Source organism: Streptomyces sp. NPDC013157 (genome assembly GCF_042899865.1).
Taxonomy (GTDB): Bacteria; Actinomycetota; Actinomycetes; order Streptomycetales; family Streptomycetaceae; genus Streptomyces.
The window spans coordinates 56,894-103,766 of record NZ_JBIBAK010000029.1 but is presented as its reverse complement, the minus strand read 5'-3'; the positions used below and the strand labels follow the sequence as shown (position 1 = coordinate 103,766).

The following is a 46,873-nucleotide window of genomic DNA, read 5'->3' as shown; positions in this document are numbered from 1 at the left end:
GACACACCCCACCCAACGCCACACCCCCGGCCCGGGACACCCCCGGACCGATCACACCATACGAATCAACGACCCGCGAAGTACGGGTCTAGCGTCTGAGCCATGCGTCCACGCGTCGTCGCCACTCTCCTGTCCGCGTCCCTGCTGCTGCTCGGTGCGGCACCGGGTGACGGGGACACCTCACCGCTGCCCGCCGAGATGGCCGACACGGGCGGCGGCAGCCAGCTGATCACCGCCGAGGCGTCCGCCCTGAGCTCGACGTCCGGGACGCTCACCTGGTGGGAGCGCCGGGACGGGGCGTGGGTGAAGGTGGGGTCGGCCGATGCCCGCTTCGGGGCGAAGGGGCTGGTCGAGGGGGCCAAGCGGCAGCAGGGCACGAACACGACCCCTACGGGGTTGTACGGCCTTCCGTTCGGGTTCGGGCTCCAGGCGGCGCCTGCGGGGACCGCCGTCGAGTACCGGCCCGTGACGGCGAATTCGTGGTGGTGCCAGGACAACGACTCCGCCTCCTACAACCGTTGGGTGGAACCTCTGCCGTCCGACTGCCGGGCCGCGGAGTCGGAGAAGCTGTCGTCGTACACGACGCAGTACGGGTACGCGCTGGTGATCGGGTTCAACTACGACAAGCCGGTACGGGGACGCGGGGCCGGGATCTTCCTGCACGTCAACGGGGCAGGGGCCACGGCGGGGTGCGTGTCCGTGCCGGAGGACGCGATGCGGCGGATTCTCCAGTGGGCGGATCCGAAGAAGGGGCCGCATATTGCCATCGGGACGGCCGACGGGGACACCGCTCTTACCCGGTATTGAGATGTACGCCGTACGGGGTGCGGTGTGGTGGCACGTGCAGGCCGTTCTGGGCTGAGCGCGCAGTTCCCCGCGCCCCTCAGGGAGTTGCAGTGGCCGGAAGCTGAACAGTGAAGGTCGTCGAACCCAGGTGGCTCTCCACGGTCACCGTTCCCCCGTGTGCCTCCACCACCGCCGCCACGATCGACAGGCCCAGGCCCGCTCCGCCGCCGGAGGTGTCCACGCGACGGCGGTGTTCGGCTCGGGTGAAGCGTTCGAAGACGCCCGGCTGGATGTCCTTCGGGATGCCCGGCCCGTCGTCGTGGACCTGGAGGACCGCCTCCGCGCCGTCCGTCTCCAGGGTCACCGTGACCTTCGTGTCGGCCGGTGTGTGCAGACGGGCGTTGGCCAGCAGGTTGGCCAGCACCTGTTGCAGGCGGTGGGTGTCGCCGGTGACCGTCACCGGGTCCTCGGGGAGGTCCAGGGTCCAGCGGTGGTCCGGGCCCGCGGCGCGGGCGTCGGTGACCGCGTCCAGGATCAGGTGGGTGAGGTCGACCGGCTGGCTCTCCAGGGGCCGGCCCGCGTCCAGGCGGGCCAGGAGGAGGAGGTCGTCGACCATCTCGCCCATCCGGGAGGACTCGGCGGCGATGCGTTCCAGGGCCCGGGTGACCTCGGCGGGTACCGGGCCCGGGTGCAGCAGTGCCAGTTCGGCATGGCCGCGGACCGAGGCGACCGGGGTGCGCAGCTCGTGGCTGGCGTCGGCCGCGAAGGTGCGCAGGCGTTCCTCGCTGGCGTGGCGTTTGGTGAGCGCGTCCTCGACGTGGCCCAGCATCCGGTTGAAGGCGGCGGCCGTCCGGCCGACCTCGCTGCGCGGGTCGGACTCGGGGGCACGGGGCGGCAGGGCGACCTCGCCGCTGGCGAGCGGGAGCTCGCTGACCCGGGTGGCGGTCGCCGCGACCCGGCTCAGCGGGCGCAGGGACCAGCGGACCCAGAGGGCGCCGGCCACCCCGGCCGCGGCGAGGGCGAGGCCGAAGACGCCGGCGGAGACAAGTTCCAGGCGGTGGACGGTGGCCCGTACCGGTTCCAGGGGCAGACCGGTCATCAGGACGTCGCCGTCGAGGCCGGCCCAGGCCACGATCCGGTAGTCGCCGATCGACCTCAGGTGGACCGTGTGTCCCCGGCCGTCCACCGGTACCCCGGCCAGGGCCGTGCGGTCGCCGGTGGTGAGGCCGACGGTCAGGTCCGGGTCGTCGTCGGCCGGGATCAGGGCCGCGTTGGTGATCCGGCCGTTCAGGAGGCGCGCTCCGAAGGTGCCGGCGGCCTGGCGGCGGGTGTCACCGTGCTCGTCGCCGTCCCGGTCGCTGGGCTTGTACCTGCCGTGTTCGAGGGACTGCGGGAAGCTCGGCCCGCTCTGCTGGAGCTGCTGGTCGAGGCGCCCGGTGAGGAAGCCGTTCAGCTCGACGACCGCGGCGACGCCGACAGCCGCGCAGCTCACGGCCAGCAGGACGACCAGGCCCGCGGTGAGGCGGGCGCGCAGGGTGCGGGGGCGGGGCAGGTGCCGTAGCCGTCGTAGGAGGTTCACCGGGTCACCGGCTTGAGGACGTAGCCCGCGCCACGGACCGTGTGGATCATGGGCTCGCGGCCCGCGTCCACCTTCTTGCGCAGGTAGGAGATGTACAGCTCCACGACGTGGGCGCGGCCGCCGAAGTCGTACGACCAGACGCGGTCCAGGATCTGCGCCTTGCTGAGGACGCGGCGCGGGTTACGCATGAGGAAGCGGAGGAGTTCGAACTCGGTCGGGGAGAGTTCGATCAGTTCACCGGCCCTGGTGACCTCACGGGCCTCCTCGTCCATGGCCAGGTCGCCGACGATCAGCCGGGGGCCGTCCTCCTGCTGGCGGGCCATGCCGGCGCGGCGCAGCAGACCGCGCAGCCGGGCGACGACCTCCTCCAGGCTGAACGGCTTGGTCACGTAGTCGTCCCCGCCCGCGGTGATGCCGGCGATCCGGTCCTCGACGGCGTCGCGGGCGGTGAGGAAGAGCACACAGACGTCCGGCTTGACCTGGTGCAGCGAGCGGAGCACGGCGAAGCCGTCGGTGTCCGGGAGCATCACGTCCAGGATCACCGCGTCCGGCAGCAGCTCCCGGGCCACCGCCAGCGCGCTCGCGCCGTCGCCGGCCGCGCGGACCTCCCAGCCCTCGTAGCGCAGGGCACCGGTGAGGACCTCCGCGAGGTCGGGGTCGTCGTCGACGACGAGGACGCGGAGCTGGGTGCCGTCGGGACGGGTGAGGGCGGGGCGGCCGGAGCGGGTCGTGTTCATCGCATCTCCCAGCATCGCTCCTCCGGAGAGCGATGGGCTGCCGCCCGTCCTCTGAATTTCCTCTGAGCCGGCTCAGACGGTCCCGGTTCAGAAGGTGCTCAGAAGTTCGGGTTGCACAGTGGCGTCCTGACCGGAGAAAGGACCCGACTCATGACGACCGTGGACGAAAGGCGCACGGCCCCGGCCGTACCCGCCGTGCCCACGCGCCGCTCCCCCGCCGCCGCGGTGCTCGCCCTGCTGTGGGCCGGGGCCGCGGCCGTGATCCTGCTGTGGTGGTCGGACACGGGCTCCGTCGTGGGCGCGGCGGGCTGGCTGACCGGGGCCGGGCGGATCGCAGGGCTGCTGTGCGGGTACTCCTGCGCGGTGCTCGTCGGCCTGATGGCCCGGGTTCCGCTGCTGGAGGTGCGGGTCGGCTCGGACCGGGTCGCCCGCTGGCACGCGATGGCCGGCCGGTACACGGTCTGTCTGCTGCTCGCGCACGTCGTGCTGATCCTGACCGGGTACGCGGCCCAGGACCACGCCTCCCTCGTCCACGAGACGCTGAACGTCGTCCTGGACTACCCCGACATGCTCAAGGCGACCGCCGGCTCGGTGATCCTCTTCGCCGTCGGCATCACCTCGGTGCGCGCGGCACGCCGCCGTACCAGCTACGAGTTCTGGTACTACGTCCACCTGCTCACCTACGCGGCCGTCTTCCTCGCCTTCTTCCACCAGCTGACGCTCGGCAACGACCTCAACGGCAAGCCGGTCGCCACCGCCTTCTGGTACGCGCTGTACCTGGGGGTCGCGGCGCTGGTGCTGTGGTTCCGGATCCTGGCGCCGGTGCGGCTCAACCTCCGCCACCGGCTGCGGGTGCACTCCGTGCAGCAGGAGGCGCCGGGCGTGTACTCGGTGGTCGTCCAGGGCCGGCGGATCGCGGAACTGGGCGCCCGGTCCGGGCAGTTCTTCCGCTGGCGGTTCTTCGGCGGCGACGGCATGGGCCGGACGTCGACCCCGTACTCGCTCTCGGCACCACCACGCGGCGACCTGCTGCGGATCACGGTCAAGGCGCTCGGCGACCACAGTGCGGCCGTGCCGCTGCTGCGTCCCGGCACCCGGGTCTGGGCGGAGGGCCCGTACGGCTCCCTCACCGCGGACCGGGCGAGCAGCCACCGGACCCTGCTGGTCGCGGCGGGCGTCGGTGTCACCCCTCTGCGGGCGCTCTTCGAGACCCTGCCCGGCGAGGTCACGCTGCTCTACCGGGCGCGTACCGCCGAGGACCTGGCACTCGGCGGCGAACTGGAGGCGATCGCGCGCTGGCGCGGCGCCCAGGTGCTCTACGCCCTGAACGGCCCGCAGGGCGAGCGCCCCGCCCTGACGGCGGAGTCGCTGCGGGCGACCTTCCCGGGCCTCGCCGGATACGACGTGTACATCTGCGGTCCGCACGGCTTCGCCCAGGAGCTGTACGGCGCACTGCGCGCGGCCGGGGTGCCGGACCGCCGTATCCACCACGAGTCGTTCGAGCTGTGAGGTCACTGTCGTGCACGCGCTGAACAAGAACCGTCCCCTGCGCCGCGTCATACTGGCGAGCGCCGCGACCGTCTCGGGGATGGTGATGCTGCTGGCGCTGAAGCCGCACACCGCCCCGACGGTGATCACCGACTCGGCGGCTCCCGCCCCGTCGGCGAGTGCGAGCGCCTCACCGGGCGCGACCAGCGGCTCAGGCAGTTCCAGCAGTTCCAGCAGTTCCAGCGGCTCCGCCAAGTCCGGGAGCAGCAGCACCGGCACCAAGACCGTCACCGGTGACACCGTCCAGACCCGCTGGGGTCCCGTCCAGGTCAAGGTGACCATCAAGAACGGCAAGATCACCGACGTCACGGCGGTCCAGTACCCGTCGGACAACCCCCGGGACCAGGAGATCAACCAGTACGCCCTCCCGCAGCTGCGCAGCGAGGCGCTGGCGGCGCAGAGCGCGAGCATCGACACCGTCTCCGGGGCCACCTACACCAGCCAGGGTTACCAGCAGTCGCTCCAGTCCGCACTGGACTCCGCGGGACTCTGAACGCTCGGGCAATACGGCACGTACCTGTGGGCCAAGGGTCAAGTCCCTACGGAGGAACCGTGACCACCACGCTCGCAGGCGGACGTGCCGCCCGCCGCCAGACGATGCGCCGCATCCGCCCGCGCCGCTCCCCGGCCGTACCGCTGCTGCTCGCCGTATGGGCGGGCGCGGCGGCCGTGCTCTGGCTGTGGTGGCACAACACACCGTCCATCGCCGACCAGAACGGCAAGATCCTCAACGCGGGCCGGATCACCGGCCTGCTGGCCGGCTATCTGATGGCACTCGTGGTGCTGCAGATGGCCCGGGTGCCCGCGCTGGAGCGGCGGGTCGGCTCCGACCGCGTCGCCCGCTGGCACGCGATGAGCGGCCGCTACACGCTCTGCCTGGTCTTCGCGCACGTCTTCCTCATCATGTGGGGCTACGCGCTGCAGGCCGGCAAGACGCTGAACGACATCGTCCAGCAGACCATCGACTCCGTGAACCAGCTTCCCGACATGGGCAAGGCGGCCATCGGGACCGGCCTGTTCGTCGTCATCGGCCTGACCTCGATCGGGCCGGTGCGGCGCAGGATGCCGTACGACACCTGGTACCACGTGCACCTGCTGACCTACGCGGCGGTGTTCCTGACCTTCTGGCACCAGATCACCACCGGCAACGACTTCGCCCTCACGCCGATGGCCAAGACCTTCTGGTACGGGCTGTACGGCGCGGTGACCGCGCTGGTGGTCTGGTACCGGATCCTCACCCCGATCCGGCTCAACCTGCGGCACCGGATGCGGGTCGAGGCGGTCATCGAGGAGACGCCGGGCATCGTGTCGGTGCTGATCGGCGGGCGCAAGCTGCACCGCATGGGCGCGGAGGCCGGCCAGTTCTTCCGCTGGCGGTTCATGGCCCCCGGGATGCGGTTCAGCTCGCACCCGTACTCCCTGTCGGCGGCCCCGCGCCCCGACATGTTGCGGATCACCGTCAAGGCGATCGGCGACCACAGCGCGCGGCTGCGCGAACTACGGCCCGGAACCAAGGTGTGGGCCGAAGGGCCGTACGGGGCGATGACCGCGTCCCGGCGCAGCCGCGGCAAGGTCCTGCTGGTGGCGGGCGGCGTCGGGATCACGCCCATGCGGGCGCTGTTCGAGACGCTGCCCGGCGCCGCGGGCGACCTGACCCTGCTCTACCGGGCCAACACCACGCAGGACCTCGCCCTGTGGGACGAGCTGGCCAAGATCGCCAACGAGCGCGGGGCCCGGCTGATGTACGCGGTCAACAGCCCGGAGGGCGAGCGGCCGGACATCTCCGCGGAGAACCTCCAGCGGAAGATCCCGGACATCGTCGACCACGACGTCTTCATGTGCGGCCCGCCCGGGTTCGCGCAGGGGGTGTACGAAGCACTGCGCGGCGCGGGGGTTCCCGCCCGCCGCATCCATCACGAGTCGTTCGAGATGTGAGCGACGGGACCACACGGGAATCCAGGGAATCGGGAGTTCGTAAACGATGAGGAAGAGTCACCCCATCAGGCGTGTGGTGCTGGCCACCGCGGCGACCGTGTCCGGTGTCGTGCTGCTGCTGTCGCTGAAGCCGTCGTCGGACCCGGCGTCCGCGTCGGCCGCGGGCGCGGCCCCGTCGGCCGCGGCGGCCGGGCAGGAGTCGCCGCAGGGCGGCACCGGGGCCGCCGGCACCACGACGGTGGACGGGGACGCGACCCAGACGCAGTACGGGGTCGTCCAGGTCCGGCTGACCGTCGCGGGCGGCAAGATCACCCAGGCCCAGGCGATCCAGGCGCCCAAGGGCGGCACCAGCGACCAGAAGACCGCGCTGTCGGTGCCGCAGCTCAACAAGGAGACGGTGGCGGCGCAGAGCGCGAACATCGACTCCGTCTCCGGGGCGACGTACACGAGCACCGGTTACAAGCAGTCGCTGCAGTCGGCGCTGGACAAGCTGAAGGAAGCGAGCGCGTCGTCCGGTTCCTCGTCCGGCTCGGCCTCGTCCGGCTCGTCCTCCTCCGGGTCCGCGCAGGCGCAGGCCAAGACGGTGACCGGACAGGTCGCGCAGACGCAGTACGGGCCGGTCCAGGTCCGGATCACCGTATCCGGCGGGAAGATCACCAAGGCGGAGGCGGTGCAGGCGCCCAAGGGCGGCACCAGCGACCAGAAGACGGCGCTCTCCGTGCCGAAGCTCAACCAGGAGGCGGTGGCGGCGCAGAGCGCGAACATCGACTCCGTCTCCGGGGCCACCTACACCAGCACCGGCTACAAGCAGTCCCTGCAGTCGGCGCTGGACCAGGCCGGTGGCTGAGGCGGTGGCCGAGTCCGCGGAGGCTCCCGCCGCGGTGCGTCATGCGGAGGAGGTCATGGGGACCGTCTTCTCCTTCGACGTCCGCGGCGGGGATCCGGATGCCGTACGGGCGGCCCTCGACGAGGCGGTCGCCGCGCTGCACCGGGTCGACGAGGTGTTCAGCACGTACCGCGAGGAGAGCCAGGTGTCCCGGCTGGCGCGGGAGGAGATCGGCGTCGGCGACTGCGATCCCGAGGTGGCCGAGGTGCTGGAGCTGGCGGCCGAGGCGGAGCGGGTGAGCGACGGCTGGTTCAGCACCCGCTACCGGGGGCGGCTCGACCCCACCGGGATCGTGAAGGGCTGGTCCGCGGAGCGGGCGGCGCAGACGCTTGCGCGGGTGGCCGGGGTGAGCGGCGTGAGTGTGAACGGCGGCGGCGACGTCCAGATGTTCGGCGCGCCCGAGCCGACGCGGGCGTGGCGGGTGGGGATCGCCGATCCGTTGCGGCCGGGCGGGCTGGCGGCGGTGATCTCGGCGGCGGGGGTGGCGGAGCTGGCGGTCGCCACGTCCGGTACGGCGGAGCGGGGCGCCCACATCGTCGATCCGCGGACCGGGAAGTCGGCGGTGACGGATCTGGTGGCGGTGACGGTGGTCGGGCCGCGGCTGACGTGGGTGGACTGCTGGGCGACGGCCGCGTTCGCGATGGGGTCACGGGCGGGGTTGGCCTGGCTGGAGTCGCTGCCTGGTGTGGAGGGGCTGCTGATCACGGCGGGGGACGAGGTGCGGTGCACCGGGGGGCTGGCCGCGCGTCTGGGCTGAGGTGGGGGACGCTTACCGGCGCCGGCAGGGTGCCTCCCCCACCCTCGGCTTCGCTCGCGCGGGGGACCCCCATCGGCTGGGTGGCTTGATGGGGCGCGGCTGGACAGCGCCCCTTCAGGGGCGCGGGGAACTGCGCGACCGGCCCCCACCGGCCCGCGGCCGAAGTGCCCTCGGCCTCGCCGCCACATTTTTCGGATTTGTCCCGCCGAACGCGATCCCAAATCCCCTCTCGGCCGTACCCCCTGTGACGCAAGTTTCGGGAGGAACACCATGGCCGTCTTCAGCAACCTGATGCCGTTCAGGAACCGGCACAACGACCACGACCACGACCGCGACGACTTCTCGCGGCACGGGCACCGCCACGACCACGACCACGGTCACGGTCACGGTCACGACCACGGTGACCGTCACGACCACGGTCACGACCACGGCGACCGGCACGACCACGGCGGCCGCTACTGACCACACCCGAAGGCTGAGCGGACCGGCCACCGGGTCAGCCGGCCCGCTTCGCCGATGGTTTCCGAGGAACCCCCCTCATGGCGCGACTGCTGCGGCGTCTGCTGTCGGCCGGCGACCCCTCAGACACCGTGGTCGCCGCCGCCCCCCGGCTCTCCCCGCGCGAGGTCTTCCGGCGGTTCTGGCCGTACACCCGAGGCGGCCGCCGCTGGCTCGTGCCGCTCGTCCTGCTGAGCCTGACCGGCCCGGCCGTCGACGCCGCGGAGCTCTGGCTCTTCAAGTTCGTCGTCGACGACGTGCTCGTCGGCCGGGAGCTGCGGCCCTTCCTGTGGATCGCGCCCGCCTACCTGGGCCTCGTCCTCTGCTCCGGCGTGCTCGGCTTCGCCGACGACGTGACCTCCACCTGGGTCGGCGAACGCTTCCTGCTCGCCCTGCGCGCCGACGTCTTCCGGCATGTCCAGGGGCTCTCGCTCGGCTTCTTCGAGCGTCGGCGGCTCGGGGACGTGCTGTCGAGGGTGACGGGCGACGTCGACGCGGTGGAGACGTTCCTGCTCTCGGGTGTCGCGGACGCCCTGTACTACGTGATCAGCCTGGGCATCTACCTCGGCATGCTGTTCTACCTGCGCTGGGACCTGACCCTGCTCGCCCTCGTCGTCGTACCGCTGTTCTGGTGCGCGGCCCGGTACTTCTCGCGGCTGGTCAGGGAGGTCTCGCGGGAGCGCAGGCGGCGCGGCGGGGCGCTCGGCGCGATCGCCGAGGAGTCGCTGGGCAACGTCGTCCTCGTGCAGGCGTACAACCGGCAGGCGTGGGAGGCACGCCGGTTCGAGCGGGAGAACGCCGGCCGGTTCCGCGCGGCGATGGCCTCGGCGCGGATCCGTGCCGTGTACGCGCCCGCGGTCGAGTTCGTGGAGGTGACCGGCGGCCTCGCGGTGCTGACCCTCGGCACCTGGAAGCTGGCCCAGGGCCAGCTCACGCTCGGCGGACTGCTGGTCTTCCTCGCGCTGATCGGCAAGCTGTACGGCCCGGTCCACGGGCTGTCCGGGCTCGGCACCACCTTCTACACGGCCTCCGCCGCCGCGGAACGGATCATCGAACTGCTCGACGAGCGGCCCCAGGTGACCGAGGCGGCCGGCGCGCGCCGGCTCCGCCGGGCCCGGGGCGCGGTGGAGTTCGACGGGGTGTGGTTCCGCTATCCCGGCACGGCGGCCTGGGCGGTGTCCGACGTGTCGTTCCGGGCGGCTCCCGGGGAGACGCTGGCGCTGGTCGGGGCGAGCGGGTCGGGCAAGTCCACGCTCGTGAAGCTGCAGTTGCGGTTCTACGACCCCGACCGGGGCGCGGTCCGTCTCGACGGGACCGATCTGCGCGAGCTCAGCCTGACCGACGTCCGGGAGAGCATCGCGGTGGTGTTGCAGGAGACGCTCGTCTTCCACGGCACCGTACGGGAGAACATCGCCTACGGCCGGCCGACGGCCACGGAGGCGGAGATCGTCGCGGCGGCGCGGGCCGCGGACGCCCACGAGTTCGTCGAGCGGCTCCCGGACGGCTACGACACGCTCGTCGGGCAGCGCGGCCGGATGCTCTCCGGCGGCCAGTGCCGTCGGCTGGCGATCGCCCGGGCGATGGTCCGGGACGCTCCGGTGCTCCTGCTGGACGAGCCGACCGCCGGGCTGGACGTCCGCTCGGCGCGGCGGATCATGGAGCCGATGCGCCGGCTGATGGCCGGGCGGACCACCGTGGTCATCTCGCACCAGCTGCTGACCGTCCGCGACGCCACCCGGATCGTGGTGCTCGACCACGGCCGGGTCGTCGAGGACGGCGCGCACGCGGACCTCCTCGGGCGCGAGGGGCCGTACGCCCTGCTGCACCGGCTGGCTCGGGAGCGGTGCTGTCATGACACCTCCGGGGTCACCACCTTGCCCTGCTGCAGCCGGGCGGTGGCGAGGACGGAACCGTCCGGGGAGGTCAGGTGAGCGGCGGAGTACCTGGTGAGGTCCACGGGGACCGCCACGCCCCAGTTGCCGCGTCCGTCGCGCACGGGGAAGTCGCCGATCCGCGTGGTCGTACCGTCGGCGCGGGCCAGGAGACAGGTGACCCTGCCGTTGAGAGGGGTGGCGGTGAGGGCGACGGAGACGAACATCCAGGCGGGGCTGCCGGGGTGGGCGTAGACCTCGCCGACGGGCTCCCCGCCGCCGGCCGGGATCATGTCACCGACCAGCACGGGCTCGGACTCGGTCGCGGGCGCCGAGGCGGTGACGGCTCCCTCGACGGCGCTGCCGATCGCCCAGCCGGCGAAGCCGACCGCGACCGCGGCGGTGGCGGCGACCGCGGCGAGCCGCAGCCGGAGGCGCCGGACGCGGCCGCGCCGGCCCTGAGCGGCGCGGGCGGGCCGGGCCCCCGCCGCCCCCGCGGCCTGCTCGGCCAGGCTGCGCGCCACCCGGGTCCCGAAGCCGGGCGGCGGGTCGCTCTCCGGCAGCAGGCCGACCAACCGGTCGCCGATCCCGGTGAGTTGGCGCACGTACTCCCGGCAGTCCGCGCACGCGTCCAGATGGGCGACCGCCGCGGCCCGCTCGCGGCCGGGAAGGACGCCCAGCGCGAGTTCGGCGCCGACTTCACGCAGCTTCTCGCAGTGCGGGTCAGCGGACATGGTCGCCTCCCTTCGGGGACGCGAGCGCGGTGCGGAGTTTCGCCATCGCCGCTCTGATCCGCGTCTTGGCCGTGCCCAGCGGGATCCGCTCCGCGTCGGCGATCTGCTGGGCCGTCATGCCGTAGATGCCGGCCATCATCAGGGCCCGGGCCTGGTCCCGCGGCAGCCGGGCCAGCGCGGCCCGCAGCTGGGTGGAGGCCTCGTCGGCCAGGGCCCACCGTTCGGGGGTCTCGGTGACGGCGTCGAGAAGGGGGTCGAGATCCTCGGGTGCCATCGGTTCCGTCCGCCGGGCCCGGACGGCGTCGACGGCGAGGTTGTGGGCGATGGTGGTGAGCCAGGTCCCGACCGAGCCGCGGCGCGAGTCGTAGATCTGGGCATGCCGCCATGCGCGCTCGAACGTCTGCTGGGCGACGTCCTCGGCGAGCTGCTGGTCCCCGGTGACGGCCATCGCGACCCCGAAGACCCGGTGCTGAAATCTCCGTACGAAGACGCCGGCGAGCTCCGGGTCTCCGGTGGCCAGCCCGGACAGCAGAGCCTCGTCCGGGAGGCGGTCGACAAGGAACCGGAATCCCGACACACCCCTGTATACGTTCGACGGCCGCCAGGGGATTGCCCGCCCGCCTGACCGCTCGCCGCGGAAGATCACAGGGCCATTGTCCGTCGGCGGACCGGGTCCCGCACGCGGTCGGCGGCGGATCGGCGACCCCCGACAGCCCTCGTCAGCCCCCGTCGGCCCTCGGGGGCCGTCAGTGGCCGTTCTGGGCCAGCCGCAGCAGGTGGTCCGCGAGGGCCTGCCCGCCGGTCGGCTCCCTGCTGATCAGCAGCACCGTGTCGTCCCCGGCGATCGTCCCGAGGATGTCGTGCAGCTCCGCCTGGTCGATCGAGGACGCGAGGAACTGGGCCGCGCCGGGCGGGGTGCGCAGGACGACCAGGTTCGCCGAGGCCTCGGCCGCGATCAGGAGTTCCTGGGAGAGGCGGCGCATCCGCTCCTCCTTCGCCGACTCCCCCAGCGGGGCGCGGGGGGTGCGGAAGCCGCCCTCGCTCGGGACCGCGTAGATCAGCTCGCCGTCGGTGTTGCGGATCTTGACCGCGTTCAGCTCGTCGAGGTCCCGGGAGAGCGTCGCCTGGGTGACCGTCAGGCCGTCGTCGGCGAGCAGTTTGGCGAGCTGGCTCTGCGAGCGCACCGGCTGCCGGTTGAGGATGTCCACGATCCGGCGGTGCCGGGCGGTCCGGGTCTGCGGCACCGCAGCCCCCGTCCCGCCGGACTGGTCGAACTCCTGCGCCTGGCTCATCGTCGTCTCATTCTCCGGATCGTCCGTCCCCGCTCGCTGCGTCGAGGATGCCGGGCAGGGCGCGCAGCAGCGCGTCCGCCTCGGCGTCGCGGAGGTTCAGCGGCGGCATCAGCCGTACGACGTCGGGAGCGGGCGCGTTCACCAGGAACCCGGCCTCCTGAGCCGCCTGCTGCACCTGCGCTGCCAGCGGCTCGGTGAGCACGATACCCAGGAGGAGGCCCGCGCCCCGGACATAATCGATCAACCGGTGGCCGAGACCCTCGATTCCGTCCCGCAACCTCCCGCTCTGCCGCTTGACGTTCTCCAGCAACCCCTCGTTCTCGATGGTGTCGAGGACGGCGAGGCCGGCGGCGCAGGCGACCGGGTTGCCGCCGAAGGTGGTGCCGTGGTGGCCGGGCTGGAGCAGTTCGGCGGCGCGGCCGAAGGCCACGGTCGCGCCGAGCGGCAGCCCGCCGCCGAGCTGCTTGGCGAGGGTGACGACATCGGGCAGCACGCCCTCGTGGGCCTGGTACTCGAACCAGGTGCCGGTGCGGCCGATCCCGGTCTGCACCTCGTCGAGGACGAGCAGCGCGCCGGTGGCGGCGGTGATCGCGCGGGCCGCCTTGAGGTAGCCGGCCGGGGGCACGACCACACCGTTCTCGCCCTGGATCGGCTCGATGACGACGAGGGCGGTCTCCTCGGTGACGGCGGCGGCCAGCGCCTGCGGGTCGCCGTAGGGCACGTGGGTGACGTCCGCGGGCAGCGGGCGGAACGGGTCCTGCTTGGCGGGCTGTCCGGTGAGCGCGAGGGCGCCCATCGTCCGGCCGTGGAAGCCACCGTCGGTGGCGACCATGTGGGTCCGCCCGGTCAGCCGGCCCATCTTGAAGGCGGCCTCGTTGGCCTCGGCGCCGGAGTTGCAGAAGAAGACCCTGCCCTCCCGGCCGAAGAGCTGGAGGAGCCGCTCGGCGAGGGTCACGGTGGGCTCGGCCATGAAGAAGTTGGAGATGTGGCCGAGGGACGCGATCTGCTCGCTCACGGCCTCGACGATCGCCGGGTGGGCGTGGCCGAGCGCGTTGGTGGCGATGCCGCCGACGAAGTCGAGGTACTCGTGGCCCTCGGTGTCCCAGACCTTGACGCCCTCGCCGCGCACGAGGGGCAGCCGCGGGGTGCCGTAGTTGTTCATGAGCGCGCCCTGCCAGCGCGTGGTCAGTTCCCGGTTGCTCATGACTCCCCCTCCTGGTCCGGCACGACCATCGTGCCGATGCCTTCGTCCGTGAAGATCTCCAGCAGGATCGAGTGCTGGACCCGGCCGTCGATGACGCGGGCGGTGGTGACGCCGTTGCGCACGGCGTGCAGGCAGCCCTCCATCTTCGGCACCATGCCGGAGCTCAGCTCCGGCAGCAGCTTCTCCAGTTGGGAAGCGGTGAGGCGGCTGATCACCTCGTCGGAGTTCGGCCAGTCCTCGTAGAGGCCCTCCACGTCGGTGAGGACCATGAGGGTTTCGGCGCCAAGAGCAGCAGCGAGTGCCGCAGCCGCCGTATCAGCATTGACGTTGTAGACATGTCCGTCGTCCTGGGAGCGGGCGATCGAGGAGACGACCGGGATCCGGCCGTCGGCGAGCAGGGCCTCGATCGCGCCCGTGTCGATCGCGGTGATCTCGCCGACCCGCCCGATGTCGACGAGTTCGCCGTCGATCTCGGGCCGGTGCTTGGTGGCGGTGATGGTGTGGGCGTCCTCGCCGGTCAGTCCGACGGCGAGCGGGCCGTGCTGGTTGAGCAGGTTGACCAGCTCGCGCTGGACCTGCCCGGCGAGCACCATCCGGACGACGTCCATGGCGTCCTCGGTGGTGACCCGGAGCCCGGCCTTGAATTCGCTGACGATGCCGTGCCTGTCCAGCGCGGCGCTGATCTGCGGGCCGCCGCCGTGCACGACGACCGGCTTGAGGCCGGCGTGGTGCAGGAAGACGACGTCCTGGGCGAAGGCCGCCTTCAGGTCCTCGTCGATCATGGCGTTGCCGCCGAACTTGATCACGACGGTCTTGCCGTTGTGACGGACCAGCCAGGGCAGCGCCTCGATGAGGGTCTGCGCCTTGGGCAGCGCGGTGTGCTTACGCGTGGTGCTCATGACGAATACGCGCTGTTCTCGTGGACGTAGTCGGCGGTCAGATCGTTGGTCCAGATGGTGGCGGTCTCGGCGCCCGCGGCCAGGTCGGCGACGATGTGCACCTCGCGGTAGCGCATGTCGACCTTCTCGCGGTCCTCGCCGACGCCGCCGTTCTTGCAGACCCAGACGCCGTTGATGGCGACGTTGAGCCGGTCCGGCTCGAAGGCGGCCTTCGTCGTGCCGATCGCGGAGAGCACGCGGCCCCAGTTGGGGTCCTCGCCGTGGATGGCGCACTTGAGGAGGTTGTTGCGGGCGATGGAGCGGCCCACCTCGACGGCGTCGTCCTCGGAGGCGGCGTTGACCACCTCGACCCTGATGTCCTTGCTGGCGCCCTCGGCGTCCCGGATCAGCTGCTGGCCGAGGTCGTCGCAGACGGCGCGGACGGCCTCGGCGAACTCCTCGTAATCCGGGGTGACGTCGGCCGCGCCCGAGGCGAGCAGCAGCACGGTGTCGTTGGTGGACATGCAGCCGTCGGAGTCGACGCGGTCGAAGGTCGTCCGGGTCGCGGCCCGCAGCGCCTTGTCGAGCACCTCGCTCTCGACGACCGCGTCCGTGGTGAGGACGACCAGCATGGTGGCGAGGCCGGGGGCGAGCATGCCCGCGCCCTTCGCCATCCCGCCGACGGTCCAGCCGTCCTTCGTCACGACCGACGTCTTGTGCACGGTGTCGGTGGTCTTGATGGCGATGGCGGCCTTCTCGCCGCCGTGCTCGGAGAGCTGGGCCGCGGCGGCCTCGACTCCCGGCAGCAGCTTGTCCATGGGCAGGAGCACGCCGATCAGGCCGGTCGAGCAGACCGCGACCTCGATGGCGCCGCGCCCGAGCACCTCGGCCGCCTTCTCGGCGGTCGCGTGGGTGTCCTGGAAGCCCTTGGGGCCGGTACAGGCGTTGGCGCCGCCGGAGTTGAGGACGACGGCGGAGACCTGGCCGCTCTTGAGGACCTGCTCGGACCACAGCACCGGCGCGGCCTTCACGCGGTTGGAGGTGAAGACGCCCGCGGCGGCGCGGCGGGGCCCGGTGTTGACCACGAGGGCCAGGTCCGGGTTGCCGTTCTCCTTGATCCCGGCGGCGATGCCCGCGGCCGTGAATCCCTTCGCTGCCGTCACGCTCACGGCGCAACTCCGATCGTGGTCAGCCCGGTGGTCTCGGCGAGACCCAGGGCGAGGTTCATGCTCTGGACGGCACCGCCGGCGGTGCCCTTGGTCAGGTTGTCGATGGCGCTGATCGCGATGATGCGGCCCACCGCCTCGTCGTACGCGACCTGCACCTGAACGGCGTTGGAACCGTAGACGGACGCCGTGGCGGGCCACTGGCCCTCGGGCAGCAGGTGGACGAAGGGCTCGTCGGCGTAGGCCTTCTCGTAGACCGCGCGCACCGACTCCGCCGTCACCCCGTCCACGGCCCTGGCGCTGCACGTGGCGAGGATGCCCCGGGGCATCGGCGCGAGCGTCGGCGTGAAGGAGACGGCGACCCGCTCCCCCGCCACCGCGCTCAGGTTCTGGATCATCTCGGGGGTGTGCCGGTGGCCGCCGCCGACACCGTACGGCGACATGGAGCCCATGACCTCGCTGCCCAGCAGATGCGGCTTGGGCGCCTTGCCCGCGCCGGAGGTGCCGGACGCGGCGACGATCAGGGCCTCGGGCTCGGCGATCCGGGCGGCGTAGGCCGGGTACAGGGCCAGGGAGACGGCGGTGGGGTAGCAACCGGGTACCGCGATGCGCTTGGACCCCTCCAGCGCGGCGCGGGCACCCGGAAGTTCGGGGAGGCCGTAGGGCCAGGTACCGGCGTGCGGGGAGCCGTAGAACTTCTCCCAGTCGGCCGGGTCGGTCAGCCGGAAGTCGGCGCCCATGTCGACGACGAGGACGTCCGGGCCGAGCTGCTCGGCGACGGCGGCGGACTGCCCGTGCGGGAGCGCGAGGAAGACGACGTCGTGCCCGGCGAGGGCCTCGGGGGTCGTCTCCGCCAGCACGCGGTCGGCAAGCGGCAGCAGATGCGGCTGGAGCGCGCCGAGGCGCTGGCCCGCGTTGGAGTTGCCGGTCAGGGTGCCGATCTCGACCTCGGGGTGCGCGAGGAGCAGCCGCAGGACCTCTCCGCCCGCGTACCCGCTCGCTCCGGCCACCGCCGCACGTACCGCCATGTCCATCCTCCTCCAGATGGCATGACTATACGGTTCCCTGCACTTTTATGCAACGCATGTCATCCCCGCGTACCCGAACGCAGTGTGACCGAGAACTTTAGTTGGCACATGGGGCACGCAAGTTGGCAAATCTTGGGCCCGTCACACTGTGTTGCGGGCAGTACACAAGAAACGCCCCGCTCACCGATCGCGCTGCTTCCCTGGATGAATGGACGAGGCAGGGCGAGCGAAGATCCCGTCGGATTCAAGTCATCTGGACCAGCTTGTCACGGCGTACGACGGGGACGCCGGGTTCCGGGATCGACTGCGTCTCGGGGACGACTGGACTCGTCGGTGGAGCTCGACGTGGCGGACAGGCGCCGACGATGTCTGCTGGCCGATCCGGGATATGGCTCACGTGCCGGTGCTGTTGTCCCGGCCGATGCGAGGGTTCACGTGGCGGGCGAAGCAGGGACATCGCCCCGGACTCGAGATGATGACGTCAACGGGCGGGAAGCATGGCTTTGAGTCGCTGGAGGAAATGCGGCTGCTGGTCGCGTTGGACTTCCTGGGCGCATCGGAGGTGCTGTCGCAGCCGTTCCGGCCGGACTTTGAGCACGTCGGCGGGCAGTCCTGGCACATCCCGGACTACCTGGCCGTGTTCGGTGGAGGGATGTGGCTGCTGGACGTCCGCCCGATTGACGCGCGGGTCATGGACTCCACCCCGCCCACCACGATGACGCTCGCGTCTCCGAGCGCGATCGCCGGTAGCCCTGGATGACGGCTTCGAGGCCGGAGGCGCACAGCCGGTTGACGGTCACCCCCGGCACGGAAGTGGGCAGTCCGGCGAGCAGGGCGGCCATGCGGGCGACATTGCGGTTCTCCTCGCCGGCGCCGTTGGCGTTGCCGAAATGCACGACGCCTATGGCGGACGGGTCCAACTCGGGTGTGTGGCCCAGGAGTTGTCGGATGACGTGGGCGGCCAGGTCGTCGGGGCGGACGGCGGCGAGGGCGCCGTAGTAGCGGCCGATCGGGGTGCGCACCGCGTCCACGATGTAGACGGTCTTCATGTCAGGCGAGGCCCTCCGGGACGATCAGCTTGGCATCGGTCCGGGCGGTGACCTCCTCGACGGAGATGCGCGGCGCGGTTTCGACGAGGACCAGTCCGTCGTCGATGACGTCGAGGACGCCGAGGTCGGTGATGATCCGGTTCACGCACGCCCTGCCGGTGAGCGGCAGGGCGCACTCGGTGAGGATCTTCGGGCTGCCGTCCTTGGCGGTGTGGGTCATCACCACGATCACTTGGCGGGCGCCGTGGACCAGGTCCATCGCCCCGCCGATCCCGGTCACCAGCTTTCCCGGAATGGCCCAGTTGGCCAGATCACCGCGCTCGGAGACCTGCATCGCGCCCAGCACGGCGACGTCGATGTGCCCGCCGCGGATCATGGCGAAGGAGAGCGCCGAGTTGAAGAAGGAGGCGCCGGGCAGGACGGTGACCGTCTCCTTGCCGGCGTTGATCAGGTCCGGGTCGACCTGGTCCTCGGTGGGGTAGGGGCCGGTGCCCAGGATGCCGTTCTCCGACTCCAGCACCACCTCCACGTCATCGGGCAGGTAGTTGGGGATCAGTGTGGGCAGTCCGATGCCGAGGTTGACGTACTGCCCGTCCTTCAGCTCGTGGGCGGCGCGAGCGGCCATCTGTTCGCGAGTCCAGGCCATCTAGGGGCTCACCGTCCGCTGCTCGATCTTCTTGTCCGCCGCCTGCTGAGGGGTGAGCGCGACCATGCGCTGCACGAAGATGCCCGGCAGATGCACTGCATCGGGGTCGATCGCGCCGGGTTCGACCAGTTCCTCCACCTCGGCGATGGTGATGCGCCCGGCCATCGCCGCCAGCGGGTTGAAGTTGCGGGAGGACTTGTTGAACACCAGGTTTCCGTGCCGGTCTCCGCGGGCCGCGCGCACCAGGGCGTAGTCGGTGCGGATGCCGCGCTCCAGGACGTACTCCACGCCGTCGAACTCCCGCACCTCCTTCGGCGGCGAGGCCAGCGCGACGCCGCCGGAACCGTCGTAGCGCCAGGGCAGCCCACCCTCGGCGACCTGCGTGCCCACCCCGGCCGGGGTGTAGAAGGCGGGGATCCCGGCGCCCCCGGCACGCAGCCGCTCGGCCAGCGTGCCCTGGGGGATCAGTTCCACCTCCAGCTCCCCGGCCAGGTACTGGCGGGCGAACTCCTTGTTGGCGCCGATGTAGGAGCCGGTCACCCGGGCGATCCGGCCCGCGGCCAGCAGGACCGCGAGACCGGATTCCAGGGCGCCGCAGTTGTTCGACACCACACTCAGCCCGCTGACCCCGCGCTCGTACAACGCCTGGATGAGTACGTTCGGCACACCGCTGAGCCCGAACCCGCCCACCGCCTGCGAGGCACCCTCCGGTATGTCGGCCTCCGCCTCGTGGGCGGTGGCCACCGTCTTGTCCATCAGGCCGCTTCCTCGCCGGCCGCGAGGTCGGACGGGTGCTGGGCCAGGGGCGTGACCTCGACGCTCATGTAGGGGAAGAGCGGCAGGTTCCAGAGGATCCGGTGCAGCGCCTCGTTGTCGGCGACGTCGAAGACGCTGATGTTGGCGTACTGGCCGACGCACCGCCAGATGTGCACCCACTCACCGGTCTTCTGCAGTTCCTGGCAGTAGGCCTTCTCCCGGGCCACCAGGTCCGCGCGGACCTCGGGGTCGAGGTCCCGCGGAATCTCCACGTCCATGCGCACCGCGAACAGCATCGCGTTTCCTCCGGTCCTTCACTGTTCCGGCGCGAGCTCGAGGTCGTAGTGGACCTCGTGCCCGGTGCCGTCCGCCGCCGGGGCGGGGTCGAGGACCAGCTCGGGCTTGACGGCGGAGGCGATGTCATCGGTGACGTGCTCGCCGCCGCGGAAGTACAGCTGGGTGGTGAGCGTCTGGTGGCCGGGTGCGCTGGCCTTCAGGTGGAGGTGGGCGGGGCGCCACGCGTGCCAGCCGGCGGCGGCGATCAGCCTGCCGCAGGAGCCGTCCGTCGGGATCTGGTAGGGGGCCGGCTGGACGGTGCGGATACTGAACGAGCCCTTCTCGTCGGCGGTGAGCCGTCCGCGCAGGTTCCATTCCGGTAGGCCCGGCGCGAACTGCGCGTACAGGCCATCGGCGTCGGCCTGCCAGATGTCGACCAGGGCGCCGGGCAGCGGGGTGCCGTCGGCGCTGCGCACCTGGCCCTGGAAGAGGAGGGGGGTACCGCTCTCGCCCTCGCGCATGGGCAGGGTGGCGTCCGCGGACAGGGCCGGGGCGTCCGGCACGTAGTACGGCCCTTCGATGGTGCCCTTGCTGCCGGGGCGGGCCTCGTTGTTGACCTCCTCGACCACGTGTTCCACCCACACGTCGAGGAAGAGCGGCCACTCACCGTCGAGGCCGACCTGGATCAGCCAGGCCTTGAGGGCGTCGTACTCGGCGTAGGTGACCTTGTGACGGCGGATCACGTCGTGTACCGCGGCCAGGACCTCCGAGGCGAGCGTGCTGACCCGCTCCTCGCTACTGGCGGCCTCGCTGCGCTCTTTGGCCTGGAAACGCTCGGTCGCCGAGGCTCCGGAGGCAGCGGCGGTGGCCTTCTGTTCCGTGCTCTGCTGTGTGGTGACGTCGGTCATGTCCGGCTCTCCTTCGAGCTGGTGGAAGGGTCAGGTGTCCTGGCGGTAGTGCTTCAGCTTGTGGTCGTCGATCTCGATGCCGAGGCCGGCGGCCGCGCGTACGCGGACCGTGCCGTTCTCGATCCGCAGCGGCTCGGCGAGCAGGTCGTCGGTCATGTCGAGGAAGTTGGACAGTTCCGCGGGGCGCCGCGCGGTGGTCGGGAAGGCGGCTCCGAACGCGGCGCTGCACAGGGAGCCGATCTGGCCGTCGATCTGGTTGCCCATCACCACATCGACGCCCAGGCCCTCGCACTGGTGGACGATGCGCTGGGACTGGGTGAAGCCCGTGCGTGCCGTCTTCACGCTCACCCCGTGCGCCGCCCCGGCGAGGAGTTCGCGGGTGACCTCGGCGGGCCGGGTGGCGCTCTCGTCGGCGTACAGCGGGATGCTGCTGTGCTCGGCGAGCCAGCGCCGGGCGAGGACGTCGTCGGCCGGGCACAGCTCCTCGGCGAAGGTGAGGCCCACGTCCTCCAGCTCGCGCAGGGCGCGGGCCGATTCGGCCGCGGTCCAGCCCCGGTTGCCGTCGATGTAGAGCTCCACGTCCTCGCCGAGGGCTTCGCGCAGGGCGCGGGTGGCCTCGACGTCGTCCCGGTAGGGGCGGCGCCCGACCTTCACCTTGAAGGCGGTGATGCCGTACTCGGCGCGCAACTTCTCGGCCTCGGCCACCATCTCGGCCGCCGGGGCGAAGCCGACCATGTGGGCGACCCGCATCCGGTCGGTGAACCCGCCGAGGAGCTCGGTCACCGACACGCCCAGCGACTGGCCTATGACGTCCCACAGAGCCATGTCGAGGGCGGCCTTGGCGGTGGGGTTGCCGACCGTCCTGGCCAGCCGGGCCCAGATCGCCTCGCGGCGCAGCGCGGACTCGCCCAGGATCTGCGGGGCGAAGACGGTGGCGATCACGGCGATGATCGACGCCTGGGTCTCGCCGTAGGTGAAGGGGCGGGGTGGCGCCTCCGCCGTGCCGGTGATCCCGTCCTCGGTGTGGACGCGGACGAGTACGTGCTCGGCCGTGCCCACCTCTCCGCTCGCGAAGCGCAGCGCCTTGCGGTAGGGGATGGCGAACGGGATCGTCTCGATCCTGGTGATCTTCACGTCTGGTCCTTATCGGCGGATGAGCGGACTGCGCACGACGTGCGTGCCGGCAGCGCGGTCTGCCGCGTCGAAGAAGTCCTCCCGGTAGATGTCGCGTGGGAAGAGGCGTGCCTTCATCAGGGCCTTCAGCGTGTCGGCGACCATGGCGGGGCTGCCGCAGACGTAGGCCACGTGGCCGGAGGCGCGGGGGTAGTCCTCGGCCAGCAGGGCGGGGACTCGCCCGCTGCGGCCCTGCCAGCTGTCGCGGGAGAGGGCGGGGCGGTAGGTGAACCAGTCGTGCTCCGCCTGAAGCGTCTCGAACCACTCCCGGTCGTAGAGGTCGTCCTGGGTGGCGACGCCGTGGTAGAGCACCACCTCGCGCTCGATGCCGGTCTCGACCAGGTGCCGGAGCATCGACACCATCGGGGCGAGACCGGTTCCGCCGGCCAGCAGCAGAACGGGTTCCTCGCGCAGCGGCCGGAAGGAGAACTGGCCGTACGGACCGGAGAGTGTGACCCGCTCCCCCGCACTCAGAGTCTTGAAGATCCAGCCGTCGGTGCACACCCCGCCCTCGGAACGCTTGATGTGCAGTTCGATACGGCCGCCGTCGGCGGGGCTGCCGGCGATGGAGTACGGCCGCTGCTCGTCGCCGGGCACGTCCAGCAGGACGTACTGTCCCGGGTTGAACGCCAGCGGCTCGTCCAGCGTGATGACGACCCGCCGTACGTCCGGGGCGATGTCCTCGACGACGGTCACCTGGCCCGCCCGGTCCCGCACCGGGTGGATGTCCACGCCCTCCTCGACGTCCACCTCGCCCTCCACGACGAGATCACCGCGGGGGCAGGCCACGCACAGCAGTGCGCAGCCCTCTTCACGTTCGCTCTCCAACAGCGCGTACGGGGAGGCGTCACCGAGGTCGGCGTCGCCCTCGAGGATCTGTGCCTTGCAGGTGCCGCAGGTGCCGTGGGTGCACGCGTGTGGCAGCCAGATGCCCTCGCGCAGGGCGGCGTCCAGCACCGTCTGGTCCTCACGGCACTCGATCTCCGCGCCGAGCGGCTCGATGCGGACGGTGTGAGTGGTCACTGCGATTCTCCCTTGCCGGACCCGCGAGTGCGGGACTTCTCGGGCAGCGCCCGCACTCGCGGGTGGTCGGGTGGCCGCTCAGGCCTCGAAGCTGAGCAGCGTCTTGTGTCCGATGCCGAGGTCGGCCAGCGACTTGTCCTGTCCGCCGCAGAGCGGTTCGTCGAACAGCCGCCAGTCGGTGACCGATGCCGGGTCGAAGTGGGGGTCGGACGCGGCCCAGGTGTGCACCATCGAGGTGACGAACTCCGCGAACGGCATGTTCTTCGGTACCCGGAAGCAGGCGGCCGAGCAGAACAGCGGGTTGCCCCGCCAGTGCACGTAGACCAGCTGGTCGTCGCCGAACACCTCGGCGCGGTCGGCCGACGGGAACTCGTAGTCGTACAGCGCCTTGACCGTCATCTCACACCGCCTTGCCGTCGCCGTCGCCGTCGCTGTGCCATGCGGCCCAGGCGAGCTGGTCGGGGGAACCCGTGTACTCGCCGTTGTCGCCCTCCTGGATGCCGTACCAGGCGAGAACGTCGGGCACGGTGGGGCCGCCACAGTTGCCCTGGTAGATCTGGTGGACGGGGAGCCAGGCCTGGACGTACTTCTCCGGCTCCCGTTCGAAGATCCACTGGCAGCCGTCGCTGCAGGTGTGGAAGGTCTCGTCGCGGAAGGTGCTGCGTCGGAAGGAGATCCGGGCCGGATTTCCGGGCTCGGTGAAGGCCATCGGTACCTGGCAGACCTGGCACAGCTGCGGCAGTCCCTGGAAGAACACCCGGCCGCCGTCGGCCTCGATCTTGCGGTGCTTCTCCCAGACCGGCCGGTAGACCTGGTCGAAGGAGTTCGGGTACTGCTCGGCGAGCCACTTCATGTGGGCCTCGTCGGGCGTCTTGGTGGTGAAGGCGGCGGCGAACGAGAAGTTGTGCAGGATCTTGTACACCTGGTGCGAGAGGTGGTCCTTCTCGGCGATCGCGTCGCTCACGTGCCGGGGCGGCTGGATGCCGTAGTACTCCAGGTCGGGGAAGAGCCCGCCGAGCATCTGCTCCTCGAAGTACAGCTCGAATGCCTCGCGCCAGCTCATCACCGGCTTGGGAAGCATGTAGTCCATCATCCCCGCGACCAGCGCGGACATCCGGTACGCCCGCCAGAACCACTTGTCGATCCAGTCCTGGATGATCGGCACGTTGCCCTCGTCCTGCTCCAGCAGGAACTTGATGGCCTCCAGGCCCAGGGTCATGTGCCGGCTCTCGTCGGACTGGGCGGAGAAGCCGAACGACATGGTGGGCATGTCGCCGTTGAAGCTGGCGCCGCTCATGAACGGCACGAACAGCAGGTTCGTCAGCAGGTACTCGAAGCTGAACGAGATGGAGATGAGGAACTCGAACGGCCCCGCGGTCATCGCGTCGTCGAAGAGGGACTTGGGCACCGACAGGTACCAGACCCGGTCGTGCATCTTCGACCAGCTGTGGAAGCCGCCGTAGTACTTGTTGTAGTTGCTGATGGTGTGGATCTGCGTCTGACAGTGGCGCAGTTCGTCCACGCTCTGGCACAGCGCCGCGAACCGGGGGGCGGGGCCCTCAAGGTGGCGGGCCAGGTAGGCGAAGTGGCGGTGCGCGGCGTATTCCAGGGGCGTGACGCCCTGGATGAACAGCTTGATGGCGTTCAGGTAGCTGGCGTCCGACAGCGACAGGTGCCCCTGACTCTGGGCGAAGCCGTCCAGCACGGCGTACAGCCGCTTGTCCTTCTCGGCCTGGTACTTGTAGTAGGCGTCCACCGTCAGCCGGAAGGGATCCTGCCAGCCGTCCCAGTCGTGGATCTTGATGCCCTCGTAGCGGGTGTGCGGAAAGAGCTGCTCACGGTCGACGTAGCCCGGCTCCCAGTCCAGGTCGCGGGTGAGCAGCGCGTAGCGTTCCTTGAGCGGCAGCTTGCGGGCCGGCTTCGAGGCGGCCTTCTTCGTCGGCACGCTCATGTCAGTGCTCCCAACTCACGATGATCCGGTCGTCGTCCCACTCGGAGAAGTTGCCGGTGTAGGAGACGATGGCCAGTTGGAACTCGCCGGTCTCCCACTCCCGCCCGAGGCGGGTCTCGACGCTTTCGCGGTTGATGACGATCCGGCCCGCCGCCTGCAGCTTGACGAGGCCGGGAAGGTGACGGAGGGTCAGTTCGGGGTTGTCGTCCTTGATCGCCTCGATCAGGGCCCGGTTCTCCTCGGACTCCTGGAGGTCGATGGCGACCTGGCGCAGTGTTCCGGTGCTCATGCGGCGCCTCCGGTGGTCTTGGTCCATGCGGTGGCGTGGGCATCGGCGAGCTCGCCGAGCGCCGCGGCGCTCGCCGCCTGCGGGAGCGCCTGGTCGATCACCTCGGCCAAGGCCGCGACCGCCTCGCGCGCCCGGTCGGCCCAGGTGGCGGCGATCCGGGTCAGAACGGCGCGGTTGTCCTCGCCGCGTTCCGGGTCGTTCGCCCAGCAGGTGAGCAGCGCGTCCAGCCACTTGCGCTGGTCGGCGTACCACGTGGCCAGGTGCTGTGCGACCAGGCTGTACGCGCCGGCCCCGCCGAGCAGCGCGGCCTCGTCGAGGTGCTGGTACAGCAGCGGGTAGACGAGTGAGTCGACGAGGTCAACGGCCAGCAGGCCCCCGGCCCAGTCCTCGACGACCATGATCTCCTCGGTCAGGCGGCGCAGTGGCTGGAGGTGCTCGCCGTCAAGCCATTGCCGCTTGGCCTCCTTGAGCGCCTCGGCGGTGCCGCCGCCGGCGGCGATCCCGGCCCGTGAGAGCATCTGCGCGTTGCCGATCCGGTCGAACGCTGCGAAGGTGCAGCACTGCTCCAGGGAGGTGCCGTAGGCGAAGCGGGCGCCGGAGACGCTCACCAGCTGGGCCCCGGACTCGTAGTGCCTGAGCGGGACGACCACCGAGGTCAGGACCGTGTGCCACGCCTCGGGCAGCTTCGCGAGCAGGTCGCGCGCCTCCAGGTAGCCCAGCGTCTTGCCGAACTCGTCGTGCAGCGCGGCCCGTTGGGTCACGTACGGCGTGTAGTAGTACTGGCGCGGATCGGTGTAGCTGTACGGATCCGTCAGCCGCAGGGCGGAGAACCGCTCGTCGTACAGCTCGCGGTCCTGCGCCCAGGTGGGCCGGTAGTGGAAGTTCTCCCTCGGCTCGACGTCGAGTGTCGCTTCGAGATAGCGGCTCGCCGGCTGGTCGCCGAGGCGGTCGATCACGTTCTGGTAGGTCTGGCGCCTCGGTTCGAGGACCCGGTAGCGCAGTTCGTATTGCACGAGCTTCTCCTGACGGGCTTCATCGGCATCAGGGACGGTTGCCGCGCTGTTTCAGCGGCGTACGGAGGCGGCGATCAGGCCGAGCAGGAGTGCCTGAAGCTCGTCCTCGCTGGTGAGCCGGCGCGGTCCGTCGTCCGGGAGACCGGGGGCGGTGAGCCGGGCGACGGCGGTACGGCCGGACACGGCGGTCTCCACCCGGGCTTCGGCTTCGCCGCAGCCGATGGTGAAGGAGAGGCTCCCGGGACCGGTCTCGTCCGCCAGGGTGAAGGCGGTGCCGTGGTCCCGGAGGACCGCGTTCGCCTCACAGACCAGCTGCTCGGCGAGGGACCGGACGACGACCTGCGTGTCGGTGACGACCGCCACCGGGCCGGCCTGGCTCGGCTCGGTCTCCGGCACGGGCGGTGGCGCCCCGTCGAGCAGGGACATCACGGAAATCATGAACGGCGTCATCGGGCGCTCCTTGGTCCGAGCCGACGTCCGCCGGGCCGCTCGGGCGGTGCGCCACTGCCGCGGCCTGCGGTTGCTCTGAGTGTTACAGCGCCGCAATGACGTGTGAAATATCGATTACTAATGGATTGATATCCGAGGCGTCACGTTCAGGAGACGTCCTGCTCGATCCACTCGACGTCGAGCCGGTCGAGCAGGGACCGGAGTGCCTGATGCCTACAGACCCATGTCCTTGGCGATGATCGTCTTCATGATCTCGTTGGTGCCGCCGACGATCCGGTTGACGCGGTTGTCGGCGTACAGGCGGGCGATCGGGTACTCGTTTATGTAGCCGTAGCCGCCGTGCAGCTGGAGGCAGCGGTCGATCACGCGGTGGGCGACCTCGGTGCAGAACAGCTTTGTGCTGGCGGCCTCGGCGGGGGTCAGCTCGCCGGCGTCGAGCGCCTCCGTGGCGCGGTCGGCCACGGCCTCGGCCGCGTCCACCTCGGCCTTGCAGGCGGCCAGCTCGAACTTGGTGTTCTGGAACGTGGCGACCGGCTTGCCGAAGACGACCCGATCCTGCACGTACTGCTGGGTGAACCGGATGGCGGCCTTGGCCTGCGCGTACGCGCCGTAGGCGATGCCCCAGCGCTCGGAGGCGAGGTTGTGGCCGAGGTAGTAGAAGCCCTTGTTCTCCTCACCGAGGAGGTCCTCGACGGGCACCTTGACGTCGACGAAGGCCAGCTCGGCGGTGTCGGAGGTCTTCATGCCGACCTTGTCGAGCTTGCGGCCGACCGAGTAGCCCTCGGACTTGGTGTCCACCACGAGGAGGGAGATGCCGTGGCGGCGGTCCTCGGCCGTCGGGGCGGCGGTGCGGGCGCAGACGATGACGCGGTCGGCGTGCACACCGCCGGTGATGAAGGTCTTGGCGCCGTTGAGGACGTAGTGCGTGCCGTCCTCGCTCAGCTTGGCGGTGGTCTTCATGCCGGCCAGGTCGGAGCCGGTGCCCGGCTCGGTCATCGCGATGGCCCACATCTCCTCACCGGAGACGAACTTGGGCAGGTAGCGCTTCTTCTGCTCGTCGGTGGCGAGCATCTTGATGTAGGGCAGGCAGAGGTTGACGTGGACGCCGGACCCGCCGAAGGTGACACCGGCGCGCGCCGTCTCCTCGTACTGGATGGCCTCGAACTTGGGGGTGTGCAAGCCCGCGCCGCCGTACTCCTCCGGCACGTTGATCCCGAACAGGCCCAGCTCGGCGAGCTTGTAGTAGAACTCGCGCGGCGCCTGGCCGGCGGCGAGCCATTCGTCGTGGACCGGAACGACCTCGGCTTCGATGAAGGCGCGGAGGGTCTCCCGGAACGCCTCGTGATCTTCCTTGAATACCGTACGGCGCACGGACATGCTCCTTCGTTACGGCTCGCAACCAGCGGAGACCAGCGGACCGGCGAGCACACAGAGGGGACCAAGCTCTGACTAAGCGCTTGCTTTTGCGAGATTACCGGTCGGCCATCGTGTCAGTACAGAGACCCACGACACGTCAGAGCAGGTCCGAGCCGTCAGCGGGCGGCAGGTCGGCCGCCGCCCAGCAGCCACCGCAGGCGGGGCACCACCCGGGCGAGCAGCGCGGAGTCCTCGCCCGCTCGGGTCGCGACGGCCAGCTCGACCTCCTCGGTCGTGCCCGACAGGGGCCGGTATGCGGCCCCCGTGATGTGCAGGTGCCGCACCGAGGCGGGCACGAGCGCGACGCCGAGCCCGCCGGCGACAAAGGCAACGAGAGTCGAGGTCTCGGCCACCTCCTGCACTGCCGAAGGACGGAAGCCCGCTCGCTGGCAGGCATCGAAGACGGCGTCGTACACCACCGATCGATGCTGGGAGGGGTAACAGATGAACGGTTCGGTCTGCAGCTCGGCCAGCGGCACGCTCTTCCGGTCGGCGAGTTCGTGCCCCTCCGGCAGCACGGCGATGAGCGGTTCCCGACGGAACACCAGGACGTTCAGCTCGGGGTCGCGTACCGGGGGGCGCAGGAAGGCGATGTCCAGGGACCGGTCGTGCAGCGCTTCCACCTGGCGTGGTGTCAGCATCTCCCCCTTGAGCTCCAGCTCGATCCCCGGGAACTCCTCGCGCAGCGCGCGGGCCACCGTCGGCAGCAGCTCGTACGTCGCCGAACCGGTGAACCCGATGGCGACTTTGCCGACCAGGCCGGAGGCGACGCGCCCTGCCTCGTCCGAGGCGGCGTCCACCGCGGCGAGGATGCCGCGCGCCCGCTCCAGGAACCGGGCACCGGCGGGTGTGAGTTCGACCCGGCGGGTCGACCGGGTCAGAAGTTGTACGCCGAGTTCCGTCTCCAGCTGTTTGATCTGCTGCGACAGCGGAGGCTGGGCTATGTGCAGACGTTCCGCGGCGCGCCCGAAGTGGCACTCCTCGGCAACGGCGACGAAGTACCGGATGTGCCGTAGTTCCATGCTGGGGAGCATAGGTGGGCACTTGACGCCTTCTCTCCGATGCTCCTGGCCCGTACAGGCTCATCAGCGAGGAAGGGCACGCAAGGCCTCAAGCGCCAGCCCCAGATCGGCCAGGGTGCGGGGATCGGACAGGGGGCGACCGATCAGTTCCTCCACCCGGCGCAGCCTGTAACGGACGGTGTTCGGATGCAGGAACATGCGCTCTGCAGTGTCCGGCGCCCGACCGCCCGCGGCGAACCAGTGGCCAAGAGTCTCCAGGAGACGCGTCCGGTCCTGCGGGGGCAGAGCGAGCACGGGTTCCAGGACGAGGCGCGCCAGGCGTGTCGCCTCCTCGGGCGCCGCCGCGACGACCATAGCCAGCGGACGGTCGTCGAAGCGGGCCACGCCCGCCGACTCCCCGGGCAGCCCGGTGAGCGCCAGCCGTGCGCACCGCAATGCCTGGGGGGTGTCGCTGAGTGAGTCGAAGACAGGGCTGATCCCGACCCGGGCGCGGCGCCGCCGCAGGGTCCGCAGGCTCAGCGTCTCGGCGTCCGGCACGGCGAGGGACAGGAGGCCGATCTGCTGATCCGGCAGCAGCCGCCAGGCCGAGGACACTTGGGCCTCGCGCAACGCCGCCTCGATCCCGGGCAACGGTTCCTCCCTCGCTCCGGGAGCCGTGGCCACCACCACCGCATACGGTCCCTCCTGGGGCAGCCCGAGATGGCGAGCCGCGTCGTCGAGGCCGACACGGTCCGCGATGTCACCCCTGCACAGGGCCTCGACCACTGCTGAACGTCTCGCCTCCCGCTGCCGACTCAACTCGGCGGAGGTCTCCCGGTATGCGGTGGCGAGCACCTCCGCGTATCGGCCGAACAGCACCCAGATCTCCGAGGACCCGGCTGCGAGCTGCGCCTGATCGATCTCGGGGTGCTGCCGGGCCTCGTCGAGGATCTGCGCCCAGAGGGAGTCGAACGCGGTCCGGTAGGCGTGCAGCGTTTCCGCCAGCGGGACGCCTTGCTCGGCGCGGATCCGCCCGGTCTCGCGTGCCGGGTGTACGTCGGGCTCGCTGCCCTCGGCCAAATACGCCAGGACGACGCGCGCATTGCTTTCGAGGGAAAATCGAAGCGATTCCCTGGGAACAACCGAATCATCGGCGTAGGAATCAACCTCGGCACGAATGCGCACCGCCAACGCCTCACTGATTTCTTGAAGGCGCTCCTGCAGCACCGAAGCGACACCGGAGAGGTCCATCTCCGCAGCTTATGGCGGTGTCCTTGTTCCTGGGAACAAGTAGTCCACAGCGATGCTGTATGTGCTGCCATAGACGCTCCTCATTACGGGCGGCAGCATGCCCCCAAGCATCGCTGGGACGCGCGGTGCACGTAGTCGCAAGAGGAGACAGGCATGCCCAATCTCGCGGAGTTCCTGGTGGCGACGGCCGCCCGACAGCCGGAGCGCCCGGCGCTGCGGCTGGGAACGGCGACCATCAGCTACGCGGAGCTGGACGAGGCGAGCGCCCGAGTCGCCGCACTGCTGCGCGCCGAGGGGGTCCGGCCCGGCGACCGGGTCGCCCTGATGCTGCCCAGCTCACCCGAGTTCGTCATCCTCTACTACGGCATCCTGCGCGCCGGCGGCATAGTCCTGCCGCTGAACCCGCTGCTCAAGGAGCGGGAGGTCGCCTACCACCTGGGCGACTGCGGTGCCGTGCTGCTCTTCGAGTGGCACGAGGCGCCAGGTGAGGGCGACAAGGGCGCTGCCGCCGCCGGCGTGCGGCACCTGGTCGTCGAGCCCGCCGACTTCGCCGAGCGTCTCGGGCGGCGCGAGCCCGATCGACAGGTCGCCGCGGTCGACGGGGACGACATCGCGGTCCTGCTCTACACCTCCGGCACCACCGGCCGCCCCAAGGGCGCCTCGCTGACCCATGCGAACCTGCGCCACAACACCGAGATCATCGTCACCGACCTGGCCAGGATGAGCTCGGACGACGTGGTGGTGGGCTGCCTGCCGCTCTTCCACATCTTCGGCCAGACCGCCACCCTCAACGCCGCGGTGAAGAGTGGCGCTCTGCTCGTGCTCGTCCCCCGGTTCGACGCGGAGACCGTGCTCGACATCCTCGCTCGTGAAGCTGCCACAGTGTTCGAGGGCGTCCCCACCATGTACGCGGCGCTGCTGCAGCACCCAGCTGCCGCGAACGTCGATGTGCCCACCCTGCGTACCTGCATCTCGGGCGGCGCCGCGCTGCCGGTGGAGATCCTGCACGGCTTCGAGCGCCGCTTCGACTGCACGGTGCTGGAGGGCTACGGCCTGTCCGAGACGAGCCCCGCCGTCTCTTTCTGCAGCCCTGACCGCCTGCGCAAGCCCGGTTCGGTGGGGACGCCCGTCCGCGAAGTCGAGGTCCGGCTGCTGGACGCCGACGGGCGGGAGGTGGCCACTGGCGAGGTGGGCGAGCTGGTCGTGCGCGGCCCGAACGTGATGAAGGGCTACTGGAACCGCCCCGAGGAGACGGCGGCGGCCCTCTCCGACGGCTGGTTCCGCACCGGTGACATGGCCCGGCGGGACGAGGACGGTGACCTGTACATCGTCGACCGCAAGAAGGACCTGATCATCCGCGGCGGCTACAACGTCTATCCGCGCGAGATCGAGGAGGTCCTGCACGAGCACCCCGCCGTCGCCCTGGCCGCCGTCGTGGGCGTGCCGGACGACATGCTCGGTGAGGAGGTGGCCGCCGCGGTCGTCCTGCGCCCCGGTACGCAGGCCACGCCGGAGGAGCTGCAGGAGTTCGTCAAGAAGCGGGTGGCTGCGTACAAGTACCCGCGCCGCGTGTGGCTGACCGACTCCCTGCCGACCGGGCCCACCGGCAAGATCCTCAAGCGGGAGATCACCGCATCCAGCGTCTGAGGACAAGGGTTGAGGGCCTCCGAGCAGCTGTGGCGGCTCGGAGGCCCTCACGTCTGCCTGGCGACAGCGGTCGGAGCCGGGTGCGGTCGGCGCTATCCGATCCCGCCCGTACGCCCGGCGAACTGTGCGCGTCGCCGGGCCATCCACGCGGCGATCTGGGCCCGCGAGGTGAACCCGAGCTTGGCGAGGATCCGCTCGACGTGACCGTCGGCGGTGCGCTTCGCGATCACCAGCCGATGGGCGATCTCCCGGTTGGACAAGCCGGATTCGATCAGGGCGGCGACCTCCAGCTCCCGCTTGGTGAGTGGCTCGGTGGCATCGGCGCGCCGGGCCACGGCCGTACTCCCCTCGGCGCCCAGGGCCAGATCGATCACATCCCGCAGGCGCCACAGAGGAACGGAGAGCTCACCACCCCCGGAACCCGGCAGATCGGGCCGCAGGGCGCAGTGGCGTTCCGCGAACTCCGACACCTGCGGCCCGAATGCGGCGATCGACGTGCCGAGGGAACGCCACACTCGCCGTGCCGCCTCGCACAGGGCGGCCGCGCGGTCCACCTCACCACGGTCGTAGGCCACCCAGGCCAGCAGGTCGGTGCACAGAGCGACGCCGATCCCTTCGGACGGGAGCTGAATCCGCAGTGCCGCACGGGCCGATCGCTCCGCCTCCTCCAGGTGGCCCAACGTCCACTCGGCCAGGCCCGCAGCCCAGAGGGAGAAGGCGCGGCCGGACCTGTCTCCATACGTCTCGCACAACGCCACCGTGCTGCGGCTGATCTCCACGGCCTCGGCTGCCCGGCCGGCGCAGGCGAGCGCGGTGGCGAGCATATAGCGAGCGGCGAGTTCCAACTCACGATCACCGCGGTCGCGGTGTCCGTCGACAGCGGTCCGCAAGCCCTGCACCGCGGTGTCTGCGTCTCCGGTGAAGAGCGCCCACAGCGCCCCCCAGTGGGTGGCATGCAACTTCACGCCGGGGTCGTCCAGTTCCTCGGCGAGGTCCGCAAGTGTGCTGAGCCACCGTGCGGCACTGTGGTGGTCCCCCTGGATCAATGCGATCCAGATCATCACCCACACGCCCTCGGCCCGCTCCGGCGACGGCGCGGTGACCGCGGCGAGCGCCGCCTCCATCCGCGTCCGGCCGTCGGCGAGGAACCCTCCGGACAGCCAGTGGTAGCGCAGCCGTGCCATCAGGCGCAGAGCGGCTCGTTCCTCCCCCGGAGTGGAGAGGCTCCACTGCACCGCTGCGACATGGTCCGCGTGTTCCAGGCGCATCCGCTCCAGCAGGGCCTCCTGCTGGGGACCGCACCACTGGTCGAGGACCCACTGGGCCCGGCGCAGCATCACGTCGCGATGTCTGCGCCGCAACTCGTCCGCTTCGCCGGCCTGTTCGGCGTGTTCGGCCGCGATCTCACGGACGGGAGCGAGCAGGCGGTACCGCATGGTGCCGACGTCGCGCTCGGCCAGCAGGATCGACTGCCCGACCAGACGCTCGATGGAATCGACGACGTCGTCGGGGCGCAGTTCGCCAAAAGCACAGGCCTCTTCAGCGAGCTCAAGATCGAAGGTTGCGGGAAACACCGACAAACGGCGCCAGAGGATCTGCGCGGTCTGCGGGCAGAGTTGGTAGCTCCAATCCACCATCGCCCGCAGTGATCCGTGCCGCGGCCGGGACTCGGCATCCGGCGCGGTCAACGACGCCAGTCGTCGGCCGAACCGTTCCACCACCTGCTCGACGGTCAGGGCGCGCAGCTTCGCTGCTGCCAGCTCGATAGCCAGCGGTATGCCTTCCAGCAGTCGGCACAGCTCGACCACGGCCTCAGCGTTGTCCTCGGTGACATCGAACTCGGGATCGACGGCACGCGCCCGCTCCACCAGCAGGCTCACCGACCCGTCCGCGATCAGCTGCGCAGCCGGGGTGGCCGGTTCGGGCACGCTCAGTGGCAGCACCGGCCGCAGCACCTCCCCCTCGACACCGAGGGGTTCCCGGCTCGTGGCCACCACGCGCAGCTGCGGAGCCTCGCGCAGCATGACCGGCACCGCCGCCCGCACAGAATCCAGCACGTGCTCGCAGTTGTCCAGAACCAGCAGCAGTTTGCGGTTGCTCAAGAAGGACAGCAGCTTCTCACGCGGCTGGGTGGCGGACTGATCGTTGATGTCCAAGGCGCTGACCACCGCGGACTCCACCTCCGCGCCCCCTGCACCGATGCTCAGATCGGCCAGTCGGACCAGCCACGCGCCGTCGGGGAAGCCGTTGCGAGCTCGATAGGCCAATTCCAGGGCCAGCCGCGTCTTACCCACACCGCCTGCCCCGACCAAGGTCAGCAGCCTGGATTCCGACAGTGTCCGCTGTGCGACGTCGAGATCGCTCCTTCGCGCGATCAAGCGATTCAGAGACGGACCGACCCGGTTCCCTCCTCGTTGAGGGGCCTGGGCGCTGGTCATGCAGAAATCCTAGGCGAGTCCAACCCGAACACCACCCTCTCGCGGGTCTGATCAATTCTCGCGACCACCCCCAGCAAGCAAAGGCCTGCTCGCAGCATCCACCCGCGACAGCCATCTTGTCCCCGGCCTCAACCCGAGAGTCGGCGGTCCGACATCGCCCGCCGGCTCGGCGTGGCCAAGAGCACGGCGCACCGGCTGCTGACCATGCTGTGCAGCCGCGGCCTCGCGGAAAGGAAGCCGGCCATCCGCCAGGCGAAGCGGCGCCGGCCCACGCACTGCTCCAGCGCCGGCAAAGCCATCGCGGCCTTCGCCCCTGCCCTGGCGGCGGCCCACAGGGCCGCCGGACTCCCGCCCCGCACGGACACCACCCTCTGCACCGCCGCGGACTTCGAGCAGGCGCCGGCCCAGGTGCGCCGCACCGGTTGCCCCACCAACCTCGGTGAGGCGATCGTCGGCGGCGCCGCAGTGGCTGCCCGCGCGCCGGACCGGTCGGGCAGGGCCTGTGCCGCCGTCTCTCTTGTGACGTAAACGTCGGGTTCACCAGGGACGTGGGCCGCCCCGGTCCGATGGGGGATGGTCGCCGCCCGCAGGTCGCCAAGAGCCTCGGCGCCTGACGCCGCCGGTGAGCACGGTTGCCCCACCGAGTGGGTGCTCCGGCGGTGAGTGGCAGTCGGGCCCAGGGCCCGGAGGCCGGCCGTTGCGCGCGGAGGACGAGTCCGCCTTCCTCGTCCCAGACCGGCACGAGCGCCGGGAGCGGGCCGCGCTGGGCGAAATGGACAGATCCGCCCTCTCACAGTCGCCGCACGTTCATTCCCCCGTCGATCACGGTGGCGGTGCCGTTGACGAACGAGGCGCCCTCCGAGGCCAGGTAGGTGGCCAGCGAAGCCACTTCCCCGGGTGTGCCGAGCCGTCCCTGCCCCCGGGTGATCAGATCCTTCAGCGGCGTTCCGGTGGCGGCCTCGAACTCTGTGAAGGCGCGCTCGATCATGGGGGTCTCGATGAAGCCGGGACAGATCGCGTTGGCGCGCACGCCAAGGTCGCGCAGCTCAAGCGCCATCACCTCGGTCATGCGCACGACACCGGCCTTGACCGCCGCGTAGGCGCCGAGCAGGGGGAACCCGACGACGCCGGCCAGCGAAGCGATGTTGACGATCGCTCCGCCGCCGTCCGTCAGCGCGGGAACCGCGTGCTTGTAGACCAGCCAGGTACCCCGCAGGTTGACCGAGTACATCCGATCGAACTCGTCCTCGGTCAGTTCGTGGAGGAGACCGAAGCACTCGACACCGGCGTTGTTGACCAGCACGTCGAGTCCGCCCAGGGCACGCGTGGCCTCGGCGACCGCCGCGGCCACGCTGTCGCCGGAGCGGACGTCGCAGGTGACGCCGACGGTGTCGTGGCCGATCTCCAGAGCTGCCTTGTCGGCCCCCTCGATGTCGGCGATCACGACGCGGGCGCCGGCGGCGACGAACGCTTCGGCGACCGCCCGGCCGATGCCCCGGTGCGCGCCGGTCAGCAGCGCACGCTTGCCCTCCAGAATTCCGGTCATGCTGTTTTTTCCTCTCCGGTCTGCGTAATGGTGTTCGTGCTGTGGTGCCCCGCCCTGCGCACGCCGGACGGTGGCAGGTATCCCTGGCGTGCGATGAGCGACGTCAGAAGCGGCGCTCCGTGGGCATCAAGCGATCGATGCCGCGCGGGGCACAGGCCCCGCCAGGCGCCGGGCAAGCAATCGGCCCCCGTCGTTCACGGCTCGTGTCCCGTGAACTCGCCGGGCCTGCTCAGCCGAGGGTGGCCGCCGCCTTCGCCGTCCCGGCCTCGGCCGAGAGCAGCGGCGCGAGGAAGTCGCGGACGGCGTCCTGGATCTCGGCGGCGCGAGGGATCGAGCCGGAGAGCACGAACGTGGTGTGGATCAGACCGCCGAGGCGCTTGCAGACGGTCGGCACACCGGCTTCCGTCAGCGCTCGCGCGTAGTCCTCGCCCTCGTCACGCAGCGGATCGATCTCCATGGTGACCACGAGTGCGGGCGGCAGGTTCGACAGGTCCTGCGCGTGTGCCGGGGCGGCCCAGGACGACGTCACGTGGGCAGGGTCGCCGAGATACCAGGCCGCCATGCGCCCGCCCAGCTCGGTGGAGATGATCGGGCCGCGCGCGAAGATCCTGCGGGACTCGGTGTCGGCGGTGAAATCGGTGGGCGGAGTGACGAGGACCTGGGCGGCAAGGCGCGGTCCGCCCTCGTCCCTGGTGCGCAGCGCGGCCACCGCGGCGAGGTTCGCACCGGCGCTCTCGCCGCCCACCGCGATCCGCTCCGGGTCGCCGCCGTACTCGGCGATGTTCTCCGCCGCCCAGCGCAGAGCCGCCATCGTGTCGTCGATCGCCGCCGGGAAGGGGTGCTCCGGGGCGAGCCGGTAGTCCGGGGACACGACGAGAGCGCCGAGGCGCCGGGCCAGGGACGCGCAGGGCTCGTCGTACAGGTCCAGGCTGCCGGCGACCCAGCCGCCGCCATGGAGGAAGACGACCACCGGCAGCGGGCCCTCGACCGGCGGCCGGTACAGGCGCACCGTCCGCTCACCACCGTCCGTCGGGTACTGCGTGTCGGTGATGCCGACATCCGAGGGAACCGGCAGTTGCAGGTGCTTGAAGGTCTCGATGGCGCCTCGGATCTCCTCCAAGGAGGACTCCTCGAGCGGCTTGGAACCCATGTTCATCAGGCCGGCGAGGAGGAACACCGCCGCACCGTCGGTCTTGATCGTGTTCGGCAGGTCTCGCGCGTCCCCGTCGAGCGAGAAACCGGCGTACTCGGTCGCCTGGACCTCCGCGCAGATGGTCCGGTACATCGGCGCACCGGTGAACAGCGAGATCGGCCTCCGCGGCTTGCCCGGAATGTTGTCGCCCATGTACCAGGTGACCGCCTTGGGGAACAGCGTCGCATCGGCGACCTCCGCGACCACCTCGTTGTACCGGTCCTCGGCCGCAGCCGTCACCTCGGCCGTCCGGTGCCCGTGCGCGTCCGTATAGGCGATGAGGTCGGCGATGAAGTCGACACTGTCCTCGATGGCGATCGGGTTGTTGAAGAGGGCCGCCGCGCTCTGCGGACCGTTGACGTGGAACAGGTTCGGGAAGCCGTGGTTGGCCATTCCGATGTACGCGCGCTGCCCGTCCGCCCAGTGGTCGGTCAGTTTCCGGCCGCCTCGGCCCATCACGCCCATCCGCATCAAGGCGCCCGCGCCCACGTCGAAGCCCGTGGCGAGCACGATCACGTCGAACTCGTACTCCTCGGCCGTGGTGGCGATGCCCTTCTCGGTGATCCGCTCGATCGGGGTCGTCCGGGCGTCGACGAGACGCACGTGCGGCAGGTTGAACGTCTCGAAGTACTTCGTCTCGAACGTGGCGCGCTTGGCGCCGTACGGGTGCCCCTTCGGAGTCAGCAGTTCCGCGGTCTTCGGGTCCTTGACCCGCTCCCGGATCCGGTCCCGGATGTAGTCCGCCGCCGTCTCGTTGGCGGCCGAATTGAAGATCAGGTCGAAGTAGGTGGACGCGAGCATCCGGAAGCCGCCGCCGTGGTAGTACGTGTCGTACGTCTTGCGGCGTTCCTCGGGGCTGTCCGCCATCGCGGAGCGCGTGGCGCGCGGGTACGCGGCGCCGGCCAGGCTGTTGCGCGACTCCTCCCGCAGCCTCGGGTAGTCGGCGACGGTCTGCTCGAACTCCTCATCGGTGAGCGGACGGTTTCCGAGGGGACAGGCGAAGTTCGCGGTCCTCTGGAACACGGTCAGTTCGGCGACCTGCGGGGCGATCGTCTGGATGACCTGGATACCGGTCGAGCCGGTGCCGATCACGGCGACACGCTTGCCGGCCAGATCGACGCCGTCGGCCGGCCACCGGCTGGTGTGGACGACCGTGCCTCGGAACGTCTCCTGGCCCGGGAAGTCGTTCGGCTTGTTCACCGAGAAGGCACCGGCCGCGTTGATGAAGAACCGCGCGATGGTGACGCCGCCGTCGTCCGTACCGACAACCCAGCGCTGAGCGGCTTCGTCCCAGACCGCGGACGTGACGCGCGTGCTGAACCGGTAGCTGCGGCGCAGGTCGAACCGGTCGGCCACATGCTCCAGGTAGGCCAGGATCTCCGGCTGCGCGGCGTACCGCTCTTTCCAGCGCCACTCCCGCTGCAGGTCCTCGTCGAAGGAGAAGGAGTAGAAGATGCTCTCGAAGTCGCAGCGCGCGCCGGGGTACCGGTTCCAGTGCCAGACGCCGCCCGGCCCCGAGGCCGCCTCGAAGGACTGAACCGACAGGCCCTGCTGGTTGCGAAGGCGGTGGGTGGCGTAGAGGCCGGAGAAGCCGGCACCCACGACGACTGCGTCGACATGTGTTTCGTTCATGTGCCGACTCTGGGTTCGGCACGTTGCGAGGGCTACGGGTAGGGATACCTGATGGCATACCTGATCCCATACCTGTCTTCTGCCGGGTCGGTCGGCTGCGGCGACCCGGTTCAGATGCGAAACCGCTGGTGAATGGGGTGAACAGCCTGATTCGCGAGACTTCGGCGATCTTTTGCAACTGATTGCATAAACGTCCTCCGGGGTCATACAACTGCTCGCATGTCGCAGCACGACTCAGGAGCAGGAGCCCTGCCGATGTCCCGCTACCCTCACCTGCTGAGCCCGCTCGATCTGGGGTTCACGACCCTGCCGAACCGTGTCCTGATGGGCTCGATGCATCTGAGCCTGGAAGAGGCCGAGCGAGGTTTCGAGCGGATGGCCGCTTTCTACGCCGAGCGGGCCCTCGGCGGCGTCGGGCTCATCGTCACGGGCGGGATCGCACCGGATGAACGAGGTCGCCCCTTCCTAAATGGTGCCAAGCTCACCACGCAGGCGGAGGCGGAGCAGCACGCGCTCGTCACCGAAGCGGTGCACCGCGAGGGAGGCCGGATCGCGATGCAGATCCTGCACACCGGCCGGTACGCCTACCACCCCGATCTGGTCGCCCCCAGCGCACTCCAGGCGCCGATCAGCAGATTCGTGCCGCATGCGCTGACCGATGGCGAGATCGAGGAGACGATCGAGGCGTTCGTCCGTGCGGCCGCGCTCGCCAGGACGGCCGGCTACGACGGCGTCGAAATCATGGGGTCCGAGGGCTACCTGATCAACGAGTTCATCGCCCCGGCCACCAACCACCGCACCGACCGCTGGGGTGGCACCTACGAGAACCGGGTCCGATTCCCCCTGGAGATCGTCCGTCGCGTGCGCGAACGGGTCGGCCCCGACTTCATCCTCATCTATCGCCTGTCCATGCTCGATCTCGTCCCCGACGGGAGCACCCTGGACGAGGTGGTCACGCTCGCCAAGGCGGTGGAGGCGGCCGGCGCCACGATCATCAATACCGGGATCGGCTGGCACGAGGCACGCGTCCCCACCATCGCGACCTCAGTGCCGCGCGGCGCGTTCTCATGGATCACTCAGCGCCTGAAGGGAGTCGTTTCCGTCCCCCTGGTGACCAGCAACCGCATCAACACCCCAGAGGTCGCGGAGGAACTGCTGGCGGAAGGCAGAACGGACATGGTCTCGATGGCCCGTCCGTTCCTCGCCGACCCGGACTTCGTCGCCAAGGCACGCGCCGGACGCCCTGACACGATCAACACGTGCATCGGCTGCAACCAGGCGTGCCTGGACCACGGCTTCAGCGAGAAGACGGTCTCCTGCCTGGTCAACCCGCGTGCCGGCTATGAGACGGAGCTGGTGCTGTCTCCGACGCGCCGCCGCAAGCGCGTGGCCGTGGTCGGGGCAGGTCCGGCCGGGCTGGCGGTGTCGGTGACGGCCGCCCAACGGGGCCATGACGTCACGTTGTTCGACGCGGACGACAAGATCGGCGGCCAGCTCAACATCGCCCGGCGGATCCCGGGCAAGGGCGAGTTTGACGAGACCCTGCGCTACTTCCGCGTCCAGCTCGACGAGCACGGCGTGGACGTCCGCCTCGGCACGAAGATCACCGCTGAGGTGCTGGCAGAGGGCGCCTATGACGAGGTTGTCATCGCGACGGGCGTCACCCCCCGCATTCCCGACATCCCGGGCCGGGATCGCCCGAATGTCGTCAGCTACCTGGATGTGCTGCGCGACCGGGTGCCGGTGGGCGAGCGGGTGGCGGTCCTCGGGGCGGGCGGTATCGGGTTCGACACCGCGCTCTACCTGACCGACCCGGGCGACGAGGCCAGCCGCCGCCCTGACATCTATTTCCGGCGCTGGGGCGTCGACGTCGACTACCGCACGCGTGGCGGACTGGGGCGCCCTGAGCGGCCCACGGCGCGGCGAACCGTTCACCTCCTCCAGCGCAAGACCAGCAAGGTCGGCGCCGGTCTGGGCGCGACCACGGGGTGGATCCACCGGGCCGAGCTGAAGCACCGCGGGGTCACCATGGTCGCGGGAGTGACGTACCGGCGCATCGACGATCAGGGCCTGCACGTCACGGTCGACGGCGAGGAGCGAGTGATCCCGGTCGACACGGTTGTCCTGTGCACGGGCCAGGAACCCAACCGAAGCCTCTACGAGGAACTGCGCGAGGACGGGCTGTCGGCCCACCTCATCGGTGGCGCGGACCTCGCCGCGGAACTCGACGCCAAGCGGGCGATCCGCCAGGGCACGGAACTGGGGGCGACGCTCTGACGCCGAGCCGGCTCGGTACTCCGGCAGGTCCGCGCTGCATCTTCGGCGACTTCGCACCTCGACGACCGCGTCATGGGATCAGTTCGTCAAGCTGCTGTTCCGCCCCGATCGTCTTGCCGGTCATGGAGTAGCGGGTGCCCCAGCGGCGAGCGAGCTGGGCGATCATGAAGAGCCCACGGCCGCCTTCGTCGAAGGTGCGGGCCCGGCGCAGGTGAGGGCTGGTGCTGCTGCCGTCGGAGACCTCGCAGATCAGACTCCGTTCCCTGATCAGCCGGAGCCGGATCGGCTCCGCGCCATAGCGAATCGCATGGGTCACCAGCTCGCTGACCGCGAGTTCGGCGACGAAGGCGGCGGCCTCCAGATGCCACGCGGCCAGCCGGTCCACAACCTCTCTGCGGATCGTGGCCACAGCTACGGGATCAGGAGGCACCGCCCAGTCGGCCACCTGATCCTCGCTGAGCCTCTTGGTGCGGGCCAGCAGCAGGGCCACGTCGTCGGTGCGCGGCTGCGTGCACACGGACGCCAGGACGCTGTCGCACAGCGCGTCCAGTGACCGGGCGGGCTGGGCCAGAGCCCGTTGGAGGTCGGAGAGGTCTTCGTCGAAGTCGCCTTCCCGGGATGTGACGAGACCGTCGGTGAACAGAGCCAGCACGCTCCCGTCGGGAATGTCGAGGTCCACGGCCTCGAAGGGCAGGCTGCAGAGGCCCAGCGGCGGCCCTGTGGGCAGGCCGACGACCCGGCCGCTGCCATCCGGGAGGACCAGCACGGGTGCCAGGTGGCCGGCGCGGGCCATTGAGCACGTACCGGAGACCGGGTCGTACACCGCGTACAGACAGGTGGCACCGATCTCGCCGGGAATTGCGTCATCGGCGTCGAAGTCCTGCTCCTCGTCGGTGTGGGTCACGATGTCATCAAGGTGCGTGAGGAGTTCGTCGGGCGACAGATCGATGTCGGCGAGCGTACGCACCGCGGTACGCAGCCGCCCCATCGTGGCCGAGGCGGCAATGCCGTGTCCCACGACATCACCGATCACGAGGCCGACCCGCGCGCCGAGAAGGGGGATCACGTCGAACCAGTCCCCGCACCGTCAGGCCCTCGATGCCGTCCGGGTCGGGACGCTGTCCCGCACCGACCGGTGGCTGTTCGACTACGCCGAGCTCGACGTGATCGCCATGCTCAGCACGCATCTCGACGAGGCGCGCCGGTTCGTGCGCCGTGAACTGGGTGGACTCGCCGGATCCGGGGAGCCTGCCACCACCCTGCGCACCACCCTCAAGTGCTACCTGGACACGGAACGGAGCCTGAACACGACGGCTGAGCTGCTGCACGTCGCGCGTAACACGGTTGCGTACCGCATCCAGCGGGCCGAGCAGCTGCGGGGCCGGGAGATCAAGGTCCGGCGGATGCACCTTCAGGTTGCGCTGGCGCTCGCGGAGGAGTTCGACGACCTCGTGTTGAGCGAACAGGCCACCCCGCGCTGACGGAGCTGACGGCCCCTTTTGGACTTCGGTCCATCGGCGGCAGGCCGGTCTGCACCACGGACCAAGCGCCGCGAAGGCTGTGTCCGCTGCACGCGCTCTACACCGACGCCCTGGTCACCCTCGCTGCCACGCCCACCTTCCCGGTGAAGTACCCGCCCTCGGGGACGCTGATGAGCGCCATGCATCACGGCGTCCCCAACCGGCATTGGACCGCCCCGGAGCCGGTCACCAATAGTGCTGGGCATGGGCGCAGACGCCGTGACGGAGGTTCGCCGATGACCATCTCCCCACCACCCGGAACCGCCGGGCCGGCCCGTGCCGCCTCGCCGTTGACGATCAGCGAGCAAGGCGCGTTCTGGGTCGGTGTCGGGCGCAAGCCGACCGAGGCCGGGACCGCCGCCGAGGCCGCGATGTACGTCCAGTACCAGATCCCGGCCGATCTCCGGCATCCGCTGCCCGTGGTGATGGTCCACGGGGGCGGCGGCCAGGGCACGGACTACCTGTCGACGCCGGACGGGCGCCCCGGCTGGGCCACCCGGTTCCTCCAGGCCGGTTACGCCGTGTACGTGGTCGACCGTCCAGGTCACGGGCGCTCCCCGTACCACCCCGATGTCCTCGGGCCCATCGAGGGCGCGGCGCCGACGTACGAGTTCATCCGCTGGCTGTTCTGCGACGGGGCAGGACGACCTGGCAGCCAGTGGCCCGGCAGCGGCGAGGTCGGCGACGACTCCGCGCTGGACCAGTTGATGGCGAGCCAGGGCCCGACGCTGCCCACCTTCGCCGAGAACGAGGAGCAGATGCGGCGCTGCGGGGCCGAGTTGCTGGACCGTATCGGACCGGCCGTGCTGATCACCCACTCCATGGGGGCGCCGTTCGGCTGGCTGGTCGCCGATGCCCGGCCCGGACTGGTGAAGGCCGTCGTCTCCATCGAGCCGATAGGACCGCCGTTCATCGAACTGCCCGGCCTCGGAAAGCTGGAGTGGGGGCTCACCGCGGCCCCGATCACTTACGAGCCGCCGGCGCGGACCCCGGAGGAACTGCGCCTCCGGCTGCGCGAGGCCGGGGGCGACGGGCTGCAGGACTGCCTCGTCCAGGACGAACATGCCGGCCCCGTGCGGTCCCTGCCAGGGCTCCAGGGCTTCCCGGTCGCCGTGGTCGCGGCCGACACCTCGCCGTTCGCGCCGTTCCAGCACGGTGTCGCCGACTACCTCGCCCAGGCCGGTGCGGACGCCGAGTTGCTGCGCCTGGCGGACCTGGGGCTCACGGGCAACGGTCACCTGCCCATGGGCGAGAAGAACTCCGACGACGTGGCCGAGGCACTGATGACCTGGCTGAACAAGCGACTGGCCGATGTGGAGGAAACGTCCCGATGACAACCGTGCCGACCGTGCCGAGCGTCGAGACCGATGTGCTCATCGTGGGAAGCGGGCCCGCGGGAGCGAGCGCCGCACTGGCGCTGAGCACCTATGGCGTGCCGAACGTCATGGTCACCCGCTACTCACGCCTCGCGGACACGCCCCGGGCGCACATCACCAACCATGCGCACCATGGAAGTGCTGCGTGACCTGGGTGTCGAAGAGGATGTGATCGCCCAGGCCACCCCGCAGCACCTGATGGGCAACACCGTCTTCTGCACCGCCGTCGCGGGCGAGGAGCTCGGCCGGCTGAGGTCCTGGGGCAACGAACCGCTCGTGCAGGCCGCGCACGAGCTGGCGAGTCCCACCCGCATGTGCGACATGCCGCAGCACCTCATGGAGCCGGTGCTCGTGAACGCGGCCATAGCGCGCGGAAGCCAACTGCGGTTCGACACCGAGTATGTGTCGCACGAGCAGGACGCCGACGGCGTGACCGCCACGGTCCGCGACCGGCTGCGCGGCGACAGGTACACCATCCGCGCCAAGTACCTGATCGGCGCGGAAGCCCGGGCCGACGGCTGCGTGGCGGTCGGCGGCGGTTCCGTGACCGGCCTGGCCAAGGCCGTCGCGCTCAGGACCGGCCTGCCGATCGTCGCCGTCCCGACGACGTACGCCGGATCGGAGATGACGCCCGTCTGGGGCCTGACCGAGGGCGCGGTCAAACGCACCGGGCGCGACCCGAAGGTGTTGCCGCGCAGCGTCGTGTACGACCCGCTGCTCACGCTCACCATGACGCCCGTGGGGTCCGCGACGAGCGGCATGAACGCGATCGCGCACGCCGTCGAGGCTCTGTACGCCCCGGCCTCCACTCCGATCGTCTCCCTCATGGCGCAGGAGGGTGTGCGGGCGCTGGCCGCGGCCCTTCCCGAGATCGTCGCCGACCCCTCGGGGCATACCGCGCGCAGCCGCGCGCTGTACGGGGCGTGGCTGTGCGGTGCCTGTCTCGGCGCGACCACCATGGGGCTGCACCACAAGCTCTGCCATGTGCTCGGCGGCACCTTCGACCTGCCGCACGCCGAGACACACGCCGTCGTCCTGCCCCATGTGCTGGCGTTCAACGCGCCGGCGGTTCCCGAGGCACTGGCGGCGCTTCGCCGGGCGCTCGATGTCCCGGATCCGGTACGGGAGTTGCACGAGCTGGGCGAGCGGCTGGGCATCCCGCGATCGCTCGCCGACCTCGGCCTGACCGCCGCCGACGTGGACCGTGCGGTCGACGTCGCTCTCGGGGCGCCGTACGCGAATCCCCGCCCGGCCTCCGCCGACGATCTGCGCGCCGTCCTGCACACGGCCTGGGCGGGCGAGCCGCCGTACGGCGGCTGACCGCTTCTACCGGGCGAGTTCGGCGTACGGAACGCCGCTCGCACGTCGGGCCACCCGGCGTGCGACCTCGGCGAACGCCGGGGCGGCGGGCGAGTGGCCCGTCACCGGATAGGCGACCGCGGCCACCGCCTCGAGGGGCTCTTTCGGAGCGACGGCCTCCACTCCCGGGTGTGGCGGGAACATCCGGGCGCCCGACAAGGGCATCAGTCCCACCATGTGCTGGTAGGCGATCTTCGAGGCCATGTCCAGGACCGAGCGGGCGTGGGAGCCGACTGTCGGGGCGTCGTCGTCCCCGTGGCGTCCCCCCACCCACCAGTCGTCGCCCGGGTGGGGGGTGACCCAGGGCTGGTCGTAGACCTCGGTCATGTCCACCGCGGCGGCCGAGGCCAGCGGGTGCCCCTTCCACAGTGCGAGGGAAACGGGCTCGGTGAAGATCGGTACGCGTGTCAGGCCCGGCATGTCGACGCTCAGACACATCAGCGCCACGTCGCACTCGCCGGCCAGCAGCGGGGCGTGCCCCTGGTGGAAGTCCGCTTCGTGCACCCGGATCGTGGCTCTGGGATACCGCTCGCGGAACGCCTCGATGACCGGATGCGTCAGCTCCGCAAGAGCCACCCCGTAGAGCGCGACCCGCACCTCGTCCCGTCGCCTGGCCCTGATGGTGTCTGCGGCGGCGGCGAGCCGGTCGGCATCGGCCAGCACCTCACCCGCCCGTTCGAGCAGTTCCGCGCCGTCGGCGGTGAGCGCCACATGCCGTTTGTCGCGCTCGAACAGCTGGACGCCCAGCTCACGCTCGAGGGCGGCGATCGAGCGCGTCAGTGCGGGCTGGGTGAGGTGCAGACGCTCGGCGGCGACCCGGTAATTCAAGGTCTCGGCGAGCGCCGAGAAATGGCGCAGACTCCGGAGTTCCACTCAGCCCTCCAGAAAGGCGACGTCCACGGCGTTGTGGTCCGCGCCAGGTTACAGCGCGCTTCCCCGCACGTCACCAGGCAGAAATGTGCGGCATTCCCGCCACCCCCTCCGACCTGCTGTGATGCACGGCACTCATCAAGCCCACAGATACCGGCATTGGACCGTCCTTCGCCGCGCTGCCGACACTCCCTTCAGGCCGACCCAGAACAGCAGCGGATGGGGTGCGAATTGTCCGAGACAACCGAGACAACCGAGAAAATCATCGAGATTCCGCAGCCGGAGCCGGACCTGACACCGGAGGAACTGGTGCGCCGGGCCGCCGGCATGAGGACCTGGCTACGTGATCATCAGGACGAGACCGAACAGCGAACCGGTATCTCCGAGGACACGCACAAGGCGTTCCTGGAGGCGGGTTTCTACCGGTCCCTCCAGCCACGCCGCTTCGGCGGCTACGAGTTCGACCTGCGGACCTACTCCCGGATGGTCACCGAGGTGGCCCGCGGCTGCCCGTCCAGCGGCTGGAACCTGTGTCTGGCCGCCTCCCACAGCCTGGTGGTGGCCGGCCGCTTCCCCGAGAGCACCCAGCGCGAGGTGTTCGGGCCGGACGGTGACTTTCGGGCTCCGCTGCCGGTGGCCCCGAGCGCCACCGCGACGAGGACCCCCGACGGGTACCTGGTCAACGGCCGCTGGGACTACTCCTCCGGAGTCAACGTCTCCACGCACTTCCTGGGTGGCGTGCTCATCATCGACGAAGAGGGCGGCATGCCCACGCCGGGCATGGTGCTCGTGCCCTCCGGCTGGCGGATGCTCGACAACTGGGGCGAGATCCTGGGCTTCCGCGGCAGCGGCTCCAACAGCGTCGTGGCCGAGGACGTCCTCGTACCGTACGAGTACGTGTCCAGGACCCACGCC

The 46,873-nt window shown here is 70.5% G+C and carries 44 protein-coding genes and 1 pseudogene (1 of these 45 only partly in view); 16 read left to right on the top strand and 29 right to left on the bottom strand.

What is annotated here, in order from left to right:
* Positions 1 to 102 precede the first annotated feature (102 nt).
* On the top strand, positions 103 to 807 hold the full coding sequence (locus ACFY6U_RS49925; protein ID WP_390049476.1) for a L,D-transpeptidase: 705 nt from the start codon (positions 103 to 105) through the stop codon (positions 805 to 807).
* Positions 808 to 883: 76 nt separating this feature from the next.
* On the opposite strand, the gene ACFY6U_RS49920 is transcribed toward ACFY6U_RS49925, so the two are convergent.
* Together ACFY6U_RS49920 and ACFY6U_RS49915 are read right to left on the bottom strand one after the other, a co-directional pair.
* Complete coding sequence (locus ACFY6U_RS49920; RefSeq protein WP_390049474.1) at positions 884 to 2,365, bottom strand: sensor histidine kinase; 1,482 nt, start codon at positions 2,363 to 2,365, stop codon at positions 884 to 886.
* Complete coding sequence (locus ACFY6U_RS49915) at positions 2,362 to 3,102, bottom strand: response regulator transcription factor (protein WP_294001514.1); 741 nt, start codon at positions 3,100 to 3,102, stop codon at positions 2,362 to 2,364. The genes ACFY6U_RS49920 and ACFY6U_RS49915 overlap by 4 nt, the downstream gene beginning before the upstream one ends.
* 150 nt (positions 3,103 to 3,252) lie before the next feature.
* On the opposite strand from ACFY6U_RS49915, the gene ACFY6U_RS49910 reads away from it, so the two are divergent.
* From ACFY6U_RS49910 to ACFY6U_RS49880, 7 genes are all read left to right on the top strand, one after another.
* Positions 3,253 to 4,611: a ferric reductase-like transmembrane domain-containing protein gene (locus ACFY6U_RS49910; RefSeq protein WP_390049472.1), complete on the top strand. Its 1,359-nt coding sequence runs from the start codon at positions 3,253 to 3,255 to the stop codon at positions 4,609 to 4,611.
* Between the two features lie 10 nt (positions 4,612 to 4,621).
* Positions 4,622 to 5,143, top strand: coding sequence for an FMN-binding protein (locus ACFY6U_RS49905; protein WP_390049470.1), 522 nt, complete (start codon positions 4,622 to 4,624; stop codon positions 5,141 to 5,143).
* 59 nt (positions 5,144 to 5,202) lie between these two features.
* Positions 5,203 to 6,585 (top strand): ferredoxin reductase family protein, encoded by a 1,383-nt coding sequence (locus ACFY6U_RS49900; RefSeq protein ID WP_294001523.1) that lies wholly within the window; start codon positions 5,203 to 5,205, stop codon positions 6,583 to 6,585.
* Between the two features lie 46 nt (positions 6,586 to 6,631).
* Positions 6,632 to 7,432 carry an FMN-binding protein gene (locus ACFY6U_RS49895; RefSeq protein WP_390049468.1) on the top strand — a complete coding sequence of 267 codons (801 nt, stop codon included), beginning with the start codon at positions 6,632 to 6,634 and terminating at the stop codon, positions 7,430 to 7,432.
* A gap of 55 nt (positions 7,433 to 7,487) precedes the next feature.
* Complete coding sequence (locus tag ACFY6U_RS49890) at positions 7,488 to 8,228, top strand: FAD:protein FMN transferase (RefSeq protein WP_390049487.1); 741 nt, start codon at positions 7,488 to 7,490, stop codon at positions 8,226 to 8,228.
* Between the two features lie 270 nt (positions 8,229 to 8,498).
* A complete protein-coding gene (locus ACFY6U_RS49885; RefSeq protein WP_390049467.1) occupies positions 8,499 to 8,690 on the top strand; it encodes a hypothetical protein in 192 nt (63 codons plus the stop codon).
* Positions 8,691 to 8,767: 77 nt separating this feature from the next.
* The gene (locus tag ACFY6U_RS49880; RefSeq protein WP_390049465.1) at positions 8,768 to 10,657 is read left to right on the top strand and encodes an ABC transporter ATP-binding protein; all 1,890 of its coding nucleotides are present in this window, start codon (positions 8,768 to 8,770) and stop codon (positions 10,655 to 10,657) included.
* On the opposite strand, the gene ACFY6U_RS49875 is transcribed toward ACFY6U_RS49880, so the two are convergent.
* From ACFY6U_RS49875 to ACFY6U_RS49770, 22 genes and pseudogenes are all read right to left on the bottom strand, one after another.
* A complete protein-coding gene (locus ACFY6U_RS49875; protein ID WP_390049464.1) occupies positions 10,576 to 11,331 on the bottom strand; it encodes a hypothetical protein in 756 nt (251 codons plus the stop codon). The genes ACFY6U_RS49880 and ACFY6U_RS49875 overlap by 82 nt on opposite strands.
* The gene (locus ACFY6U_RS49870) at positions 11,321 to 11,908 is read right to left on the bottom strand and encodes an RNA polymerase sigma factor (protein ID WP_390049462.1); all 588 of its coding nucleotides are present in this window, start codon (positions 11,906 to 11,908) and stop codon (positions 11,321 to 11,323) included. Before ACFY6U_RS49870 ends, ACFY6U_RS49875 begins: the two co-directional genes overlap by 11 nt.
* Before the next feature lie 169 nt (positions 11,909 to 12,077).
* The gene (locus tag ACFY6U_RS49865) at positions 12,078 to 12,623 is read right to left on the bottom strand and encodes an arginine repressor (protein WP_390049460.1); all 546 of its coding nucleotides are present in this window, start codon (positions 12,621 to 12,623) and stop codon (positions 12,078 to 12,080) included.
* 7 nt (positions 12,624 to 12,630) lie between these two features.
* Positions 12,631 to 13,827 carry an acetylornithine transaminase gene (locus ACFY6U_RS49860; protein ID WP_390049458.1) on the bottom strand — a complete coding sequence of 399 codons (1,197 nt, stop codon included), beginning with the start codon at positions 13,825 to 13,827 and terminating at the stop codon, positions 12,631 to 12,633.
* Positions 13,824 to 14,726 (bottom strand): acetylglutamate kinase, encoded by a 903-nt coding sequence (argB, locus tag ACFY6U_RS49855; protein ID WP_390049456.1) that lies wholly within the window; start codon positions 14,724 to 14,726, stop codon positions 13,824 to 13,826. The genes ACFY6U_RS49860 and argB overlap by 4 nt, the downstream gene beginning before the upstream one ends.
* Complete coding sequence (gene argJ / locus ACFY6U_RS49850; RefSeq protein WP_390049454.1) at positions 14,723 to 15,874, bottom strand: bifunctional glutamate N-acetyltransferase/amino-acid acetyltransferase ArgJ; 1,152 nt, start codon at positions 15,872 to 15,874, stop codon at positions 14,723 to 14,725. The genes argB and argJ overlap by 4 nt, the downstream gene beginning before the upstream one ends.
* Positions 15,871 to 16,899 carry an N-acetyl-gamma-glutamyl-phosphate reductase gene (gene argC, locus ACFY6U_RS49845; protein WP_390049452.1) on the bottom strand — a complete coding sequence of 343 codons (1,029 nt, stop codon included), beginning with the start codon at positions 16,897 to 16,899 and terminating at the stop codon, positions 15,871 to 15,873. Before argC ends, argJ begins: the two co-directional genes overlap by 4 nt.
* A gap of 681 nt (positions 16,900 to 17,580) precedes the next feature.
* Positions 17,581 to 17,948: pseudogene (locus ACFY6U_RS49840) on the bottom strand (beta-ketoacyl synthase N-terminal-like domain-containing protein); the annotation flags it as partial.
* Between the two features lies 1 nt (position 17,949).
* Positions 17,950 to 18,594, bottom strand: a complete 645-nt coding sequence (locus ACFY6U_RS49835; protein WP_390049450.1) for a CoA transferase subunit B — start codon at positions 18,592 to 18,594, stop codon at positions 17,950 to 17,952.
* The gene (locus ACFY6U_RS49830; protein WP_390049449.1) at positions 18,595 to 19,350 is read right to left on the bottom strand and encodes a CoA transferase subunit A; all 756 of its coding nucleotides are present in this window, start codon (positions 19,348 to 19,350) and stop codon (positions 18,595 to 18,597) included.
* Positions 19,350 to 19,646, bottom strand: coding sequence for a muconolactone Delta-isomerase (catC, locus tag ACFY6U_RS49825; RefSeq protein WP_390049447.1), 297 nt, complete (start codon positions 19,644 to 19,646; stop codon positions 19,350 to 19,352). Before catC ends, ACFY6U_RS49830 begins: the two co-directional genes overlap by 1 nt.
* An 18-nt stretch (positions 19,647 to 19,664) precedes the next feature.
* Positions 19,665 to 20,534 (bottom strand): catechol 1,2-dioxygenase, encoded by an 870-nt coding sequence (catA, locus tag ACFY6U_RS49820; protein ID WP_390049445.1) that lies wholly within the window; start codon positions 20,532 to 20,534, stop codon positions 19,665 to 19,667.
* Between the two features lie 30 nt (positions 20,535 to 20,564).
* The gene (locus ACFY6U_RS49815) at positions 20,565 to 21,668 is read right to left on the bottom strand and encodes a mandelate racemase/muconate lactonizing enzyme family protein (protein WP_390049443.1); all 1,104 of its coding nucleotides are present in this window, start codon (positions 21,666 to 21,668) and stop codon (positions 20,565 to 20,567) included.
* A gap of 9 nt (positions 21,669 to 21,677) precedes the next feature.
* Positions 21,678 to 22,730, bottom strand: a complete 1,053-nt coding sequence (locus tag ACFY6U_RS49810; protein WP_390049441.1) for an NADH:ubiquinone reductase (Na(+)-transporting) subunit F — start codon at positions 22,728 to 22,730, stop codon at positions 21,678 to 21,680.
* A 78-nt stretch (positions 22,731 to 22,808) separates the two neighbouring features.
* Entirely contained in the window at positions 22,809 to 23,129 is a 321-nt protein-coding gene (locus ACFY6U_RS49805) for a phenol hydroxylase subunit P4 (RefSeq protein ID WP_390049439.1), read from the bottom strand.
* A gap of 1 nt (position 23,130) precedes the next feature.
* Complete coding sequence (locus ACFY6U_RS49800) at positions 23,131 to 24,681, bottom strand: phenol 2-monooxygenase (protein WP_390049437.1); 1,551 nt, start codon at positions 24,679 to 24,681, stop codon at positions 23,131 to 23,133.
* A 1-nt stretch (position 24,682) separates the two neighbouring features.
* Positions 24,683 to 24,970, bottom strand: coding sequence for an MmoB/DmpM family protein (locus ACFY6U_RS49795; protein WP_095855690.1), 288 nt, complete (start codon positions 24,968 to 24,970; stop codon positions 24,683 to 24,685).
* Positions 24,967 to 25,983: a hypothetical protein gene (locus ACFY6U_RS49790; RefSeq protein ID WP_390049435.1), complete on the bottom strand. Its 1,017-nt coding sequence runs from the start codon at positions 25,981 to 25,983 to the stop codon at positions 24,967 to 24,969. The genes ACFY6U_RS49795 and ACFY6U_RS49790 overlap by 4 nt, the downstream gene beginning before the upstream one ends.
* Positions 25,984 to 26,034: 51 nt before the next feature.
* The gene (locus tag ACFY6U_RS49785) at positions 26,035 to 26,433 is read right to left on the bottom strand and encodes a hypothetical protein (protein WP_361196377.1); all 399 of its coding nucleotides are present in this window, start codon (positions 26,431 to 26,433) and stop codon (positions 26,035 to 26,037) included.
* A 213-nt stretch (positions 26,434 to 26,646) separates the two neighbouring features.
* Positions 26,647 to 27,804: an acyl-CoA dehydrogenase family protein gene (locus ACFY6U_RS49780; RefSeq protein ID WP_390049433.1), complete on the bottom strand. Its 1,158-nt coding sequence runs from the start codon at positions 27,802 to 27,804 to the stop codon at positions 26,647 to 26,649.
* Between the two features lie 161 nt (positions 27,805 to 27,965).
* Entirely contained in the window at positions 27,966 to 28,871 is a 906-nt protein-coding gene (locus ACFY6U_RS49775) for a LysR family transcriptional regulator (protein ID WP_390049431.1), read from the bottom strand.
* A gap of 63 nt (positions 28,872 to 28,934) precedes the next feature.
* On the bottom strand, positions 28,935 to 30,101 hold the full coding sequence (locus ACFY6U_RS49770) for a PucR family transcriptional regulator (RefSeq protein ID WP_390049429.1): 1,167 nt from the start codon (positions 30,099 to 30,101) through the stop codon (positions 28,935 to 28,937).
* Between the two features lie 153 nt (positions 30,102 to 30,254).
* Between ACFY6U_RS49770 and ACFY6U_RS49765 the strand changes: the two genes are divergently transcribed.
* Positions 30,255 to 31,748, top strand: coding sequence for a long-chain fatty acid--CoA ligase (locus ACFY6U_RS49765; RefSeq protein WP_390049427.1), 1,494 nt, complete (start codon positions 30,255 to 30,257; stop codon positions 31,746 to 31,748).
* A gap of 92 nt (positions 31,749 to 31,840) precedes the next feature.
* On the opposite strand, the gene ACFY6U_RS49760 is transcribed toward ACFY6U_RS49765, so the two are convergent.
* Positions 31,841 to 34,186, bottom strand: coding sequence for an ATP-binding protein (locus tag ACFY6U_RS49760; protein WP_390049425.1), 2,346 nt, complete (start codon positions 34,184 to 34,186; stop codon positions 31,841 to 31,843).
* A 54-nt stretch (positions 34,187 to 34,240) separates the two neighbouring features.
* On the opposite strand from ACFY6U_RS49760, the gene ACFY6U_RS49755 reads away from it, so the two are divergent.
* Complete coding sequence (locus tag ACFY6U_RS49755) at positions 34,241 to 34,714, top strand: IclR family transcriptional regulator C-terminal domain-containing protein (protein ID WP_390049485.1); 474 nt, start codon at positions 34,241 to 34,243, stop codon at positions 34,712 to 34,714.
* Between the two features lie 262 nt (positions 34,715 to 34,976).
* Here ACFY6U_RS49755 and ACFY6U_RS49750 read toward each other — a convergent pair whose 3' ends face one another.
* On the bottom strand, positions 34,977 to 35,732 hold the full coding sequence (locus tag ACFY6U_RS49750; RefSeq protein ID WP_390049423.1) for an SDR family NAD(P)-dependent oxidoreductase: 756 nt from the start codon (positions 35,730 to 35,732) through the stop codon (positions 34,977 to 34,979).
* A 229-nt stretch (positions 35,733 to 35,961) separates the two neighbouring features.
* Positions 35,962 to 38,556: an alpha/beta hydrolase fold domain-containing protein gene (locus tag ACFY6U_RS49745; RefSeq protein ID WP_390049421.1), complete on the bottom strand. Its 2,595-nt coding sequence runs from the start codon at positions 38,554 to 38,556 to the stop codon at positions 35,962 to 35,964.
* A gap of 255 nt (positions 38,557 to 38,811) precedes the next feature.
* Here ACFY6U_RS49745 and ACFY6U_RS49740 point away from each other — a divergent pair, with 255 nt between their 5' ends.
* Positions 38,812 to 40,833 carry an FAD-dependent oxidoreductase gene (locus tag ACFY6U_RS49740; protein ID WP_390049419.1) on the top strand — a complete coding sequence of 674 codons (2,022 nt, stop codon included), beginning with the start codon at positions 38,812 to 38,814 and terminating at the stop codon, positions 40,831 to 40,833.
* Positions 40,834 to 40,903: 70 nt separating this feature from the next.
* Here the strand turns inward: ACFY6U_RS49740 and ACFY6U_RS49735 are convergent, their stop codons facing one another.
* Positions 40,904 to 41,851 (bottom strand): SpoIIE family protein phosphatase, encoded by a 948-nt coding sequence (locus ACFY6U_RS49735; protein WP_390049418.1) that lies wholly within the window; start codon positions 41,849 to 41,851, stop codon positions 40,904 to 40,906.
* Between ACFY6U_RS49735 and ACFY6U_RS49730 the strand changes: the two genes are divergently transcribed.
* From ACFY6U_RS49730 to ACFY6U_RS49715, 4 genes are all read left to right on the top strand, one after another.
* Positions 41,838 to 42,314: a PucR family transcriptional regulator gene (locus tag ACFY6U_RS49730; RefSeq protein ID WP_390049417.1), complete on the top strand. Its 477-nt coding sequence runs from the start codon at positions 41,838 to 41,840 to the stop codon at positions 42,312 to 42,314. The genes ACFY6U_RS49735 and ACFY6U_RS49730 overlap by 14 nt on opposite strands.
* A 275-nt stretch (positions 42,315 to 42,589) precedes the next feature.
* Positions 42,590 to 43,687, top strand: coding sequence for an alpha/beta hydrolase (locus ACFY6U_RS49725; RefSeq protein WP_390049415.1), 1,098 nt, complete (start codon positions 42,590 to 42,592; stop codon positions 43,685 to 43,687).
* The gene (locus ACFY6U_RS49720) at positions 43,684 to 43,878 is read left to right on the top strand and encodes an FAD-dependent monooxygenase (RefSeq protein WP_390049414.1); all 195 of its coding nucleotides are present in this window, start codon (positions 43,684 to 43,686) and stop codon (positions 43,876 to 43,878) included. Before ACFY6U_RS49725 ends, ACFY6U_RS49720 begins: the two co-directional genes overlap by 4 nt.
* A complete protein-coding gene (locus tag ACFY6U_RS49715) occupies positions 43,862 to 45,049 on the top strand; it encodes an iron-containing alcohol dehydrogenase (RefSeq protein ID WP_390049483.1) in 1,188 nt (395 codons plus the stop codon). The genes ACFY6U_RS49720 and ACFY6U_RS49715 overlap by 17 nt, the downstream gene beginning before the upstream one ends.
* 6 nt (positions 45,050 to 45,055) lie before the next feature.
* Here the strand turns inward: ACFY6U_RS49715 and ACFY6U_RS49710 are convergent, their stop codons facing one another.
* Positions 45,056 to 45,961 carry a LysR family transcriptional regulator gene (locus tag ACFY6U_RS49710; RefSeq protein WP_390049412.1) on the bottom strand — a complete coding sequence of 302 codons (906 nt, stop codon included), beginning with the start codon at positions 45,959 to 45,961 and terminating at the stop codon, positions 45,056 to 45,058.
* Between the two features lie 228 nt (positions 45,962 to 46,189).
* Here ACFY6U_RS49710 and ACFY6U_RS49705 point away from each other — a divergent pair, with 228 nt between their 5' ends.
* Positions 46,190 to 46,873, top strand: the 5' portion of a protein-coding gene (locus ACFY6U_RS49705) for an acyl-CoA dehydrogenase family protein (protein ID WP_390049410.1). Its footprint extends 558 nt past the window's final position; only the first 684 of its 1,242 coding nucleotides appear in the window; it begins with the start codon at positions 46,190 to 46,192; the stop codon falls past the right edge of the window.

Bases quoted from the DNA above. Each gene is read 5' to 3' on its own strand.
- ACFY6U_RS49775 (WP_390049431.1), bottom strand. From the start codon at position 28,871: ATGGAACTACGGCACATCCGGTACTTCGTCGCCGTTGCCGAGGAGTGC.
- ACFY6U_RS49860 (WP_390049458.1), bottom strand. From the start codon at position 13,827: ATGAGCAACCGGGAACTGACCACGCGCTGGCAGGGCGCGCTCATGAAC.
- ACFY6U_RS49745 (WP_390049421.1), bottom strand. From the start codon at position 38,556: ATGAACGAAACACATGTCGACGCAGTCGTCGTGGGTGCCGGCTTCTCC.
- ACFY6U_RS49865 (WP_390049460.1), bottom strand. From the start codon at position 12,623: ATGAGCCAGGCGCAGGAGTTCGACCAGTCCGGCGGGACGGGGGCTGCG.
- ACFY6U_RS49770 (WP_390049429.1), bottom strand. From the start codon at position 30,101: ATGGACCTCTCCGGTGTCGCTTCGGTGCTGCAGGAGCGCCTTCAAGAA.
- ACFY6U_RS49725 (WP_390049415.1), top strand. From the start codon at position 42,590: ATGACCATCTCCCCACCACCCGGAACCGCCGGGCCGGCCCGTGCCGCC.
- ACFY6U_RS49885 (WP_390049467.1), top strand. From the start codon at position 8,499: ATGGCCGTCTTCAGCAACCTGATGCCGTTCAGGAACCGGCACAACGAC.
- ACFY6U_RS49880 (WP_390049465.1), top strand. From the start codon at position 8,768: ATGGCGCGACTGCTGCGGCGTCTGCTGTCGGCCGGCGACCCCTCAGAC.
- ACFY6U_RS49800 (WP_390049437.1), bottom strand. From the start codon at position 24,681: ATGAGCGTGCCGACGAAGAAGGCCGCCTCGAAGCCGGCCCGCAAGCTG.
- ACFY6U_RS49720 (WP_390049414.1), top strand. From the start codon at position 43,684: ATGACAACCGTGCCGACCGTGCCGAGCGTCGAGACCGATGTGCTCATC.
- ACFY6U_RS49910 (WP_390049472.1), top strand. From the start codon at position 3,253: ATGACGACCGTGGACGAAAGGCGCACGGCCCCGGCCGTACCCGCCGTG.
- ACFY6U_RS49760 (WP_390049425.1), bottom strand. From the start codon at position 34,186: ATGACCAGCGCCCAGGCCCCTCAACGAGGAGGGAACCGGGTCGGTCCG.
- ACFY6U_RS49785 (WP_361196377.1), bottom strand. From the start codon at position 26,433: ATGACGCCGTTCATGATTTCCGTGATGTCCCTGCTCGACGGGGCGCCA.
- ACFY6U_RS49835 (WP_390049450.1), bottom strand. From the start codon at position 18,594: ATGGCCTGGACTCGCGAACAGATGGCCGCTCGCGCCGCCCACGAGCTG.
- ACFY6U_RS49895 (WP_390049468.1), top strand. From the start codon at position 6,632: ATGAGGAAGAGTCACCCCATCAGGCGTGTGGTGCTGGCCACCGCGGCG.
- ACFY6U_RS49740 (WP_390049419.1), top strand. From the start codon at position 38,812: ATGTCCCGCTACCCTCACCTGCTGAGCCCGCTCGATCTGGGGTTCACG.
- ACFY6U_RS49715 (WP_390049483.1), top strand. From the start codon at position 43,862: ATGGAAGTGCTGCGTGACCTGGGTGTCGAAGAGGATGTGATCGCCCAG.
- ACFY6U_RS49890 (WP_390049487.1), top strand. From the start codon at position 7,488: ATGGGGACCGTCTTCTCCTTCGACGTCCGCGGCGGGGATCCGGATGCC.
- ACFY6U_RS49830 (WP_390049449.1), bottom strand. From the start codon at position 19,350: ATGGACAAGACGGTGGCCACCGCCCACGAGGCGGAGGCCGACATACCG.
- ACFY6U_RS49875 (WP_390049464.1), bottom strand. From the start codon at position 11,331: ATGTCCGCTGACCCGCACTGCGAGAAGCTGCGTGAAGTCGGCGCCGAA.
- catC (WP_390049447.1), bottom strand. From the start codon at position 19,646: ATGCTGTTCGCGGTGCGCATGGACGTGGAGATTCCGCGGGACCTCGAC.
- ACFY6U_RS49805 (WP_390049439.1), bottom strand. From the start codon at position 23,129: ATGACGGTCAAGGCGCTGTACGACTACGAGTTCCCGTCGGCCGACCGC.
- ACFY6U_RS49750 (WP_390049423.1), bottom strand. From the start codon at position 35,732: ATGACCGGAATTCTGGAGGGCAAGCGTGCGCTGCTGACCGGCGCGCAC.
- ACFY6U_RS49915 (WP_294001514.1), bottom strand. From the start codon at position 3,102: ATGAACACGACCCGCTCCGGCCGCCCCGCCCTCACCCGTCCCGACGGC.
- ACFY6U_RS49730 (WP_390049417.1), top strand. From the start codon at position 41,838: ATGCCGTGTCCCACGACATCACCGATCACGAGGCCGACCCGCGCGCCG.
- ACFY6U_RS49765 (WP_390049427.1), top strand. From the start codon at position 30,255: ATGCCCAATCTCGCGGAGTTCCTGGTGGCGACGGCCGCCCGACAGCCG.
- ACFY6U_RS49925 (WP_390049476.1), top strand. From the start codon at position 103: ATGCGTCCACGCGTCGTCGCCACTCTCCTGTCCGCGTCCCTGCTGCTG.
- argB (WP_390049456.1), bottom strand. From the start codon at position 14,726: ATGAGCACCACGCGTAAGCACACCGCGCTGCCCAAGGCGCAGACCCTC.
- argC (WP_390049452.1), bottom strand. From the start codon at position 16,899: ATGGCGGTACGTGCGGCGGTGGCCGGAGCGAGCGGGTACGCGGGCGGA.
- catA (WP_390049445.1), bottom strand. From the start codon at position 20,534: ATGACCGACGTCACCACACAGCAGAGCACGGAACAGAAGGCCACCGCC.
- ACFY6U_RS49795 (WP_095855690.1), bottom strand. From the start codon at position 24,970: ATGAGCACCGGAACACTGCGCCAGGTCGCCATCGACCTCCAGGAGTCC.